This is a genomic window from Actinocatenispora rupis (genome assembly GCF_016861975.1).
Classification (GTDB): domain Bacteria; phylum Actinomycetota; class Actinomycetes; order Mycobacteriales; family Micromonosporaceae; genus Actinocatenispora; species Actinocatenispora rupis.
Map to the genome: position 1 here is coordinate 55,002 of NZ_BOMB01000044.1, position 43,686 is coordinate 98,687.

Here is a 43,686-nt window from a genome sequence, read left to right on the forward strand (position 1 = left end):
ACGGCGACGGTCCGTACGCCGAGCGACTTCTCCCCGTCGAAGACCCGGGCGCCGGTGATCGCGGTGAGTGTCATGGCGGTCCGCCCCGTTCCGTCGCTCGTCGCATTTGCATACCTGATGCTATGGATTTGCGAAAGGGTATGCAAATCGAGAGTGCGGGCCTAGGCTCGGGTACATGAGCGGCGCGCCCTCCCCCGAGCGGTCCCCCGACGACCGGGTGCTGGACCAGATCGGCCCGGCACTGTCCCGCCTGCGCCGACGTACCCCGGCGTCGAGCAGGGACCTGTCCCGCAACCTCGTCCTCAACGTGATCGCCGACGCGCCGGACGAGACGACCGTCGGTGGCCTCGCCGCCGAGATGGGCGTCGCGCAGCCGGTCGCCAGCCGTACCGTCGCCGCCTGCATCGAGGAGGGACTGCTGCGCCGCACCGCGTCCCAGCGCGACGGGCGCCGTACCGTGCTCGAACTCACCGAGCACGGCGAGGCCGAACGCGACCGCTTCGCCGCCGAACAGCGCGCGGCGTTCCAGGAGATCACGGCGTCCTGGTCGCGGAAGGAACGGATCCAGTTCGCGCGCCTTCTGGTCCGGTACGGCACGGACGCGGCCGCATGGTCCCGGAAGCGGGCCGCACGCGACTGAGCGTCCCTCGGCGTACGCGGGACCGCGCGGCCGAACGTCCGGGCAGCCAACGAAGTACGAGGAGTGTGGTGTCATGTCCGCCAGGTTCACGACGTCGGGTGGCCGGCCCGGATGAGCGTCCGTATCAACGGCATCGTGATCGACGCGAACGACCTGGAATCCCTTGCCGCGTTCTGGAGCCGGCTGCTCGGCCTCGCCGTCACCCGTCGCGAACCGGACTGGGTCAGTCTCGGTCCGTACCTTGCGCTGCAACGGGTTCCCGAGCCGAAGACGGCCAAGAACCGGGTCCATCTCGACGTGGTCGCCGACGACTTCACCGCGGCCACGGCGCAGGCGGCCGCGCTCGGGGCCGTCCCGGTCGGCGCGGTGGCGGAGGATCTGTGGCAGGTCTGGCAGGACCCGGAGGGGAACGAGTTCTGCATCTGCCGGTCCTGACACCGGACGCCGCCGAGCCCGCCCGTGCCGACACTCGCCGGCGCCAGGCGCGCGACCACGGCCATTGCGGCACAACGCCGAGCCCCACCGCGTCGCGTCCCGCATGCTCCCTCGCCTGCGTCCCGCTCGGCACGTGGTCGCCGCGATACCGCGTGCCCCCAAGGGGCCGTTGCTCCCGAGAACAGGGGCGGATCGACCCGTCCGGAAACGGCACGGCCCCGAGCAGACTGGGACCGTCTCCGTTCGGGAGGTACGTCATGCGCGCGAGCGACGCGATGAGCAGGCCGGTCCACGCGGTCGGTCCCGACGATCCGATCGAGCAGGCCGCGGCCATGCTCATCGGTTACGAGGTCACGGCGGCTCCGGTTCTCGACAGTTACGGCCGGATCGTGGGGATCGTCAGCGAGGGAGATCTTCTCCGGCACCGGGTGCCGACCGATCCGACGCTGCACATGCGGCGCCATGCGGACGGCACGGACGCCGATCGCCCGCACACCGTCCGCGACGTGATGACCAGCAAGGTCGTCACCACACCGCCGGAGGCAGACCTCGCCGACGTTGCTGCCACGATGCTCGACCGCGACGTACGAAGCGTGCCGGTGGTGGACGACGACGAACTCGTCGGCATCGTCAGCCGGCGAGACATCGTACGCAGCATGGTGCGGACCGACGCCGTGCTCCAGGCCGACGCCCAGCACCGCCTCGACGAGTACGCGGGCTCGCCGCGGTGGACCGTCACCGTCCACCGGGCCGAGGCGACGGTCACCGGCACGTTCCGCGACGAGGTGGAGCGACAGATCGCGACGGTACTGACCCGAACGGTTCCCGGCATCTGCGCGGCACACGTCCCTGCATGAGATCCGCCCCGGCCAACCTGCGCGGGCGGTGGACGCCTGGAGCGATGGCCGGACGACATCTTCGGTCCGCACCTGACCGGTGTTGTGTCCTCGTGCCGACGACGCGGCGAGGCGGCGAACGGGCCCGGCGCAGCCGGCCAGCAACCTGTGCGGACCCGCCCTACGTGTCCGCGGAACCCGGTCGGCGCCGGCGCACGTCGCGGCACCGGCCGGCCCGCCACTCCCCCGCCCAGTCGGCGTAACGGCGCCGATCGAGCAGCCACCGCACGCTCCACCAGAACAGCAGGGCGACGCTGGCGGTGCCGAAGGGCACCGCGAGACCGGCGCCGATCCCCTCGCTGACGATTCGCGTGGCGGACTCGGGCGCCGGCAGCGGCCGGCCTGTACGGTCCACCCGGATCGGTACCGTGTCTCCGCGGTGCCGGCCGGGCGCGACCCGGATGGTTCCGGTGTAGGTGTGTCCGCCGAGGCTCCAGCGTGCCCGGACCGGGACGTCGGTCGGTGGTTGGTCGCTCGCCGAGGACGCCCACGGGTCGGCGAGCAGGACCGCCGCGGTCGGGTGTCCCGCGGCGGCGAGCCGGGTCGCGGTGCGTTGCCCTCCAGCAACGACCGCCCTCCCGGTGATCACCCCGGCCGGGATCGCGGCGAGGCAGGCCACCACGACGACCGCGAGGACCGCCCCCTCGATCCGGTCGCTCGCACGGCGGAGCGGGTTTCGGCCGATGCCGACCAGCCGGCCGAACCGAGCAAGTCGGGCAGCCGGCCCGGACAGTACGCTCATCGCACCTCCCGGACATGCGTGCGTCGAACGGGACTCCACCGCTCCACCTGCCCGTGCCAGCCGTGAGCCGTCACCGGACGCGATGTCGGGGCCGTCGGACGCCCCCTCACCGTCACCCCGGTCTGGTGGCCCGCACAGCGGCCCAACCGCCCGGAACTGGAGGCCGTTCAGCCCGAAACCCGGGTACGCGTCCGGGTCACAGGTCCCGTCCGCAACGGGCGGTTCAGCCCTGACGGCATGCCCTTGCGGCACGGAGTCTGGTGGCATGAAGGCAGCCGTGGTCAAGGCGTTCGACCAGCCGCTGGTCATCGAGGAACGCCCCGTCCGTGAACCGGGCCCCGGGCAGGTACTGATCCGGCTGGAGGCCAGCGGGCTGTGCGGCACCGACGTCCGCCTGGTACGAGGCGACTGGCCGGTCCGTCCCGACCCGCCGTACGTTCCGGGGCACGAGGGTGCCGGGGTGGTGATCCGAACCGGGGCGGACGTCACCGACCGCCGGGCCGGCGAGCGGGTCGCGGTCGGTTGGCTCGGCTGGGCGTGCGGTGCCTGCCGGTACTGCCTGACCGGACAGGAGACCCTCTGCCCGCGCCAACGCAACACCAGCCTCGGCACCGACGGTCTGCACGCCGAGTACGCGGTCGCCGAGGCTGCGTTCTGCGTGCCCGTCCCGGCGGATCTCGACCCGTTGGACGCCGCACCGTTGGCCTGTGCGGGCGTCACCGCGCATCGTGCGGTGCGTACCGCCGGCGTGCGCACGGGCGATCTGGTCGCCGTGGTGGGGATCGGCGGCGACGGGCACCTGGCGGTGCAGTACGCGGAGGTGGCCGGGGGCACGATCATCGCGGTCGACGTCGACGACGACAAGCTGGAGGTCGCCCGCGATCTCGGCGCCGCGCACACCGTCAACGCCCGGCGTTCCGATCCGGTGCGGTACCTCCGTGAACTCGGCGGTGCGCATGCCGCGATCGTCGCCGCGCCCGATGCCCGCGCGGCCGAGCAGGCGTACGAGAGTCTGCGTCCCGGTGGCCGGCTGACCCTGGTTGCGCTGCCGCACGACGACACCATGACGGTGCCGATCCTGCGAACCGCACTGCGCGGCATCTCGGTACGCGGAGCGGGTGCCGGCAGCCGGGCCGATGTCGCCGACGTGTTCGCGCTGCACGCCGCCGGACGCGCCACCCTGATCCGGCACCGGTACCGGCTGCCGGACGTCAACGACGCCATCGGTGAGCTCGGTGCCGGCCGGGCCATCGGTCGCGTCGTGTTCGACCTGCGTAGCTGACCGACGAGGCGAGGCGAGGCGAATGTTCTCTCCCATGGTCGATCCCGAACTGGTCGCCCCGAACGGCCCACCCGAGGAGGCGCTGGCGCGAGCCGTGACCGCAGCGTTGCGGGCCCCGTCGGTGTTCAACACCCAGCCGTGGCATTGGCGGCTGCACGACGGCGTCGCCGAGTTGTGGGCCGACCGGGACCGTCAGCTCGCCACCGTCGACCCGGACGGGCGGCTGCTCGTCCTGTCCTGTGGCGTGGCGCTGCACCACGCCCGGATCGCGGTCGCCGCCGCCGGCCGGCATCCGGTCGTCACACGGTTCCCCGACCCCGGACACGCCGGCCCGCTCGCCGAACTGCGCATCGGCGGCCCGTACGAGCCGGCCGACGAGGAACGGCGCGCCTACGCGGCGATCGCCGCGCGGCACACCGACCGCCGACCGTACGCGGCGGAGACCGACATCCCCCGCGAGACGTTGGCGCTGCTGCGCGACGCGGCCGAGTCCGCGGGAGCGCACCTGCACGTTCTGCGCGACGACCAGGTACCGGAGCTGACCGTCGCGGCGGCCGGTGCGTCCATGACGGAGACCGCCGACCCGGCGTACAGCGAGGAGCTGAACGTGTGGACGCACCGTCCCTCGCCGGCCGGTGACGGTGTGCCGGTGGAGACGGCCGTACGACCGGTGCCGCGCCGGGTCCCGGTGCGGGACTTCGCGCCCGGTGCCGACGGTCTGGCCCCGGGCGGGGGTACCGACCGGCACGCCAGGTACGCGGTCGTGTTCACCGACGCCGACGACGTCCGGGCGTGGCTCGCCGCGGGCGAGGCGACCTCGGCCGTGCTGCTCGCCGCGACCGTGCACGGGTTGGCGACCAACCCGGTCAGCGACGTCGTCGAAACCCCGGTCGCCCGGGACCGCCTGGCCGCGCTGCTCGCCCGGATCGGGCACCCGCAGCTGGTGGTCCGGCTCGGCCGGGGCACACCGGCGCAGCCGGTACCCCGGACGCCGCGGCGGGCCGGCCCGTGACGACCTCGCTGCGGTTCCTCGGCGCGGCCGGCACGGTCACCGGCAGCCGGTTCCTGATCGACTCCGACGGTCGGCGGCTACTGGTCGACTGCGGCATGTACCAGGGGGACGCGGCGCTGCGCCGCCGCAACTGGCAACCGTTCCCGGTCGAGCCCACGAGCGTGGACGCCATCGCCGTCAGCCACGCGCACCTGGACCACATCGGGTTGCTGCCGCTGCTGTCCCGCGCCGGGTTCACCGGCCCGGTGTACTGCTCGGAACAGACCGCCCGGCTGGCCGCGATCGTCCTCCGCGACGCGGCACACCTCCAGGAGGAGGACGCGCGGTACGCGGCGCGGCACGGGTACTCCCGGCACGATCCGGCCCTGCCGCTGTACACGCACGTCGACGCCGAGCGGTGTCTGGACCTGCTGCGGCCCGTGCCGTTCGGCAAGCCGGTCGCGGTCGGTGGGGACCTGTCGGTGACGCTGAGCCGGGCCGGGCACATCCTGGGCTCGGCGTGTGTGACGGTGACGACCGGTGTCGACGGCACCGTGGTCTTCAGCGGGGACCTGGGCCGGATCGACCATCCACTGCTGGAGCCGCCGGATCCGCCGCCGCCGGCCGACCAGATCGTCGTGGAGTCCACCTACGGCGACCGGCTCCACCCGCGCGCCGACCCGGACCGCGTGGCCCGGGTGATCCGTGCGGCCCTGGACCGGGGTGGGACGGTGCTCGTCCCCTGTTTCGCGGTCGACCGCACCGAGATCCTCCTGGTACGGCTGCGCGAGATGATGGCAGCCGGGATGCTGCCGCGCGTGCCGGTGTACGTCGACAGCCCGATGGCGCTCGCCACGCTGGAGGTCTACCGCCAGGCGGTACGGGACCGCTCACCGGAGCTGCGGCCCGCCGTGCTCGACTCGGCCCGCGATCCGTTCGACCCGGGCGAACTGCGGCTGGCGCACGGCATCGACGAGTCCGCCCGGCTCAACCGTCCGGGCCTGCCGTGCATCGTGCTGTCCGCCGCCGGCATGGCCACGGGCGGGCGCGTCGTCCATCACCTGATCGCGCAGCTGCCGGACCCGCGCAACCTCGTCCTGTTGCCCGGATACCAGGTACCCGGAACCCGCGGGTCGCGGCTGTTGTCCGGCGCCACCGCGATCAAGGCGTACGGCAGGTACGTTCCCGTCCGTGCCGAGGTACTCGGCGTCGGCGAGTTCTCCGCCCACGCCGACGCCGACGGCATCCTCGACTGGCTGCGTCGCTCCCCCGGCGAACCGCACACGTGCTTCGTCGTGCACGGCGAACCCGCGGCCTCGGCCGCCCTCGCCGACCGGGTACGCACCGACCTCGGCTGGAACGCCGTCACTCCGCACGACGGTGAACGGGTCAGCGTGTACCGCTGACGGAAGGGACGGTCGGGATGCGAGCCAGGGTCGGCGACCTGCTCCGGCTGACCGGCCACGACCAGGTCCACCGCACCGGTGTGATCCTGGCCGTCGCGCATCCGGACGGCAGCCCTCCGTACCAGGTGCGGTGGTTGGACGACGGGCACGAGACGCTGGTGTTCCCCGGCGAGGACGCGCGTGTCGAGCCGCCCACCACGCCCCGGGCCCCGGGCCCCCACCGGACCGCCCGCCGGCCGTCCGGATCGGCGACTGGTTGAGACGGCAGACGGACGAGACGTGGACCGTCGGCACTCCGGCCCGAACTGCTCCGGCATCCCGCTCGGCGCGTCGCGGCCCTGCGACCTCATCCGGGTCCGGGTCGGGATGCGGTGCCACTGAGCCGATCCCGGTCCGGTCAGGCGTCCCGCGGCCGGGACAGCCAGCGGCGGCGGGCGACACCGAGCACGCCCCGGGCGAACGGCCGGGCCAGCGCCGACGCGAGCCGGCCGTACCGGTGGATGCCGGGCAGGCGCAGGCCGATCAGGTAGCCGATCCGGGTGCCGCCGTCGACGGGTGTCGCGGCCATGCCGAAGACCACCAGCCGGCTCTGCATCACGCACCAGCCGTCCCGCAGCACCACGTCGAACGCGGCGCGCAGCCCGATCCGGTCGCGTATGTCGGCGCGCATCCGATCGCCGTCGCGGTCGGTGACACGGATGGCGGTGATGCCGGGGGCGTACGCGCAGAAGCCGTGCTCCAGGTCGCTGAGCACCGGCCAGACCGTGTCGTACGGGTCGGGCAGGACGGTCTCGGCCAGGGTGGTGCCGGGCAGCGCCGCGTGCAGGACGCGCAGCCGGCGTACCTCGTCCAGTTCGCCGATCGGCCAGTTCACCGCGTACTCCGTTCTCCCAGCCAGGCCCGGCGGAACGTGCGGCGGGCCCGGAACAGCCGGGAGCGCACCGTGCCCGCGGGTACGCCGAGGACCGCGCCGGCCTCGGTCTCGTCCAACCCGTCCACGTCGCGCAGCACCAACACGGCGCGGTGCTCCGGTGACAGCCGGTCCAGCACGTCGGCGACGTCGGCGGCCAGCGCCGGATCGTCCGGCGCGGGCAGTTCGGGCAGTTCGGCGGGCACCGCGCGGCTCGACCCGCGGGCGACGCGGACGGCCTCGCGGACCGCGATCACCCGGACCCAGCCGTAGAGTGCCGCCGGTTCGCGCAGCGACCCGATCCGCCGCATGACGACGATCAGCGCCTCCTGCGCGGCGTCCGCGGCGTCGGCCAGCGCGATCGGCCCGCACAACCGCCGCACGTACGGGGTGATCGCGTCGAGCAGGTCGGACAGCGCGATCGCGTCGCCGGCCTGCGCGGCACGTACCACCCGGTCGCGGGTGGCGGGGTCGGACAGCGTGTCGCCGTCGGGCCACCGCTGAGTCATGGTCCTCACCGTTCGTCGAGCCGTCGCAGGAACGGTACGACGGTGTCCACCACGGGGCTGCGCCGCGGGTCGGCCCAGAGCGCGTCGAGGTGCGTCATGGCCTCGTCCCCGGCGTACGTGGCGGTCGGGATCCGGGAGTGCGCGGTGACCCAGCGGGCGGCGGCGGTGACGCTGCCGCAGGTCAGGCCGGTCTGGAAGCAGTACAGCGGCACGTCGATGCTCGCGCCGTGCCACGGCCGCAACCCGAGTACGTCGGTCGTCGCGGTGCGGGAGAAGGGGTCGGCGGCGGACAGGTCGAGCGTGAGCCGCTGCGGCCAGTACCACTCGAAGGCGGTGGGGCCGGCGCCTGCGAGCACCTCCGCCGCCGCCGCGACCGACGTGTACGCCGGGCCGATCGCCAGGTCCGGTACGAGCGGGTGGCTGGCGTACAGGTGCTCGACGAGGCCGAGGTTGTCGACCGGACCGGCCGGGCGCAGCGGTGCCGGCAGCCGCGCGGCGAGCGTCGACGGCGCGGACGGCGCGGTGCGCGCGTACCGGCCGGCGAGCAGCGCCAGCACCGCGTACGTCTCGGTGCGGCCCATCGTCAGCGACGGGTCGAACACCTCCCCCGCGGCGATCGCCACCAGCCCGTCGCGCGCCTGCGCCGGCGTCACCCGGTACACGTCGCCCTCGCCGGCGAACGCATCGTGCACTCCGCCGTCGAGGAGTACCAGGCCGGTCAGGTCGCGGTGGCCGGGCCGCCCGGCGAAGTCCCACCCGGCGTACAGCAGGGCGGTGGTGGCGCCCCACGAGTGCCCGCCGAGGACGACCCGGCGACCGTCGGCCCGCGCCGCGCACACCACCCGGCGTACGTCGGCGAGCGTCGTGGCGAGCCCCCAGTCCGCGGCGAACGGTGCCGTGCCGGCGGTCCACGACCGGTACCGGCCGGCGAGGTACCGGTCGGTGGACCGGTCGAGGTCACCGCCGCGCAGTACGGACAGGTCGGCGAGGTCGGCCTGCCGCCGGTCCACCGCCCACACCTGCGTACCGGGCAGCCGCCGGGCCAGCCCCCGCGCCAGGATCCGGTACCCGCCGGCGGCGCCGAACTGCCCCGCGACCAGGACCAGCACCTGCCGGGCGGTGGGCGCGCCGACCCGGTACACGTGCACCGGGTGCGCGCCGCCACCGAGCGACACGTACTCCTCGCGCCACGGTCGCGGCGCCGCCCGCACCGTGGCCGGCGCGCCCACCGCGGCGACCGTCGCCGCCGCGAGTCCGAGCATCGTCCGTCTGCGCATCACGCGCTCCCTCCGCCGTGGCGTCTCGTCGGGAAGGAGGAGCCCGGGCGCGGCGACACTCCCCGGCGTGACCGGAGCCACAGCGGGGAGCGCGGCGGCACCGGGGACGCCTCGATCGGGCATGACATCCACCCGAACCGCCGCCGTCACCGTCGCGGCCGTCCTCGGCGCCGACTGCCTCCTCCACCTGTACTGGGCGGCCACCGGCAGCGCCTGGCCCGCCGCCACCGTGCCGGCGCTCTCCCGCGCGCTGCTCGACGCCGACGTACCGTTCACGCCGCCGGTCCTGCTGCCGCTCGCCGCCGCGCTGTCGGCCGCCGCCGTCCTCGTCCTGGCCCGCGCCGGCCTCGTGGCTCGCAGGCTGCCCCGCTGGCTGCCGCTGCTCGGTACGCTCGGCGTCGCCGCCGGCACCGGCGTCCGCGCGCTCGCCGGCCTGGTCTGGCTCGGCACCGACGATCCGGCCAGCACCTTCCACCTGCTCAACCTCGCCGTGTACACCCCGCTGTGCGTGCTGCTGTGCCTGGCGTCGCTGCTCGTCCTGCTCCGCGGTCGGCGCGCGCCGGCGGCCTGACTCGACCGCGCCCGCCATGCTCGGGGCCGCGGCGAAGTTGGAGGGAACCGGTGCGGGCGGTCGTGCGCCATACGGGTGTGACAGTGAGGTCGGGGTCGGTCGCCGACACCCCACAGCGCCACTTCGACGACGTGTACGCCGGGCAGTACGCCGTGCTGGTGCGCCTGGCGTACACGACGACGGGGTCGGTCGCGGCGGCGGAGGACGTCGTGCAGGACGCGTTCCTGGAGCTGTACCGGAGGTGGACGCACGTCGCGGAGCCGGCGGCGTGGCTGCGCCGCGCGGTCGTCAGCCGCTGCACCTCCTGGGTACGCCGGCGTCGGCTGGAGCGCCGGCACGGGCAGCCGCGCGACCCGGGTACGCACCCGCCGACCGCACCGGAGACCGTCGCCGTACGCGCCGCGCTGGCCCGGCTGCGGCCGCGGCACCGCGCCGTGGTGTTCCTGCGCTACTACCTTGACCTGCCCGAGGCGGAGATCGCCGCCGCGCTCGGCTGCCGGCCGGGCACGGTCAAGTCGATGCTGCACCGCGCCCGCACCATCCTCCGGGAGTACGTCGATGAGTGCTGAGACGATCCGCGCGGCACTGTCCGCGGCCTGCGACGACGCGGGCCTGCCCGCCGACGGTGCGCCACCACCACCGCTGCGTACTCCCCCGGTCCGGCGGCGGTGGCTGGCGCCGGTCGCCGCGGCCGCGGCGGTCGCGCTGGTGGTGGCGCTCGTGGTCGCGGCGACCCTGCTGCCGCACCGGGACCGTTCCGCGCCACCCGCGGCGCCGCGCCGGTCCGCGGCCATGCCGGCGACGTTCGCGCCGCCGTCGCTGTCCGCGGCGTCCGTCGAGCAGTCGCCACCGGGGCCGGTCGTGGCGCTCGTCGGGTACGCGGACCTGCCCGTCGTCGGGGACCTCACCGGCGGCCAGACACTCGCCGTCGGCGCCGACGGGCGCACGTACCGGAGCGTCGACGCCTGGTCCACGTCGATCACCAGCCAGCTGCTCGCCCCGGACGGCGGGAGCATCGTGAGCGGTACCAGCCAGGGCATCCTGCGCGTCGTCGACACCCGGACCGGCACCGACCACGAGTACGAGGTGGGGCCTGGTGCGGTGGCGCCGGCGGCGTTCTCGCCGGACGGCCGTTACGTTGCGTACCAACGGATCCCGAGCGGCGAGGTGGGGCCGGTCTGCGACGGGCCGGTCCCCGCCCGGCTCCTCGACCTGCGTACGGGGCGGACCCGGCCGCTGACCGGGGCGAGCGGCTGCGGGCTGGCGTTCGCGCCGGACGGGCGGCGGATCGCCGCGCAGGTCGGCAACGCCGTGGTCGTCCTCGACCTGCACGGCCACCAGCTCGCCCGCCACCCGGTGTCGGGTGCCGCGCTGAACGGCCCGCACGCGTGGTCGCCCGACGGGCGGTACCTGGCGCTCGCCGTCGGCGCGCTCGACGGCGACGTCACCGGCTTCCGGTTCCTGGCCCTGGACGCGACCGACCGGCCACCGGCCGGGTTCCGTGCCGGATCACCGGCCCTGATGGGCTGGACCGACGACCGGCACGTGGTGACGTACGACGTCGACCGGGCAGGTGCCGCGCCCGACGCGTTCGTCGCCCACGCGGTGGACGGCACCTCCGCCACCGTCGTCAGCGCCGACGAGTACGGCTCGGGCACCGCCGTGGACATGGCCGCCGACCTGCTGCCCCACCTGCGTACGGTCCGGGTCGACCACCCCGGGTACGGTCCCTGGCCGGACTGGGCCGTACGTCCCGTGCTGGTCGCCCTCGCCCTGCTGGCGATCGTCGCCGCCGTGGTGGTTACCGCGGTCCGCCGTACCCGTCGACGGCGCCGCGATACCACCACCTGACGGACGCCGCGGTCCCGGCGCGGAACGCCGCGGACGCCGAACGCAAGCCGTCGCACCGTTGCCGAGGTGCCGGTGGGTCAGGCGGAACGGACCACGGGGAGGTCGCCGTCGGCGATGACGGCGACCTGGTCGGCGCGGTCCAGCCGGTACCCGACGCCGCGCACCGTGGCGATGGTCGGCCCGCGCCCGCGCAGCTTCACCCGCAGCCGGCGTACGTGCACGTCGATGGTGCGGTGGCCGGTCGGGTTGGCCTGCGCCCACACGGTACGCAGCAGTTCGTCCCGGGTGAACGCCCGCCCGGGGTTGCCGGCGAGGTAGGTCAACAGCCGGAACTCCTTGTAGGTCAGGCGGAGGTCCTCGCCGTCGAGGGTGACGCGCGCCCGGTCCGGGTAGAGGCAGAGCGGCGGGACGGGCACCGGTCGCGGCGGTACGGCGGGGGTTCCGGCGTCGTGGCCGAGGGCGCGGAGCAGTCCGGTCAGGCGCCGGGCGGCGGCCGGCTCGTCGCAGGTCACCTCGATCCGTACGGTGACGGTGACCGGGTCGGGGCGCGTGGCAGTACTCATCTGATGGGGTCCTCGGGGCGTCGGGCCCGGGTGCCGGGCCGGTTCGGTCGGTGGGCCGTGTCCGTCCGCGATCCGGGTACGCCGGTGGCGGTCGGGGTTCAGGCGCGACACGAGGACGACCACACCCGACCGAGGTCGATGTGGGCGCGTGTCACCAACCGCCGCCGTACCGTCACCCTTGAAGTCGACCAAATCAGTAGGGTTATCGCAAGGGTGGCCGGCGTGACGGTTCCCACGCGGAACCGTGTTCTGCGAGTTCGGTCCGCGACCACCGCCGCCCGGCGTACGGTCGAGCACGTGGAACCTCTCGAACCGCGGTGCCTCGACTGCGGAAGCCGCGAGGTGGACGTGCTGCACGTCCGGCCGTCCGCCGCGCTCGGTACCGGAACCAGCGCCGGTGCCGAGATCGTCTGCCACGACTGCGGCTGGATCGGTTGGACCGACACCGATCCGACCGAACCCGACCGCTCCGACTGAGGCCCACCGTCCACCATGGACGGTCCCGCCGATGCTGCCGAGCCGGCAGGACCGTGACGCTGCGACGACGACTCAGGCGGCCGGTACGGCGGCGAGGAGGCCGCCGAGTCCGCTCGCCTGGGTACGCCAGTCGCGCGCGTTGGGGTGGTCGGCCGGGTCGGCGCCGGACCAGCGGCACCCGATGCGGTCCTCGGCGTCGCGGTCGTCGTTCCAGATCGCGTCCGCCTGCGTCTGTGCGAACGCCCGGTACGTCGCGTCGCCGGTACTGTCGACCAGGTCGGCCAAGTACCGCATGAAGATGCCCTTGAACTGTTTCTGGTTGTCGTCGCAGGAGGCGTCCGGCGCGTCGCACGACTCGGTGAGGATCCCGCCGGACACCAGCAGCGGCGAGGCGATGGCGGCGTCGCCGAGTCGCCGTGCGGTGGCCAGCGCGGACGCGTCGCCGGTCGCCCGCCACACCTCCAGCGCGCCGCCGATCGCCAGCCCCTGGTTGTACGTCCAGACGGTCTGGCCGTTGTTGTGGCACGAGCCGTCGAGCCCGTCGTTGACGAGACCGTCGGCGTTGATGAGGCCGCTGTTCTCGTACCAGTGCCAGGCGGTGGTGGCGCGGTCGAGCCAGTCGGTGTCGCCGGGGATCCGGTTGTGCAGCGCGGCGGTGAGCCGGACGTAGAGGCCGTTGGTGATGGCGTTCTTGTACGTGCGTTCGCGGTCCCACCACACGCCGCCACCGCAGGTGCCGGTGTCCCAGTACCCGTCGACGTAGGTGCCGATCGTGACGGCCTCGTCGAGGTACGTGCGGTCGCCGGTCAGGTCGTACGCCTCGATCCAGGCGAGCGCCCACCACTCGGTGTCGTCGATGGCCCGGCTGATGAAGTCGCCCTCGATCGGGTCGGAGCTGCGCTCCCCCGCCGCGAACGTGCCCTTGTTCGTCTCGAACGTGCGGTCGACGATCGACAGGTACCGCCGGTCGCCGGTGCGCTGCATCTCGTCCATCATCGTGGTCAGCGCGACGGCGGAGTTCCACCAGCTCGCCGGCCACCAGGCCGTGTCCTGGTCGTACGAGGCCATGAGGACGTCGGTGGCGCGGGCGAAGTCGGCGGTGAGCCGGGGGTGCGCGGCGTGGGCCGGGGCGGTGCAGAGCCCCAGCGTCACGAGGGCGGGCAGCAGCAGGAGCAGGATCCGTCGCATCGATCCTCCCGAGGGCCGGCGCGGACTGCGCACCGCGCGGGCGTACCGATTCGGGGGAAAGGTAGCGGAAGGGACAGCGCGTTGTCCACCGTTGTCATCACCGGGGAGCATCGTCCACAGTGGACCGGCCGGCCGCCGGATTGGGTAATTGTGTCGTGTGGCGCGGGCCGGCCGGCGAGGACCATGGGGGCACCAGACCCGACCGAGGAGCGCACGCCATGACCTCCGACTCCTTCGAGATCCACCCGCAGGCGGTGAGCGACACCGTCGGCAACGTCCGTTCGCTGCTGTCCCGGGCCGGCGACGTGATCAGCGAGCTGTCCTCCGCGGTACTCGACGGCGCCGCGTTCGCCGGGGTCGGCAGCGACGTCGCCGCGGCGAACGCGAACCTGCAGAGCAGCCAGGTCAGCTCCCTGCACCAGCTCCGGCAACTGCTGGAACGGGTCAACCAGGCCATCCACGCCAGCAACCAGGGGTACCAGCAGACCGACCAGGCCGTGGCCACCGGGTACGGGGACGACCCCGTGCAGACCGCGCAGGCCGCGCAGACCGCCGCGCCCGGCACGCAGGCCGCGGACATGACCACCGACCAGCAGCTGCGCGACCAGCTCGGGATCGACGAGGGCAACCGGACCCACGTGTACACCGACACCGCGGGGCACCCGACCGTCGGCATCGGCTTCAACCTGGACCGGGGCGACGCGCGCGCCCGGCTGGCCGCCGTCGGCGCCGACTACGCCGCGGTCCGGGCCGGCACCCAGGACCTGACGCAGGACCAGGTCAACCAGCTGTTCAGCCACGACGTGGGCACCGCGGTCACCACCGCGCGCAACTACTACGCCGGCTTCGACCAGCTCGACCCGGTGCGCCAGCGGGTACTCACCAACATGGCGTTCAACATGGGTCCGGCCACGCTCGGCCAGTTCCACCAGCTGCACACCGCGCTCACCAACGGCGACTGGAACGCGGCGGCGACCTCGATGCAGAACTCGCACTGGGCCACCCAGGTCGGCGACCGCGCGACCCGGCTGATCGACCACATGCGCACCGGCCGGTAGGCGCGGTGTCGACGTGGCCCGACGCGGGTACGGCGCGCCGGGCCACGCCTCGTTCGCCTGGTACTGAGCCGGATCCGCCGCGCGGCGCGGTCCCGCCGCGCTCAGGTACGGACCGCGCCGGTGGCCACGTCGTCGGCGTACCCGACGTAGGCGGGCACGTAGCCGTCAGCGGTGAGTACGTGCACGGGGTCGGGCACCCGGTCCGGGTCGTACCCCTCGTCGCGCAGCTTCGCCTTGTGCGCCTTGAACGTGCTGGTCTGCGCCACCTCGTCGACCACCCGGACGAACAGCGGCGCGGCGTAGCGCGGCAGCCGGTCGAGTACGTGCCGGGCGAGGCCGGGGCCGTCGAACGCGGCGCCGGGGCGCAGCCGTACCGCGGCCATCCCGGCGCGGCCGTCGGCGCCGGGCACGGCCACCCCGTACACGACGGCCTGGGCGACGTCGGGATGCTCGGCGAGCACGCCCTCGACCTCCGCGGTCGCCACGTTCTCGCCCTTCCACCGGTACGTGTCGCCGAGCCGGTCGGCGAACGCGATGTGCCGGAAGCCCTGCCGCCGCACCAGATCCCCGGTGTTGAACCACGCGTCCCCGGTACGGAACGCGCCGAGTACGAGCTTCGCGTCGGTGGCGCCCTTGTCGGTGTACCCGTCGAACGGGAAGCGCGTCGTCACCTTCGTCAGCAGCAGCCCGGACTCGCCGGTGCGTACCCGCCGGAGGCGCCCGTCCGGGCCGCGCGACGGCAGCCCGGTCGCCGGATCGTACGCCACGACGGCGAACGGCAGCGGCAGGAACCCGGCCGTACGGTCGAGGTTGAACACGTTGATGAAGGCCATGTTGCCCTCGCTCGCCGCGTAGAACTCGGCGACGCGGCGGATGCCGAACCGGGCGGTGAACTCCGGCCAGATCTCCGGCCGCAGCCCGTTGCCGAGCGCGACGCGGACCCGGTGCCGGCGGTCGGTGTCCCGCGGCGGCTGGTTCACCAGGTACCGGCACAGCTCGCCGATGTAGATGAACGCGGTGGCGTCGGCGGCGATCACCTCGTCCCAGAACCGGGACGCGGAGAACGTCCGGCTCAGCGACAGCGTGGCGCCGGCGGCGAGCACCGCGGACAGCGACACCGTGAGCGCGTTGTTGTGGTACAGCGGCAGGCAGCAGTGCAGGGTGTCGTCCGGGGTGAGGCGGGCGCCGACCCGGCCGAGGAAGTTCATGCCCTTGAGCCAGCGCAGGTGCGACATCGCGCTGGCCTTCGGCAATCCGGTGGTACCGGAGGTGAACACGTGGAACGCGGTGGTGCCGGCCCGCAGCCGCGCGCAGCCGGGCGGGTCGCGGTCGTCGGCGCCGGCGGCGAGCCGGTCCAGGTCGTCCATCCCGTCGGCCACCGCACCGTCCACCGGCAGGCACACCACGTCGGTGTCGTCCGGAGTCGACGACTCCCACGTCTCGACGCACTCCGTGCCGACGACGACCACCCGGGCCCCGAGTACGCGGCGGCCGTGGTCGAGGACGGCGCCGCGCTGGTGGTGGTTGAGCAGGCCGGCGATCGCGCCGAGCTTCACCGCGGCGAGCGCCACGAGCAACGTACCGGGCCGGTTGGTCGCGAGTACGCCGACCACGTCGCCGGGGCCGACACCACGGTCGGCGAGCACCGCCGCGTACCGGTTGACGTGGGCGTTGGCCGTGCCGTACGACAGGGTGGTGCCCTCGAAGGTGAGGAACGCGCGATCGGGGTGCCGGGCGGCGATCCGTTGGAACACCAGGCCGATCGAGGCGCGGCTGTCCGCGGTGAGGGTGAGCGTGCCGACCGCGCCGCGGGTGATGGTGCCCAGGTCGCCGAGCGTCCCCGGCACCGCGCGCAGCAGGTCGAGCACGCTGAACGTGCGGGCGACCGGTCCCGTCATCGCACTCCCGTCCGGCACATTCGGCAAACTAGAGAGTCTCTCTAGAAGTATCGTCGGTACCGACGCCAGCCGTCAACGCGCGCCCGTCGGGAGTCCGAGCATCAGTACCGTCGCAGCACCGCAGAGCAGGGGGCAGCGGACCATCCGCCGGCTGCTCGACGCGGCCATGCGCACGTACGAGCGGTCCGGCCCGGCCGGGTTCACGATGACCGCCGTGACGCAGGCCAGCGGCGTCAGCGTCGGCAGCCTCTACCACCACTTCGGCAGCTTCGACGGGCTCGCCGCCACGCTGTACGCGGAGTGCATGGACGACCTGCTCGCCGCCGTCGTCGCCGCGCTCGGCCGCACCCGTACCGCGCGCACCGGGATCGCCGCCGCGGTCACCGGATACCTGGACTGGGCCGGGGCGAACCGCGCGCGGGCGCACCTGATCCACGCCTCCGCGTACGCGGCGTTCCTGCCGGAGCACGCGGCCCGGATCGCCGCGGTGAAGGCGCCCCGGCTCGCCGCCGTCGACGCCTGGCTGCGGCCGTACGTGGCGGCCGGGCAGATCGTCGACCTGCCCGTACCGCTGCTGGAGATGCTCGTGATCGGGCCGGCCGCGGAGGCCACCCGACGCTGGTTGGCCGGGGCGCCCGGCGTCGACCTCGACGATGCCCGGCGCGTCCTGCCCGACCGGGTCTGGCAGTCCGTGCGCGGCCCCGCCGGCTGACCCCGCGCCCACGCTGAGCTGCACGACCTCCCTGCCGACCCGGACCGACGGGCATGGATACTGGTCCGCCGGCGGAGGAGGTGGCGGTGCTCAGGTCGAGGAACGTACGGACGGCGCATCCGCGCTCGGAGGGCGGCACGCAACGGTTGCAGGCGCTGTCCGACGGCGTGTTCGCGATCGCGATGACGCTGCTGGTGCTCGACCTGTCCACCGGCGACGGGCACGGCTCGGTGGCCGCCGTCCTGCACGGCCAGGCCACCCACCTCCTCCTGTACGCGGAGAGCATGGTCGTGCTCGGCGTGCTGTGGTTCGGCCACCGCAACGGTTTCGAGTACGTGCGGCGCACCGACCACGTACACACGTGGTTGAGCCTGGCGCTGCTGGCGGTCGTCGCGCTGCTGCCGTGGACCACCCGCCTGGTCGCCGCGCACCTGCTGGATCCGTTGGCACTGACCGTCTACAACGCCAGCCTGCTGCTCGTCACCGGCCTCGACGCCGCAACCTGGTGGTACGCAACGGGTCCGGCCGCGCTGGTCGCCGACATGCCGGGCCGGATGGTACGCGTCAGCCGGCGGCTCACCCTGCTGCCGGTCGGCACGTACCTGGTGGCGACGGGTGTGGTGTGGCTGAGCGTGTGGCCGACCCTGGCGCTCGACGTCCTGTTGCCGCTGCTGCCGATCAGCGGCCTGTCGTACCGGTTGCAGTACCGGTTCACGCGCTGAGCCATCCCGGGTCACCCGGTACGTGGGGAAACGGCGCCCGGAAACGCCGTGGTGGCCCAGAATGGGGCGATGGGTGACACCAGGATCGGCGCGATGCCGGTGTACGTGGCCCGACCGGACGGCCCGGGTCCGTGGCCCGGCGTGGTCGTCGTGCACGATCTCGTCGGGATGAGCCCCGACCTGCGGCGCCAGGCGGACTGGCTGGCCGGCGCCGGATACCTGGCAGCCGCACCGAACCTGCTGTACCGCGGGGGCCGGATCGGCTGCCTCCGCACGTTCCTGCGCGACGTACGGACCCGGCACGGCCGGGCCTTCGACGACGTCGACACGGTACGCGAATGGCTTGCGGCGCAACGGGACTGCACCGGTCGGATCGGGGTGATCGGGTTCTGCGTGGGCGGCGGTTTCGCCCTGCTGCTCGCGCCGGACCACGGGTTCGCCGCGGCGTCCGTCAACTACGGCCCGGTACCGGCAGACGCGGCGAGCGTACTGTCCGGCGCCTGCCCGATCCTCGGCACGTACGGCACCCGGGACCGGGTCGTCCGGGGTTCGGCGGAACGGCTACGGCAGGCGCTGCCGGCGGCCGGCGTCGACGGCGAGGTGCGGCTGTACCCGGGCGCCGGCCACGCGTTCCTGAACGACCACGCGCGGGCCGACGTGTCGGCGCTGACCGCGCTGTTCGGCAAGGTCAGCGCCAGCCGGTACCACGAGCGGGCGGCGCTGGCCGCGCGCGACCGCATCCTGCGCTTCTTCGCCGACCACCTCGGCTCCGCCCCACCGCCCTGACCGCCCCGCCGCCACCGAACGGAGTCGCGTCGACACCGCTCGTACCGGAGCCTGGGTGGTGGCCGGCTGGATGGGGTCCATCGGCCCTGGTTGGAGCACGTACCGACAGAGCACCGTGAACAGGTCCGCCACAAAGGAGTCGCCATGTCCCCGTCCCGCAACGGGTACGCGTCCGCGCGCGCCCACCCGCGCGCACACCGGGTCCGGGTGTGCCGGCGCCGGGACGGTCACGATGGCTGACACCGCCCTCGTCCTCCTGGTCCTGCTGCTGGCGTGGCCGGCGTACAACCTGGCGCAGGCGGGGATCGTCCGGTGGCGGCCCCGCCCGGCCGTACGCCCCTGGCGGCCGGCGCAGACGCCGGTGTTCTGGCTGGTCCTGCCCGCGCTGAACCAGGAGGCCGGGATCGCCGGGACGGTCACCGCCGCGCTCGCGCTCGACCCCGCCGTCCGGGTACTGGTGGTCGACGACGGCTCGACCGACCGGACCGCGAGGATCGTCGCCGGCATCGACGACCCGCGGCTGTTCCTGCTGCGCCGGGTCACGCCGAACGCGCGGCACGGCAAGGGCGAGGCGCTCAACGCCGCGTACCGGTACGTCTGGGACGCGGCCGTCGCGGACGGTTCCGTCGACCGGTGCGTACTCGGCGTGTTCGACGCCGACGGCCGCGGCACACCGGGCATGCTCGCCGAGATCGGCGCGTACCTGGGCGATCCGGACGTGGCGGCGGTCCAGTGCGCCGTACGGGTCCGCGACCGGCGCCGGTTCGCCGCGGTGCAACAGGACCTCGCGACCGGCGGCGTGGCCGACGCGGGGCAGCGGCTGCGGGACCGGCTGGGCAGCGCCGAGCTGGGCGGTGCCGGCCAGTTCGTCCGGCTGACCGCGTTGAGCGCGTTCGGGGACCGGCCGTGGTCCCGCGGCCCCGCCGAGGACCTCGACCTGAGCCTGCGGCTGCACCTCGCCGGCCGCCGCGTCCGGTACGCCGCCGACGCCGTCGTCACCCGGCAGGGCCCGGCCGACGGACGCGCGACGGCACGGTCACGTACCCGCGCGGCGCAGGGCGACCTGCAGTGCCTGCGGTACGTGCCGCGCCTGCTCACCGACCCGTCCGTACGGCCGCCGGCCCGGCTCGGGTTCGGGTGCCGCCTGCTCGCGCCGTGGGTGCGCACCCCGCTCGCGCTGGCCGTACTCGGGATGGTGGTGCTCACCGCGACCGGAATGGCGCTCGGCGTCGGGTTCGGCGGTCTGGTCGGGACGGGCGCGCCGTCGCCCCGCACGCTCGCCTGCTGGCTCGCCGTGCTGTTCGGCCCCGGCCTGCTCTGGGCCGTCACCTACCTCCTCCGGTACGCGGACGCCGCACCCGGGCGGGCGCTGCTCGCCGGGCTGGCGTACCCGGGATTCGTGGGGTTGGGGCTGGTGGCGAGCTGGCGCGCGCTCGGCCGGCATCTCGCCGGGCGTACCGGACGGGTCCGGACCGGTCCGCTCACCGAACCGGCCGGCGGTCAGGACCTGGTGCGCCGCGCCGCGTAGACGGCGGCCTCGGTGCGCCGCTCGAACCCGAGCTTGTGCAGCATCGACGACACGTAGTTCTTCACGGTCTTCTCGGCGAGGTACATCTCGGTCGCGATCTGCCGGTTCGTGCGGCCGTCGGCGACCAGCGCCAGGACCCGCCTCTCCTGCGGACTCAGCGCCTCGTACGCCGGGTCGCGCGCCTCGCCCTCGCCGCGCAGCCGGCTGAGTACCGAGGCGGTGAGGTGCGCGTCGAGCAGCGACCCGCCCGCCGCGACGGTCCGTACCGCGGACACCACGGTGGCACCCGAGATCTGTTTCAGCAGGTACCCGGCGGCGCCGGCCATGATCGCGCCGAACAGTGCCTCGTCGTCGGAGTACGAGGTGAGCATCAGGCAGGCGGGCGGCGGTTCGATCGACGCGCGCAGGTCGCGGCAGACCGTGACGCCCTCACCGTCCGGCAGGCGTACGTCGAGGATCGCGACGTCCGGCCGTACGGCGGGGACGCGGGCCAACGCGTCCGCGGCGGTACCGGCCTCGCCGGTGACGCGGATGTCGCCCGTCGCCTCCAGCACCGTACGCAGGCCGGCGCGGACCAGTTCGTGGTCGTCGAGCAGGAACACGGAGATCGTCACGGCTGCTCCTCCGGCAGGTCGGCGGTCCAGTTCAGGGCGGTACCGCGGCCGCCCGGCCCGGCGCCGACGGTCAGCTCGCCGTGCCAGCGGGCAGCGCGCGCGGCGAGGTTCGCCAGGCCGCTGTTGCGGGTCCGGTCCGCGGGCGTACCGACGCCGTCGTCGGTGACCGCGAGCGTCAGGTGCCGTCCGGTCGCGTCGAGCGCGACGTCCACGGTGGCGGCGGACGCCTCGGCATGCCGGGCGATGTTGCTCAGCGCCTCGCGTACGGTCGCCAGCAGGTCGGCGCGCACCGGCCCGCGTACGACCGAGTCGAGCGGCCCGTCGAAGCTGGTCCGCGGCTCGAACCCGAGCATCGGCGCGGTGTCGAGGACCTGGCGGAGCAGTTCCGAGCGCACGCCGCCGGACGCCTCGGCCGGCTCCCGCAACGTGAAGATGCTGGTACGGACGTCGCGGATGGTGCGGTCCAGCTCGTGCACCGCCTGCTCCAGCCGCTCGCGTACCGCGGGGTCGGGGCTGAGGTGGCTGATGCCCTCGATGCCGAGGCCGAGCGCGAACAGCCGCTGGATGACCAGGTCGTGCAGGTCGCGGGCGATCCGGTCGCGGTCCTCGAACACCGCCAGCCGCTGCCGTTGCTCCGCGGCGCGCCCGAACTCGACGGCCAGCGCCGCCTGCGCCGCGAACGCCCGGACGAAGCCGACCTCGTGCGCGCCGAACGGTGTCGCGTCGCCGATCCGGGCCACCAGCAGTACGCCGAGCGTGCTGCCGCGGACGGTCAGCGGCACCGCCACCGCCGAGTCCAGTCGGTGCAGCAGACCCGGCAGCGCGCGCGGCGTCCCGGCCTGCTGCGCGATGACCTTCTCCCCGTACCGCCGGACCGTGATGGGTTCGCCGGTGGTGAACGCGACGCCGGTCGCCGTGCCCTCCGGCGGTACGGACAGGCCGGTGAGCTGGTCGACGTCGTCGCCGGCCCCCGCCACCACCTCGAACACCAGCCGCCGGCCGCCGTCGTACGGGCGGGCGATGCCGGCGACCGAGCCGCCCGCCACCTGCCGCGCCGCCTCGGCGATCAGGTGCAGCGTGCCGTCCTGGTCGAGGTCGTCCAGCAGCGCCGCGGTGACCTGCTGGGACGCCGTGACCCACCGCTCCCGCCGATCGGTACGGGCACCGGCGACGGCGACGCCGGCCGCGGCGGCGAGCGCGGACAGTACGTCGAGGTCGGTGGCCGTGAAGTCGGTACCGGGCGCGTCGACCACGTACAGGCCGCCGAGCGCACCGTCCGCCCCGGGCACCGGTACGCCCAGCAGGGAGCGGGCCGGAGCGGTCCGTGGGTCGCCCGGCGAGAGGTCGGTCAGGTCGGACAGCCGGAGCGGCCGGTCCGCCGCGACCAGGCGCACCACCACGTCGTCGGGCACCGGTTCCCCGTCGTCGGCGTCGCCTCCCGCGTCGCCGCAGTCCGGGTCGTACACGAGGGCGGCCGGGTCGGTCGTACCCAGCACGCAACGGCCCGCGCCGGTCAGGGCGCGCGCCGCACGGACGATCCGGCGAAGGGAGTCGGGCAGGCCCGGGGCCGTCACGCCGCCGACTCTACGTCCCGTCGCGCCGCACGGTGGGCGGTATCACCCGGTCAGGGCACGCGGAAACCGGAGATCACCTCGGCGGGGATCCGGAGGCCGCAGCCGGCGAGACCGGCCGGCCAGCACGGTGCCGGCCCCTCCGCCAGCCCGGCCCGACCGACGAGCGTCACCCACCAGCCGCCGGGCGGTTCGCCGTCGAGTACGTCGACTTCGAAGGCCACCACGCTGCCGCGTACGTCGGCGAGCAGGTCGGGGTCGACGCGGGCCACGACGGCGTCGCCGGCGAGCGCGAAGCCGAGCGGGAGTACGGCGGGCAGGCCGTGGCGGGTGTACACGAGCCGCCCGATCCGGGCCGTACCGAGCAGCGCGAGGCACCCCGCCCGGTTCAGCGCCCGGGGCGTCGTCACGGTGGGCCCCGCCGTACCGCCAGCCATGCGTCCATGCTGGCCGCGCCGACGGGTCGCCGGTAGGGGCGGAGGACCCGACCGGGCCGGCCGGTGTGCGACCGTCAGCGGGCCGGCCGGGTGGCGAACCGGCGACGCCGGAACTCGCGGGGACTCTCGCCGTAGCGTTCCTTGAAGGCGGAGGCGAACCAGGTGGCGGTGAGGCCGCTGCGGGCGGCGATGTCGGCGACGCCGAGGTCCGCGCAGGCCGGGTCCTGGAGCATGTCCCGGGCGGCCCGCAGCGTCTCCTCGTGCCGCAGGTCCCGGTACGTGGTACCGGCCTGCTGCAGCGCCGTACGCAGGTGTCGTGGCGACCAGCCGAGCTCGCGCGCGACCGTGGTCAGCGGCAGCTTGCCGGCGCCGAGATGCTCGCGCACGTACCGGCGGACGACCTCGGCGACCTCGCCGAGATGCCCGGACGACGGCCGGGGGTCGCGCGTCGCCATCAGGCTGAACAGTTCGGTGATCCGGTCGCACAGGGCCAGGAACTCGTGCCCGCTCAGCGCGTCACGCTCGGCGTGCACGCTGCGTACGAGGGAGTCGAGGACGCGGCCGAAGCCGGTCTCCATGTCGACCACGAGCCGCAGCGGGCGGCGCGGGCGCAGGTTGCGGTCGAGTTCGCCGCGCGGTACCTGGATCGCGTGTGCCTCCGAGTCGGGGATGACGAGCTGGCACGCCTCGTCCATGCCCATCACCGACGCGTACCCGGGCGGGGTGCGGGTCTCGTCGTCGCCGTGCCGCACCGTGTAGACGCCGCGCTGCGGGATGACCAGCCAGTAGTGCTCGTCGCCGGGAACCCGCCGGATGTGCCTCGGGGTACGCACCGCGGTGCGGTCCCCGTGCTGCACCCACCGCAGCAGCCGGTACGTGGGGGTCTCCTGGGCGGTGAGGTCCGCCCGCCACGTCCCCGGCGTACGGAACCGGTGGTCCATCGGCAGGATGCTGTCCGAGAGGTCCCGCCACGCGCCGGTGTCGGTCGTGGTCCAGGAGTGGTACCGCATGCTCTGCCTCCGCCGCTGCCGTTCGTGCCCGTGCCAGGGTGTCATTCTTGTCCGGTTTCCCGGCGGACTTGCGTTTTCGTGCCGCGAACTTTCGGTAGGAGGCGGGATCGGCGTCCGGCTCTGTCCGCGCCGACCGGTATGTCGGGATACTCGGTCGTACCGGCGCGGGCCGTACCGCCGGAGACGTTCACAAAGGGGACCACATGACGACCAGCCTGCCCCCGTTCCCCGCTCCCGGCGAGAACCCGCTGGACACGTGCCTGCGACTGCGCGAGACCGCGCCGGTCGTCGAGGTCGAGTTCCCCGGCGGTGTCCCCGCGTACCTGGCGCTCACCGACGAGGCGGTGCGCCAGATCCTCGCCGGCGACAACCGTACGTTCGCCCGGGGTCCGGAGCACTGGCCGGCGCTGCACGACGGGTCCATCCCGGCGGACTGGCCGCTCCGCGCGATCGTGGAGGGCGACCACCTGTCCCTGAGGGACGGCGTCGACCACCGCCGGCTGCGGGGCCTCGTCGGCAAGGCGTTCACGCCCGCCCGGGTCGACGCGATGCGGCCGCGCATCCAGCAGATCGTCGACGAGCTGCTCGACGGTGTGGTCGCCGCGGGCGACGGCGTCGACCTGGTGCCGGCGTACACCGAGGTGGTGCCGATGGCGGTGATCTGCGAGCTGTTCGGCGTACCCGAGGCGGACCGGGCCCGGCTGCGCGGCTGGACCGCGACGCTGCTGGCGCACACCACGCCGCCGGAGCAGGCGTTCGCGACGCAGACCGCGCTGATGGCGTACCTGCACGACCTGGTGGCGAGCAAGCAGCGCGAGCCGGGCGCGGACCTGACGTCCGGGCTGGTGGCGGCCCGTGACCAGGACGACAAGCTCACCACCGACGAACTGGTCGGGGTGCTGTGGCTGATGCTCGTCGCCGGCCACGAGACCACCGTGCACCTCCTCGGGTACGCGATCGTCGCGCTGGCCGCGCATCCCGACCAGCTCGACCTGGTCCGCGCCGGCGACCGGTGGGACGACCTTGTCGAGGAGACGCTGCGCTACCGGCACTCGGTGATGATGACGAGCTTCCGGTACACGCTCGCCGACGTGACCGTCGCCGGGGTGCCCGTACCGAAGGGCAACGCGGTCGGCGTGGTGTACCAGTCGACCGGGCTGGACCCGGCGAAGTACGGCGACACGGCGGACCGGTTCGACGTCACCCGGCCGCACACCGACACGCTGAGCTTCGGCCACGGCCCGCGGTACTGCATCGGCGCGCCGCTGGCCCGGCTGGAGGGCCGGATCGCCCTCGCCTCCCTGTACCGGCGGGTGCCGGACCTGCGGCTCGCCATCGACCCCGACACCATCCCGTACTCGCCGTCGTTCTTCACGATCGGCCCCCTGTCGCTGCCCGCGACCCTCGGAACCACCGCATCCTGACCGACCCGTACCTGCAGGAGTGAACGCCCGTGGACACCCACGGCGTGCTGGACCGCACGCCCGACCAGCAGTCCCCCGAACCGACCGCGACGACGCCCACCGCCGGTGACCTCGTCGCCCTACCACCCTGGCACCAGCAACAGCCCTACCGGATCGTGAGTGCCGCCCCGTCGCCGATACCCGACTGGCTGCGCCTCGACGGCTACCTGATCGGGCCGGACGGGCGCCACCAGCACCGGCGCGTCGACGTACCGGCGCGGCACCTGCGGCGGCTGCCCGAGCAGCGCGCACCGGAGGACTGACCGCAAGCCCGGGGCACCCGTACGGCAGGCCACCCGCCCACCCCGGGCGGAGCCGTACGGGTGCCCCGTGCCCACCGCCGACGTGCGTCAGTGCCGACGTGTCAGTGCAGGGCGCTGTGCCGCTGCCAGGTGGACCACGGGACGCTCCAGTCGCCGTTCTGCCACAGCTCGATCCTCGGCCCGGTGGTGTGCACGACCTGTACCACGTCGCCGATCCGCGAGCTGTCGTAGTACCACTGGGCGTTGCTCTGGTTGAGGTTGAGGCAGCCGTGCGACACGTCCTGGTGGCCCTGCGCCCACACGGTCGTGTCCAGCTCGTGCAGGTAGATGCCGTCGGTACTGATCTTGGTCGCGTAGTAGACGGACTCGGCGCCGTAGCCGTACGGCGAGTTGGCGGGCAGGCCGTAGCTGTCCGACGACATCGTCACCGGGTTGCCGTGGTCCAGCACCGTGTACGTGCCGGACATGGTCCACAGCGAGATCGAGCCGTTCCTGCCCTGCACGTACCCGCCCTGGCCCATGGACGTCGGCATGGTGCGGACGAGCTTGTCGCCGAAGTACACCCGGACGGTGTGGGTCCTGTCGTCGGCGACCGCGACGTGCTTGGCGCCGATGGTGAAGCTGGCGGTGCGGTCGGCCTGGCCGTAGAGCCCGGAGCCGACGCGCACGCCGTACACCCTGGCGGCGACGGTGACGCGGGTGCCGGGCACGTAGTACGACTCGGGCCGCCAGTGCACGTTCTGGTCGTCCACCCAGTACCAGGAGCCGTCGACGTGCGGGCTGGTCGTGACCACGAGTGCCTGCTCGGCGGCGGCCCGGTCGGCGATGTGCTCGTCGAAGTGCACCACCGGCACGATCCCCACCCCGTACGTCGCGCCGTTGTGCAGCGCGAACCCGCCCGTGCGCTGCAGGTACGGCAGGGTGTAGTTCGACGGCTTGACGGTAGTGAACGTGGCCCTCTTACGCACCGGCTTGCCGTCCGCGTTCGTCGCCAGCGCCGACAACGTGTACGCCGTGCCGTACGCGAGGCGGCCGGTGGCCGACCACGACGTACCGCCGGGGGCGAGCGTGCCGGCGACGGCCGTACCCGTTGCGGTGGCGAGCGTGACCCGGGTGAGCCGGCCGCCGGAGACCGTCACCGTCACCGGCGCCGCCGGGCTCACGCCGCTGGTCGCCGTGACGCTCGTACTGATGACCGCCGCCGCTGCCGGCTCGTGCGGCCCGCCCGACCCGCCGGATCCACCGCCCGACGCCGTGCATCCCGCCGCCGCGACCACGACCACGGCCAGTGCCCCGAACCCGCGTACCACCCGACGTCCGCCACCGCTGCCTCCCCTGCCGCTCCGCCGGTAGCGACGACTCGGCACCCATCAGGGTCGCCCGTCCCGGTCACGGATGGACCACGACCGTCGGTGAATCCACCGCTCCGGGGACCAACCGAGTCAGCCACCCGGTGGATGCGGCCCACCGGAGATCCCCGATCCACCGCGCCGTCCGGATCGCGGGCTCGGTCCCCGCGGCCGCCCGCTCCGCGGAACCCTTCACTCCCCGGGGCCGTTCACTCCTCGGGTACGAGGTCGCCGCCGCTGCGTACCCACTCGGCGAGGCCGCCGTCGATGCGGTGCACCGACCGCCCCGCCGCCGCGAAGTACTGCACGGCGTGTGCCGAGGCGAAGCAGTACGGACCCTCGCAGTACGCGACGACGTCGGCGTCGGCGGGCAGTTCGGCCATGCGTTCGCGCAGCTCGGCCAGCGGTACGGACACCGCACCGGGCAGATGCCCCCGCACGTACTCGTCCCGCTCGCGTACGTCGACGAGGACGGTGCCGCCGCGCGCCAACCGTTCGCGGAGCTCGTCGACGGACAGCCGTTCCATGCCGCCCGGCTGCGACCACAGCCTGGTCAGTTCGACGTGCAGGTCGGCGAGGGTCTGCTCGGCGAACCCCTGGAACCGCCCGATGAACTCCACCACCGACGGCCCGGCCAGCCGGTAGTGGATCCGGACGCCGTCGCGCCGGGTGGTCACCAGCTGGACGGCGCGCAGCAGTTGCAGCTGCGCGGACGTGTTCTTCACCGTCATCCGGGACGCCGCGGCCAGCTCCTCGACCGTGTGCTCCCCCTGGAGCAGCAGGTCCAGCAGCCGCAGCCGGGCCGGGTTCGACAGCGCCTTGCCCAGCCGGCTGAGCTGCTCGTACACGGGGGTGTCGAGCCAGGGCCGGTCCGTCGGGTCGGCGGTCCCGGGGTCGCCGGTCGGCTCAGACGGTCGCGGCCGCGCGCTCTCGTGGTGCGGACTCACGGGTCCTCCTTGCGGTCCTCAGCGCGACGACGGTCACCAGTACGCCGACCAGGCTCAGCGCAGCGTACCCGCCGGTCAGCAGGCGGGCGGAGCCCAGCACGCCGGGACCGCCGAGTTCGACGAGCAGGCCGGCCAGCGCGGATCCGAACGCGTTGCTGATCAGTTGGGTGGTGTTGACGCCGGCGGCGGCCTTGCTGCTCTCGGCGGTGTCCGGGCTGATGCGCATCGCGGCCGGGATCCAGTGCGCGAACGCCATGCCGATGCCGCTGCCGGCGACCAGCAGTACCGCGAACCAGCCGACGATCCGTACGGGTCCGGGGTCGGCGGCCTGGAGCACCGCGTACCCGGCGAGGCCGGCGGCGAGCAGCAGCGGGCCGAGGATGCGTTGCAGCCGCGCGATCCGCGGCCCGGTCAGCCCGCTGGACACGATCTGCGCGATGCTCCAGCCCCACGACAGCGAGGCGCCGAGCAGCCCGGCGGGCAGCGGCGACAGCGACCCGACCCGCTGCCCGAACAGCGGCAGGAACGTCTCCACGGTGGAGCCGACCGCGAGTACCGCGACGCTCAGGTACAACCACTTCAGCGGCGTACCGCGACGGTACGTGACGTCGGGCAGCACGGTGGCCGACGCGGAGCGTTCGCGCAGCAGGAACGCGAGGACGAGTACGGCGGCGACGACGATCAGCGCCACGGCGGGCAGCCGGCCGGACACGACGGACGCGACGCTGACCGCAGCCGCGCTCAGCCCGAGCAGTACCAGCGCGGGCAGTGGCAGCGGGTCGGCGGTGCCACCGCCGGTGGTGGCCGGCATGGACCGGCGTACCAGCAGCGCCACCCCGCCGGAGGCGACCGCGAGCAGGACGAACGCCAGGCGCCACTGGCCGAACTGCGCGAACAGTCCGCCGAGGATCGGGCCGAGGACGTTGCCGACGCCCCACATCGCCGACATCAGCCCGAGCGAACGCTGCCACAGATGACTCGGCAACGCCTGCCGTACGACGGCGAAGCCGAGTCCGGCGAGCAGTCCGCCGGCGAGCCCCTGCAGGATTCGCCCGAGCAGCAGGACCGCCATCACCGGCGCGGCCGCCGCGATCAGGCTGCCCACCCCGAACAGCGCCAGCGCGATCCAGTACGACCGGCGCGGGCCGCGGCGGTTGACAGTACGGCTGACCAGCATGGACGTGAACACCGAGGCGACCAGGAACGAGGTCATCGCCCAGGCGTAGAGGCTCATGCCGCCGATCTCGTCGACGGCGTTCGGCAGCAGGCTCGTGGTCAGGTAGACGTTCACCGCGTACAGGGCGACGCCGCCGCTGAGGACGACCGTCACCCCGCGGTACCGCCGGCCGAGCAGCTCGCCCCAGGAGCCGGGGCGCGGCCGCGCTTCACTCTCTCCACTCATAATCTAAAGATCTATAGAACAAGCCTTAAAGGCAAGACCTGGCGGAACGATGTGATCAAGGCCGCGGACCGTCGGCGCGGGCCAGTACCGGCCACACCAGCAGCGCCGCCACCGCAGCCACCGCCGCGAAACCCAGCAGCGCCACGCGTACCGGCACCCAGAGCAGCGCGGTGCCGATGCCGACCACCGGTACCGACATGCCCAGGTACCCGGCCAGGAAGAACGCGGCGAGCGTGCCGGCGCGACGCTCCGTCGGGGACACCGCCACCACCACGCCGAGGCTCGCCCGGAACAGCGCCGCTCCCCCGGCACCCACGAGTACGCCGCCGGCGAGGAACGCGGCGATGCTCGGGTGCGGCAGCCAGACGGCGACGACCAGCAGCGCCAGCCCGGCCAGCAGCAGCACGACGGCGAGCGGGACGACCGCCCGGTACGCCAGCGACGCGGTCACCACGGCGCACGCCACGCCGGCGGCGAACACCAGGCCGAGCGTCGCGCCGGAGAGTACCGGGGAGCGGTGGTGGAGCGCGGCGAGCACCGTGCCGGCCAGCGCGACGAACAGCCCGAACACCGCGAACTGGGTGGCCACCCCGGCGAGCGCGGCGACGAACCGGCCCGCGGCGCCCGGCGGCAACGCGAGCCGCTGCGGACGGTACGGCGGCAGCGGACGCGCCCGGCGCCGCGTCTCCGGTACGAGCAGCAGCGCGGCGGCGCAGAGCACGAACACCCCGAGGGACACCGCGTACGGGAGGGCGAGCGGGCGTGCGGCGACGACGGCCAGTACGCCGGCGACGAGGCCACCGGCGCCGAGTCCGCCGAGCGCCGTCGCGGTGGCGAGCAGCTGCGCCCGGTGCAACTGGTGCGCCGGGCGGTGGGCCGCGAACAGTTCCGTCAGGTACGCGGTGGCGGTGGAGCCGGTGACGCCGACCGCGAGGCCGCACACGACCCGGGCGACGAACAGGCCGGGCAGGCTCGGCCAGACCAGGAGTACCAGCGCGCTGACCGTGTCCAGTCCCAGCGCCGCCAGCAGCAGCGGCCGCCGGCCGTACGTGTCGGAGAGGTGGCCGGCGAGGACGAGGCTGACGGCCACGCCGATCGCGTACGCGCCGTAGGCGACGGTGAGGGTGAACGGCGAGAGGTGGTCGCGCTGCGCGTACAGCGGGTAGAGGGGGCTGGGCACGGTCACGAACGCCTGCAACGCCAGGTACGCCACGGCCACGGTGCCGTAGCCGACGCGGTACCGGGCGGGCGCGGGTCTGGTGTCGGAGCGGACGGCGGTCACCGGCGGGCTCCCGTCGGACTGTCGGGGCGGGCGATCACGGGCCGCCACGCGGGCGCGGCGACGGCGACCGCCCGCGAGAACGGTGGCGGCACGGGTGTTCCGGCGGCTGCGCGGTCGGCAGGCGCGGGCGCACCGAGGTCGCCGAGACGGGTCGCCGGGTACCGGCTCCCGTCGGTCGTGACCGTCATCGAACCGTCTCCTTCCCTCAATGCGAACGGCGTTCGCATCGGCCACGCTAGCCACTGCGAACAACGTTCGCAACAATGGAGTGATGCCGACGACACCGAGCCGCGGCGCCCGGTACGGCGCGCTCAACCGCACCGTGATCGTGGCCGCCGCGCGGACCATCGCCGACCGCGACGGCCTCGGCCAGCTCACCCTGCGCCGCGTCGCCGAGTCGCTCGGCACCGGTCAGGCGTCCATCTACCGGCACGTCTCCGGGCGCGACGAGCTGATCGCCGCGCTGTGCGAGGACCTCGCCGCCGGCTTCCCGCTGGTCACCGACCAACGCTCACCACGTACCGCGGCGCTGCGCCAGTGGGAGGCGATCCACCGGTACCTGACCGAGCATCCGTGGGGCGCGCCCGCCATCGCCGCCGGCGACACCGTCGCGGTCAGCGGCGAACGCCTCGCCGCGCACGCCACCGCCCAGCTCCGCCGGCTCGGACTGACCGGCCGCGACGCGGCGCGCGCGTACCGGGTGCTGTGGCAGTTGCTGCTGGGGCACCTGCTCAACGCGCACCCGCTCGGGCACGGCGCCGACCACCCGCGGGCGGGCGACGAGTCGGACTTCCGGTGGGCGCTGCGGCACCTGCTCGACGCCTTCGCCGGTACGCCCCGGCGCCACTGACGCGCGCTCCCGGCTCTGCCGTAGGTCGTTGGGACGAACCTCTGGTGCCCGGTCACGTCACGCGACCCCGTCGACGTCCCGCTGCCGAACCGGCCCGCGACGTAGCGCGGATCCTTTGCGCTGCAACGCATCAAGCATCGGCGCCGCGGTCCGGGGCGCGACGTAGCGTGAATCCGTTGCACTGCAACGCATCAAGCATCGGCGCCGCGGTCCGGCAGGACCGCAACACCGGTGGCCGACGGGCATCCGCGCCGAGATTCGGCGCGGCCGCAGCACATCAGCGACTGACAGGCATCAGCTGCCGTGGTCCGGCGCAGCCACAGCACATCGGTGGCTGGCGGGCATCCGCGCCGCGGTCCGGCAGCACTGCAGCGCGGCGGAGTTCCGGCGCGCTCGCCGCTCCGGCGATCGGCGCGCTCGGGCGACGAGGCCGCACCGCCGCGACCGCCGACCCTTTGACTCCACTGTGGACGGTCAGGGGGTCGGCCACTGCTCGGTGGGGGCGAGCCGGGTCGGGTGGAACTCGACGATCGTCGCCGTCGCGGCCCCGGACGTGACGAACGGGTCGGCGGCGACCGCGGCCTCGACCTCCGCGCGCGACCCGGCCAGTACCATCAGCCCACCGGTACGGGGTTCGAGCCGCCCGGCGAGCCGTACCAGGCCGCGCGCGAACACCCCGTCCGGGTTCGTGTAGTGCGCGTCGAGCAGGGCGTCGATCTCCTCCAGCGGCCGCTCGTACGTCAGCGTGACCAGGAACATGGGGGTCTCCTCGCGGTGTCGGTGGTGTCCCCGACCAGGCAACCGCGGCGGGCCGGGCGTGTCCAAGACCGATCCGCCGCCGCGCCATAGCCACCGCCTATAGCGTGGGTACGTGGACATCGAGCTGCGTCACCTGCGGTACGTGGTGGCCGTCGCCGACGCCGGCACCACCGTCGAGGCGGCCCGGCGGCTGCGGGTCGCCCAACCGAGTCTCAGCCAGCAGATCCGCGCGGTCGAGCAGCGCCTCGGGGTACCGCTGTTCCGGCGGGGACCGCGCGGCATGGCGCCGACCCCGGCCGGCGAGGCGTTCGTCGCCGGCGCGCGCCGTACCCTCGCCGAGCTCGACGCCGCCGTGGCCGCCGCCCGCGACGCGCCGGTGCCGGTGCGCGTCGGCGTGTGCGCCGGCGTACCGACGGGGTTGCTCACCGAGGTCGGGTCCGCGCTGCACCGGACCAGTACGGACATCTCCTACGAGCCGCACGATTCGGCGCAGCAGGCGGAGTTGCTGCGCCGCGGCGACCTCGCGTACGGGATCCTCCGACCCCCGGTCGACGACGACCGCCTCACCCTCCTTCCGGTACGCGAGGAGCCGCTCGGCGTGGTCGTCCCGCCGGGGCATCCACTCGCCGGTGCGGCGGTCGACTGGCCGGCGCTGGCGGGCTACCGGCTGCTGTGGTTCCCCGACAGTCGCGCCCCCGGCTACGCCGCCGCCGTACTCGCGCATCTGGCGGCACACGGCTGGACCCCGCGTACTCAGGTCGCGCAGTACCGGGGGCACGCGTTGTTCGTCCACGCGCTGTCGGCCGCGGCGGACCTGGTGGCGCTGCGGCCGCGCGACGCGGTGGCGAGCAGTACCGAGCTGGTGTGGGTGCCGTTCGCGGACGACCCGCCGCGCGAGGTGCTGGCGCTCGCCGCGCTCACCGACGGCCCGTGGGCCGCCCACCTGGTCGACCTGACCAGGCGACGCCCGACCGAGTGCGAAAACCCCTGAGTACGGGTGCGTCAGGGCCGTACGGTGGCGCGGTGGACACTCAGGTGATCGTGCTCAACGGTGGCTCCAGTTCGGGAAAGTCCGGGATCGCCCGGTGCCTCCAGTCCGTACTCCCGGGCCCGTGGCTGGTGCTCGGCACGGACACGTTCGTCGAGTCGCTGCCCGCGGCGATGCGGTCGTCGGACGGCGGGATCGACGTCGCGCCGGACGGTGCGGTGACCGTCGGGCCGGAGTTCCGGACGTTGGAGGCGGCCTGGATCGCCGGGGTCGCCACGATGGCCCGCGCCGGTGCCCGCGTCGTCGTCGACGAGGTGTTCCTCGGCGGCGCGTACTCGCAGGGCCGCTGGCGCGACGCGCTCGGCGACCTGACCGTCCTGTGGGTCGGCGTACGGTGCGACGCGGCGGTCGCGGCCGGCCGCGAGATCGCCCGCGGCGACCGTACGACCGGGATGGCCGTCGCGCAGGCCGACCTGGTGCACCGCGGCGTGACGTACGACCTGGAGGTGGACACCACGCGCGCCGAGTCCATCGACTGCGCCCGTACGATCGCCGGCCACCTCCACTGACCCGATCGGGGTCGTACCAGGGGAATCGACGCTCGACGGCCGGTACGAGCTCCACTGTGGACCGACGTCGCAGCGCCGGGGACCGGTCTTGCCCGCCGGATCCGGGGCCGTGGCGGGAGGCGGAGAACGCCGTGCGGGGACCACGGGCGGCGCTCGGCACGGGATGGGCGATCGCCGACGAGGTCGACGAGGTGCACGAGGATCCCGACCTGGACCGGTATCTCGCCGATCCGGACGGGTTTCGGCGCTGAGCGGCGCCCGTTTCCGCACCCTTGACAGTGTTCGTACGTCGCCCTATGGTTCCCGCTAATCCGTATTAGTAAGGGGATCTGATGGGGTCCGAGGAACAGCCGGCGTGGCGCGCGTTCTCGTCCGGGTTCGCCGACCGGGTCGCGGTGGTGACCGGCGCGGCGGGTGGGATCGGGCTGGCGGCCGCGACCGCGCTGCACGCGTACGGGGCGCGGGTGGTGCTGCTCGACGCGAACGCGCCGCTGCTCGAACGTTCCGCCGCGGCACTGCCGGGCGCGGTCGCGATGCCCGTCGACATCACCGACTCCGCGCGGGTCGCCGCCGCGTTCGACGCTATCGCCGAGCGGTACGGGCCGGTCGAGCATCTGGTGCACGCCGCCGCGGTCATCACGGCCTTGCCGCTGCTGGAGCAGGACGTCGAGCACTGGCGCCGGGTACTGGACGTCAACCTGGTCGGTTCGTTCACGGTGGTCCGGGCGGCGCTGGCGCAGATGGTGCCGCGGCGCGGCGGGACGATCGTGGCGGTCGCCTCGGACGCCGGGTTCCGGGGCGGCGGCGGCCTCATCGCCGACGCGGCGTACGCGGCGAGCAAGGCCGGGGTGCTGTCGCTGGTCAAGTCGGTGGCGCGGGAGTTCGCGGGCACCGGCGTACGGATCAACGCGCTGGTACCGGGACCGACGGACACGCCGCTGCACCAGGGCGTGTCGGACGAGCTGAAGCAGCGGATCGCGGCCGGGTTGCCGGTGGGCCGGATGGGCCACCCGGACGACATGGCCGCCGCGATCCTGTTCCTGTCGTCGCCCGCCGCGCCGTTCGTCTACGGCACCGCGCTGGACGTCGACGGGGGGTCGATGCTGCGGTGACCCGCCACGAGCGGCGACCGAGCCGGCCCACCCAGGCGGACATCGCCCGGCTGGCCGGCGTCTCCCAACCCACCGTCTCCCTGGTACTCGGCGGGAACAAGGCGGGTGTCGCGCTGTCGGACGAGACGCGGCAGCGGGTGCTGGACGCGGCGGAGTCGCTGGGCTACGTGCCGGACCCGATCGCACGGCGGCTTTCCCGCCGTACCAACAACCTGCTCGGGTTGTACACGTTCACCGCGACGTTCCCGACCGACGTGCAGCACTCGTACTACCCGTTCCTGGTGGGGGTCGAGGAGGAGGCGGCGGCGCAGGGGTACGACCTGCTGCTGTTCACGTCCTCCGGCGCGTACGAGGGTGCGACCGACGTGCTCAACCGGGTACGGCTGGCGGACGGCTGCCTGTTCCTCGGCCGGCACGTACCGGAGAAGGCGATGGGGCGGTTCCTCGACGACGGGTACCCGCTGGTGTACATCGGGCGGCACGACGAGCTGGGCGAGCGCCTGCCGTACGTGGGTGCCGACTACGTGTCGGCGTCCGCGGACGTGGTGCGCCGGCTGGCGGAGCTGGGTCACCGGCACCTCGCGTACGTGCGGGAGAAGGACGACGCGCCCGCGTCCGCCGACCGGGAGGCGGGTCTGCGGTCGGCCGTGGCCGACACCGGCGTACGTGCCGACGTGGTGCGCACCGACGGCGGTGACGTGGACACCGCGCGGCTGCGTTCGTGGTTGGCGGACGGCGTGACGGCGATCGTGGCGGAGGAGACCGACACCGACATCGCCGTGACCGCTGTCGAGTCGGCGGCGCGGGCCGGTGGGCTGCGCTGCCCGGACGACTTCTCGCTCGCGCTGCTCGGCGACCGGGTGGGGCGCTCCCCCGGGCTGCCGGCGCTGAGCGGGTTCGCGATCCCCCGCCGCGAGATGGGCCGCGCCGCGGTACGCATGCTCACCGGCCTGATCGCCGGTGAGCCCGAAGCCCGGATCCGCCAGATACTCGGCTGCCACCCGTTGGCGGGCGAGACCGTCGGCGCGCCGCCCCGGCCGCCCGAGCACTGAGGAAGGGGCCAGATGCCCGACCAGGACACGGATGTACTCGTCGTCGGCGGCGGCCTGGGTGGTGTCGCGGCGGCGCTCGCGGCCTGCGCCGCCGGGCGGCGCGTCGTGCTCAGCGAGGAGACGGACTGGCTGGGCGGGCAGCTCACGGCGCAGGCCGTACCGCCGGACGAGCATCCGTGGATCGAGCAGTTCGGGTGCACCGCACGGTATCGGCGGCTCCGCGAGGGCATCCGCGACTTCTACCGGGGCTGGTACCCGATGCGCTCGGCGGCGCGGTCGTGGGCCGCGCTCAACCCGGGCGCCGGGCGGGTCAGCAAGCTGTGTCACGAGCCGCGGGTGGCGCTGGCGGTGATCGAGGCGATGCTGGCGCCGCACCGGGCGTCCGGCCGGCTCACCGTACTGCTGCGGCACCGCCCGGTGGCGGCGCACACCGACGCCGGCACGGTGCTCGGGGTGACGCTGGAAACCGTTGGCGCGCAACGCATCTCGGTCTCCGCACGGTACGTGCTGGACGCCACCGAGCTGGGTGACGTGCTGGCGCTGGCCGGCATCGAGCACGTGACCGGCGCCGAGGCGCAGTCCGAGTACGGGGAGCCGCACGCGCCCGCCGAGGCGCAGCCGCACACCATGCAGGGCATCACGTACTGCTTCGCGGTGTCGCACCACGACGGCGAGCACCACGTGATCGACCGCCCGGCGGAGTACGACTTCTGGCGGTCGTACACGCCGGAGTTCTGGCCGGGGCCGCTGTTGGGCTTCACCGCACCGGATCCGCGCACGCTGGAGCCGGTCGAGCGCACCTTCGTACCGAACCCGGACGGTGACCCGCTGGCCGTGCTCGCCGACCAGAGCGCGAACGCCGGCGACCGGGAGCTGTGGATGTTCCGGCGGATCCTGGCGCGCGGGCTGCACCGGCCCGGCAGCTTCGACTCCGACGTCACGCTCGTCAACTGGCCGCTCAACGACTACTGGCTGCGGGCGCCGCTCGGCGACGACGCCGCGATCGCGTACGCGGAGGCGAAGCAGCTGTCGTTGTCGGTGCTGTACTGGTTGCAGACGGAGGCACCGCGGCCGGACGGCGGCACCGGGTACCCGGGGCTGCGGCTGCGCGGCGACGTGGTCGGCACCGACGACGGCCTCGCGAAGTCGGCGTACGTGCGGGAGTCGCGGCGGATCCGGGCGCTCACCACCGTCACCGAGAACGACGTGGCGCGCGACGTGGTCGGCCCGTACGGCGGAACCCGGTACACCGACTCGGTCGGGGTCGGCAGCTACCGCATCGACCTGCACCCGTCGACCGGCGGCGACAACTACGTCGACATCGCGAGCGTGCCGTTCGAGATCCCGCTCGGCGCGCTGCTGCCGCGGCGGGAGTCGAACCTGCTCGCCGCCGGCAAGAACATCGGCACCACGCACATCTCCAACGGCTGCTACCGGCTGCATCCGGTGGAGTGGAACGTCGGCGAGGTCGCCGGCGAACTGGCGGCGTACTGCCTGCGGCACGGCGTACCGCCGCACCAGGTGCACGCCGACGCGACGCACTCGGCGGAGTTCGGCCGGGTGCTCGACGCGGCGGGCGTCGAACGGCACTGGCCCGACGTACGCGGCTACTGAACGGGAGGCGGTCGTGGCGACACTGCGGTACAGCACGGAGATTCCGGTCGACGACGAGGTCGACGTACAGGTGGTCGGCGGCGGCCCGGCGGGCGTCGCGGCCGCGGTCGCGGCGGCACGCACCGGGGCGCGCACCCGCCTGATCGAACGGTACGGCTTCCTCGGCGGCAACCTGACCGCCGGACTCGTCGGCCCCTGCATGACCTCGTACTCGCTGGACGGGCGCGAGCAGCTGATCCGCGGCGTGTTCGACGAGTTCGTCCGGCGGATGGAGGCGGTCGGCGGGGCGCTGCACCCGTCCCGTACCCGGGCCGGCGACGCCTACTCGGGGTTCATCACGTACGGGCACGACAAGGTGACGCCGTTCGAGCCGGAGGCGGCGAAGGCGGTCGCGACCGAGATGTGCCGGGAGGCCGGCGTTCTGTTGCGGCTGCACAGTTTCGTGGCCGACACGGTGGTCCGCGACGGGCGGGTGACCGGGGTCGTCGCGGCAAGCAAGAGCGGGCTCGCGCTGCTGCCGGCGCGCGTCACGGTGGACTGCTCGGCGGACGGCGACGTGGCCGCCGCCGCGGGCGTACCGACGGAGTTCGGGCGCGAGGCGGACGGCCTGGTGCAGCCGATGACGGTGTTCTTCCGGGTCGCCGGCGTCGACGACGAGGTCGTCGAGGAGTACGTGCGGTCGCACCCCGCCGACCGCCGCCCGTACGAGTCGGTCGTGGCGACGGCGCGGCGGGAGGGCCGGTTCCCGGCACCGCGCCGCGGCGTCGGGATGTACCGGACGCTGCGGCCGGGCGTGTGGCGCATCAACACCAGCCGGGTGCTGCACCGCGACGGCACCGACGTCGCCGACCTGACCGCCGCCGAGATCGAGGGCCGCGACCAGGTACGCAAGCTCGTCGAGTTCTTCCGCGCGGAGCTGCCGGGGTTCGAGCGCTGCGAGCTGCTCGACACCGCCACCACGGTCGGCGTACGGGAAACCCGGCGGATCGTCGGCGAGTACCGGTTGACGCTGGCGGACCTGCAGTCCGGGCGGCACTTCGACGACGTGGTGGCGCTGTGCGCGTACCCGGTGGACATCCACGACCCGACCGGGTCCGGCGGCGGGGTCGACGAGTCGGCCGGCACCGCCAACGCGTACGAGATTCCGTACCGCAGCCTCGTCCCGCGTGGCGTGGACGGGCTGCTGGTGGCTGGCCGGTGCGTGTCGGCGAGCCACGAGGCGCTGGCGGCGATCCGTGTGATGCCGCCGGCGTTCGCGATGGGTGAGGCCGCCGGCACCGCCGCCGCGCTGGCCGTACGGGACGGGGTCGCGCCGCGCGCGCTCGACGTACCGGCCCTGCAGCAGGCACTGCTCGCCGCGGGCGCGTACCTCGGCGTTCCGGTCGGCTGAGCCGATCCACGACAGTCCACCTTGGACGGAAGGAGGCGTCGGGTGACCGCATCCCGGATCCGGGTCGGCATCGACGTCGGCGGCACGTTCACCGACGCGGTGGCCCTCGACGCGCAGACCCTGGTACTTCTCGGCCAGGTCAAGGTACGCACCACGCACCGGCACGCGGACGGCGTCGCCCGCGGCATCATCGACGCGCTGGAGCAGCTCCTCGACGGCATCGGCGCGACCGCCGACGACGTGACCTTCCTCGCCCACGGTACGACGCAGGCGACGAACGCCCTGCTGGAGGGCGACGTCGCCACCGTGGGGCTGGTCGGCGTCGGGCGCGGGCTGGAGGGCCTGCTCACCCGGCGGCTGCGGTCGCTGGGCCGCATCGAACTCGCCCCCGGCAAGCGCCTGGCCCTCCGGTACGCGCACGCACCGGCGACCGGCGACGCCGACGCCGCGGTCGACTCCGTACGCGCGGATGGCGCCGAGGTGGTGGTCGGCGTGCAGGCGTTCAGCGTCGACGACGGCACCGGCGAGGACGCGGTGGCCGACGCGGCGCGTACCCGGGAGCTGCTGGCCACCACCACCCACGAGATCACCAAGCTGTACGGGTTGCGCAAGCGGGCCCGTACCGCCGTGGTGAACGCGAGCATCCTGCCGCGCATGCTGGACACCGCCGACCTGGTGCAGCGCAGCATCACCGACGCCGGAATCACCGCGCCGCTGATGGTGATGCGCTGCGACGGCGGCGTCATGTCGCTGGACGAGATGCGCCGCCGGCCGCTGCTGACCGTCCTGTCCGGCCCGGCCGCCGGGGTCGCCGGCGCGCTGATGGCGGAGAAGGTCAGCGAGGGGATCTTCCTGGAGACCGGCGGGACCTCCACCGACGTCAGCGTGATCCGCCGCGGCTCCGTCGTCGTACGGCACGCGAAGGTCGGCGGGCACGAGACGTACCTGTCGTCGCTCGACGTACGGACCGTCGGGGTCGGCGGCGGCTCGATGGTACGGGCCCGGACCGGCCGGGTCGTCGACGTCGGGCCGCGCAGCGCGCACATCGCCGGGCTGGAGTACGCCTGCTTCGCCGATCCGGCGGCGCTGGCGGACCCGCAGCTGGTGGCGGTCGCGCCGATGGACGGCGACCCGGACGACTACGTGGTCCTCGACGCGGCCGGCGGCCGGTTCGCGCTGACGATGACCTGCGCCGCCAACGCTCTCGACCTGGTACCGGAGGGCGACCACGCGTACGCGGAGCCCACGGCGGCCCGGCTCGCCTTCGCCCCGCTCGCCGCGCTGCTCGGTACGACGATGCCGGAGGCGGCGCGGGCGGTGCTCGCCGCCGGCACCGGACACGTACGGAAGGTCGTCGACGAGCTGGTCACCGCGTACCGGCTGGACAAGCGCGGGCTCCGGCTGGTCGGCGGGGGCGGCGGCGCGGCCGCGGTGACACCGTTCCTCGGTACGGTGACGGGCTTCGCGGCCGGCATCGCCGCGCACAACGAGGTGATCAGCCCGATCGGGGTGGCGCTCGCGCTGGTCCGCGAGTCGGTCGAACGGATCGTGCCGAGCCCGTCCCAGCAGGACGTACTCGCGGTCCGGGCGGAGGCCGAGCAGGCGGTCGTCGCGCAGGGGGCCACGCCCGCCACCGTCGAGGTCGACGTCACGGTCGACGCGCAGACCAACACGGTCACCGCGGTCGCGACCGGCGCCACCGAGATGCGTACCCGGGCCGAGACCGGTGAGTCCACAGTGGACAGACAGCGGATCGCGGCGAACAGCCTGGACCGCCCCACCGCCGAGGTGCAACTGCTCGCCGAGACGCCCACGCACGCCGTCTACGGCACCGAGGTACGCCGCGGCGGCGCGCTCGGCCGGTGGATCCGCCCGTACCGGCCGGTCCGGGTCGTGGACCGGGACGGCGTCGTACGGCTGCACAGCGCGGACGCGGTGATCGCGCAGACCACCGTCGGCGCCGCGTACGGCACGCTGACCGAGCTGGTCGCCGCGCACACCACGTACGGCGACGGCGGCTCGCAGCTGCCCGCGATGCGGCTGCTCGTCGGCCCGCGCATCGTGGACCTGGCCGGCGTCACCACGCAGGACCAGCTCATGGCGCTGGCCCGGGCCGAACTCGACGGCCGCACCGCGGACGAACCGCTTGTCTCGATCACCGAGGTGCGGCGATGAGCGCCGACGAGATCGCCCTCGGCGCGCGCCTGCTCGCCACGCTGCCCACCCACGAGGGCCGCCCCGAACCGCTGCTGCGCCGCTGGTCGGCCACCGCCGCGGACCTCGGCGCCGAGCTGGCCGACCGGTACGCGGGACGCACCGTGGACGAGGTGGCGGCCGCGCTGGCGCTCGACGTGGTCGAGGAGACCGGCGGGATCGCCGCCGGCACGCTCACCCTGGCCCGGTACGGCGGGCGCCCGCCCACGGTGCGGATCCACCCCGACGCCGTCGTACGTGCCGAGGCGGAGGTGACGCGCCGCGGCTGGCGTACCTGGTTCCCGCCGGGTGCGGTCCGCGACGCCGCGCTCGCGCACGAACTCGCGCACCACCTGCTGCACGGCGCCGACGGCCCCCGGCTCAAGCGCCGCCTCGACCACGTACTGCTCCGCGTCGGCCCCGTCGTCCTGCGCGGCCACGTACTCGGCGCGGACGAGCTCGTCGCGCACGCGTTCGCCCGGCGGCTGTGCGGGCTCGCGGCGAGCCCGCTGCTGATCTCCGCGGCGCTGTCCGCCGACCTCGACGTCCCTGCCTCGACACCCGTCGGAAGTGAGACCTGACATGGCTGTCGCGATCCTCGCCGTGATGGCGGTCGGCGTGGTACTCATGCTGACCCGCAAGCTCCCGACCGGATTCGCGCTCATCGGAATGGCGTTCGCGATCGGCCTGCTGGCCGGCGCGCCGCTGATGGGCGACAAGGGCGTCACCACTCTCGTACTCCAGAACGGCGCGGTCCTGCTGGCGCAGACGATGATCGCGATCCTGCTGGGCGCCTGGCTCGGCTCGCTGATGGGCGAGACCGGCATCGCCTCCACCCTGGTACGCAAGACGGTCGAGTTCGCCGGCGACCGCCCGTACGTGGTGGCGCTCGGCCTGTTCGTCGTGTCGATCCTGTGCGGCGCGGTGACGGGCTCGGCGCCCGCGGCGATGCTCGCCGGCATCATCGGGATCCCGGCGATGATCGCCGTCGGCGTACCGCCGGTCACGGCCGCCGGCACCATCGTGTTCGGCGTCGCCGCCGGCATCCCGTTCGAGCTCGCGTCCTGGCAGTACCTGTCGACGGCGTTGAAGCTGCCGATCGAGACGATCCGGCACTTCCAGCTGTACATGTTCCCGATCGTGGTGGTGTTCGCCGTCGCGTTCATCCTGATCGAGTCGCGGCGGCGCGGCGTCCAGCACGCGTGGGCGGTCCGCACCGCACCGCGTACGGCCCGGCCCGCACGGACCGGCCGGCGCGCCGCCGACGCCCCCTGGTACTCGCTGCTCACGCCGCTGGTGCCGATCGTCCTGGCGCTCGGCCTCGACGTACCGATCATCCCGTCGCTGCTGGTCGGGGTGATCTACGCGCTCGTCACGACGACCCGGCCGAGCCGGATGGCCACCCGCGCCCTGCGCTCCCTGTACGACGGGTTCAAGGTCGCGGCGCCGCCGCTCGTGCTGTTCATCGCGATCGGCATGCTGCTGACCGCGGTGCAGCTGCCCGGCGCCGTCAACGCCCTGAAACCGATCGCCACCGCCGTCAGCCCGCACAACGCGATCCTGTTCGTACTCGTGTTCGGCCTGCTCACCCCGCTCTGCCTGTACCGCGGCCCGTTCAACATCTACGGACTCGGCGCCGGCATCGCCAGCGTGCTCGTCGCCGGCGGCGTGTACCCGGTGATGGGCGTGCTCGGCCTGATGTCGTCGTACAACCAGGTTCTCGGGGTGTCGGACCCGACCAGCACGCAGACCGTCTGGAGCGCCGAGTACGCGGGGGTGCGGCCGCAGCGGGTACTGGCCCGGACGTTGCCGTACACCTGGTGTCTGGGGATCGCCGGGCTCGTCCTCACCGCCGCGCTCTACCTGTAGCCGCACACCGGTCCCGCCCGGGTACGCGGGCGGGACCGCCGCGGTACGGCCGGAAGACGGCGCGGCGTCAGCGGTGCGTTGCACCTCGTACGTGTGCTCGACCAGGCCGAACCCGTACGCCGCGTGTACCCCATGGCAGGTTGTTCAATTGTCTCATTGGTCAACAGTTGAATTGTTCAACAGTTGACCAATGACACTCGTCGTCGCGGCGCGGCCGCTGACCGTGCAGGTGCGCGCCCACCGTCGCCTCGCGCAGCGACGCGCCGATCGCCACAACAAGCCGGCACACCGGCGCGCGCATCGTGTCGTACCACCGGCGGACCGCCGGCGCGGATCGGCAGCTCGCGCACCGCGCCACTGAACCGACCGGGATGGGCGCGACGCCACCCGATTGCGCACCGCGCGGGTGAACCGACCGGGGCGGGCGCGACGCCTCCCGATTGCGCGCCGTACCGGATCGGGGTGAATCCTTTTCCCCGGTGCGGCCCTCTCATGAGGTGATGGCGCACG

The 43,686-nt window shown here is 73.9% G+C and carries 45 protein-coding genes (1 of these 45 cut by a window edge); 28 read left to right on the forward strand and 17 right to left on the reverse strand.

The genetic code is table 11. The features are described 5' to 3' along the window. Positions 1-74, reverse strand: partial view of an amidohydrolase family protein gene (locus Aru02nite_RS31975; RefSeq protein WP_203663927.1) — the start only. Its footprint begins 1,141 nt before the window's first position; only the first 74 of its 1,215 coding nucleotides appear in the window; its start codon is at positions 72-74; the stop codon falls past the left edge of the window. A gap of 101 nt (positions 75-175) precedes the next feature. Here Aru02nite_RS31975 and Aru02nite_RS31980 point away from each other — a divergent pair, with 101 nt between their 5' ends. The 3 genes from Aru02nite_RS31980 (at position 176) to Aru02nite_RS31990 (ending at position 1,932) form a co-directional block, all read left to right on the forward strand. Next, positions 176-640: a MarR family winged helix-turn-helix transcriptional regulator gene (locus tag Aru02nite_RS31980; RefSeq protein ID WP_203663928.1), complete on the forward strand. Its 465-nt coding sequence runs from the start codon at positions 176-178 to the stop codon at positions 638-640. Between the two features lie 111 nt (positions 641-751). Then, a complete protein-coding gene (locus tag Aru02nite_RS31985) occupies positions 752-1,075 on the forward strand; it encodes a VOC family protein (RefSeq protein ID WP_203663930.1) in 324 nt (107 codons plus the stop codon). Positions 1,076-1,332: 257 nt separating this feature from the next. Beyond that, positions 1,333-1,932 (forward strand): CBS domain-containing protein, encoded by a 600-nt coding sequence (locus tag Aru02nite_RS31990; RefSeq protein ID WP_203663931.1) that lies wholly within the window; start codon positions 1,333-1,335, stop codon positions 1,930-1,932. A gap of 160 nt (positions 1,933-2,092) precedes the next feature. Here Aru02nite_RS31990 and Aru02nite_RS31995 read toward each other — a convergent pair whose 3' ends face one another. Next, complete coding sequence (locus Aru02nite_RS31995) at positions 2,093-2,713, reverse strand: Rv1733c family protein (protein WP_203663932.1); 621 nt, start codon at positions 2,711-2,713, stop codon at positions 2,093-2,095. 265 nt (positions 2,714-2,978) lie between these two features. Here Aru02nite_RS31995 and Aru02nite_RS32000 point away from each other — a divergent pair, with 265 nt between their 5' ends. From Aru02nite_RS32000 to Aru02nite_RS32015, 4 genes are read left to right on the forward strand one after another with little or no spacing between them, the layout of a single operon-like run. Further along, positions 2,979-3,995: an alcohol dehydrogenase catalytic domain-containing protein gene (locus Aru02nite_RS32000; RefSeq protein ID WP_203663933.1), complete on the forward strand. Its 1,017-nt coding sequence runs from the start codon at positions 2,979-2,981 to the stop codon at positions 3,993-3,995. A gap of 34 nt (positions 3,996-4,029) precedes the next feature. Beyond that, a complete protein-coding gene (locus tag Aru02nite_RS32005; protein WP_203663934.1) occupies positions 4,030-5,007 on the forward strand; it encodes an Acg family FMN-binding oxidoreductase in 978 nt (325 codons plus the stop codon). Beyond that, positions 5,004-6,392: an MBL fold metallo-hydrolase RNA specificity domain-containing protein gene (locus Aru02nite_RS32010; protein ID WP_239077078.1), complete on the forward strand. Its 1,389-nt coding sequence runs from the start codon at positions 5,004-5,006 to the stop codon at positions 6,390-6,392. Before Aru02nite_RS32005 ends, Aru02nite_RS32010 begins: the two co-directional genes overlap by 4 nt. Positions 6,393-6,409: 17 nt before the next feature. After that, positions 6,410-6,652 carry a DUF1918 domain-containing protein gene (locus Aru02nite_RS32015; protein ID WP_203663935.1) on the forward strand — a complete coding sequence of 81 codons (243 nt, stop codon included), beginning with the start codon at positions 6,410-6,412 and terminating at the stop codon, positions 6,650-6,652. 137 nt (positions 6,653-6,789) lie between these two features. Here Aru02nite_RS32015 and Aru02nite_RS32020 read toward each other — a convergent pair whose 3' ends face one another. From Aru02nite_RS32020 to Aru02nite_RS32030, 3 genes are read right to left on the reverse strand one after another with little or no spacing between them, the layout of a single operon-like run. Beyond that, positions 6,790-7,266 (reverse strand): hypothetical protein, encoded by a 477-nt coding sequence (locus Aru02nite_RS32020; protein WP_203663936.1) that lies wholly within the window; start codon positions 7,264-7,266, stop codon positions 6,790-6,792. Then, entirely contained in the window at positions 7,263-7,811 is a 549-nt protein-coding gene (locus tag Aru02nite_RS32025) for an RNA polymerase sigma factor (RefSeq protein WP_203663937.1), read from the reverse strand. Before Aru02nite_RS32025 ends, Aru02nite_RS32020 begins: the two co-directional genes overlap by 4 nt. Positions 7,812-7,816: 5 nt before the next feature. Beyond that, positions 7,817-9,088, reverse strand: coding sequence for an alpha/beta fold hydrolase (locus Aru02nite_RS32030; protein ID WP_203663940.1), 1,272 nt, complete (start codon positions 9,086-9,088; stop codon positions 7,817-7,819). Between the two features lie 121 nt (positions 9,089-9,209). On the opposite strand from Aru02nite_RS32030, the gene Aru02nite_RS32035 reads away from it, so the two are divergent. From Aru02nite_RS32035 to Aru02nite_RS32045, 3 genes are all read left to right on the forward strand, one after another. Further along, positions 9,210-9,659, forward strand: a complete 450-nt coding sequence (locus Aru02nite_RS32035) for a DUF3995 domain-containing protein (RefSeq protein WP_203663942.1) — start codon at positions 9,210-9,212, stop codon at positions 9,657-9,659. An 83-nt stretch (positions 9,660-9,742) separates the two neighbouring features. Then, positions 9,743-10,228, forward strand: a complete 486-nt coding sequence (locus tag Aru02nite_RS32040; protein WP_203663944.1) for a sigma-70 family RNA polymerase sigma factor — start codon at positions 9,743-9,745, stop codon at positions 10,226-10,228. After that, positions 10,218-11,510 carry a WD40 repeat domain-containing protein gene (locus Aru02nite_RS32045; RefSeq protein ID WP_203663946.1) on the forward strand — a complete coding sequence of 431 codons (1,293 nt, stop codon included), beginning with the start codon at positions 10,218-10,220 and terminating at the stop codon, positions 11,508-11,510. The genes Aru02nite_RS32040 and Aru02nite_RS32045 overlap by 11 nt, the downstream gene beginning before the upstream one ends. A gap of 77 nt (positions 11,511-11,587) precedes the next feature. On the opposite strand, the gene Aru02nite_RS37365 is transcribed toward Aru02nite_RS32045, so the two are convergent. Continuing rightward, on the reverse strand, positions 11,588-12,073 hold the full coding sequence (locus tag Aru02nite_RS37365) for a winged helix-turn-helix domain-containing protein (RefSeq protein WP_203663948.1): 486 nt from the start codon (positions 12,071-12,073) through the stop codon (positions 11,588-11,590). Between the two features lie 297 nt (positions 12,074-12,370). Between Aru02nite_RS37365 and Aru02nite_RS32055 the strand changes: the two genes are divergently transcribed. Then, positions 12,371-12,550, forward strand: coding sequence for a hypothetical protein (locus Aru02nite_RS32055; RefSeq protein WP_203663949.1), 180 nt, complete (start codon positions 12,371-12,373; stop codon positions 12,548-12,550). 72 nt (positions 12,551-12,622) lie between these two features. Here Aru02nite_RS32055 and Aru02nite_RS32060 read toward each other — a convergent pair whose 3' ends face one another. Next, complete coding sequence (locus Aru02nite_RS32060; protein WP_203663950.1) at positions 12,623-13,738, reverse strand: glycoside hydrolase family 76 protein; 1,116 nt, start codon at positions 13,736-13,738, stop codon at positions 12,623-12,625. 218 nt (positions 13,739-13,956) lie between these two features. Between Aru02nite_RS32060 and Aru02nite_RS32065 the strand changes: the two genes are divergently transcribed. Further along, entirely contained in the window at positions 13,957-14,796 is an 840-nt protein-coding gene (locus tag Aru02nite_RS32065) for a glycoside hydrolase family protein (RefSeq protein WP_203663951.1), read from the forward strand. A gap of 101 nt (positions 14,797-14,897) precedes the next feature. On the opposite strand, the gene Aru02nite_RS32070 is transcribed toward Aru02nite_RS32065, so the two are convergent. Next, a complete protein-coding gene (locus Aru02nite_RS32070; protein ID WP_203663952.1) occupies positions 14,898-16,694 on the reverse strand; it encodes a long-chain-acyl-CoA synthetase in 1,797 nt (598 codons plus the stop codon). On the opposite strand from Aru02nite_RS32070, the gene Aru02nite_RS32075 reads away from it, so the two are divergent. The 4 genes from Aru02nite_RS32075 to Aru02nite_RS32090 all read left to right on the forward strand — a co-directional run bounded on the left by Aru02nite_RS32075 (position 16,612) and on the right by Aru02nite_RS32090 (position 20,442). Next, positions 16,612-17,406, forward strand: a complete 795-nt coding sequence (locus tag Aru02nite_RS32075) for a TetR/AcrR family transcriptional regulator (protein ID WP_275408766.1) — start codon at positions 16,612-16,614, stop codon at positions 17,404-17,406. The two genes, Aru02nite_RS32070 and Aru02nite_RS32075, sit on opposite strands and share 83 nt — an antisense overlap. A gap of 86 nt (positions 17,407-17,492) precedes the next feature. Continuing rightward, the gene (locus tag Aru02nite_RS32080) at positions 17,493-18,128 is read left to right on the forward strand and encodes a TMEM175 family protein (RefSeq protein ID WP_203663954.1); all 636 of its coding nucleotides are present in this window, start codon (positions 17,493-17,495) and stop codon (positions 18,126-18,128) included. Between the two features lie 69 nt (positions 18,129-18,197). Beyond that, positions 18,198-18,914, forward strand: a complete 717-nt coding sequence (locus tag Aru02nite_RS32085; protein ID WP_203663956.1) for a dienelactone hydrolase family protein — start codon at positions 18,198-18,200, stop codon at positions 18,912-18,914. Positions 18,915-19,146: 232 nt separating this feature from the next. Beyond that, the gene (locus Aru02nite_RS32090; RefSeq protein WP_203663958.1) at positions 19,147-20,442 is read left to right on the forward strand and encodes a glycosyltransferase family 2 protein; all 1,296 of its coding nucleotides are present in this window, start codon (positions 19,147-19,149) and stop codon (positions 20,440-20,442) included. Here the strand turns inward: Aru02nite_RS32090 and Aru02nite_RS32095 are convergent. The 4 genes from Aru02nite_RS32095 to Aru02nite_RS32110 form a co-directional block, all read right to left on the reverse strand. Further along, complete coding sequence (locus Aru02nite_RS32095; protein ID WP_275408763.1) at positions 20,415-21,056, reverse strand: response regulator; 642 nt, start codon at positions 21,054-21,056, stop codon at positions 20,415-20,417. The two genes, Aru02nite_RS32090 and Aru02nite_RS32095, sit on opposite strands and share 28 nt — an antisense overlap. Further along, positions 21,053-22,630, reverse strand: a complete 1,578-nt coding sequence (locus tag Aru02nite_RS32100; RefSeq protein WP_203663960.1) for a sensor histidine kinase — start codon at positions 22,628-22,630, stop codon at positions 21,053-21,055. The genes Aru02nite_RS32095 and Aru02nite_RS32100 overlap by 4 nt, the downstream gene beginning before the upstream one ends. A gap of 50 nt (positions 22,631-22,680) precedes the next feature. Beyond that, positions 22,681-23,064 carry a pyridoxamine 5'-phosphate oxidase family protein gene (locus tag Aru02nite_RS32105; protein WP_203663962.1) on the reverse strand — a complete coding sequence of 128 codons (384 nt, stop codon included), beginning with the start codon at positions 23,062-23,064 and terminating at the stop codon, positions 22,681-22,683. A 74-nt stretch (positions 23,065-23,138) separates the two neighbouring features. After that, positions 23,139-24,074, reverse strand: coding sequence for a helix-turn-helix transcriptional regulator (locus Aru02nite_RS32110; RefSeq protein WP_203663964.1), 936 nt, complete (start codon positions 24,072-24,074; stop codon positions 23,139-23,141). Positions 24,075-24,277: 203 nt separating this feature from the next. Here Aru02nite_RS32110 and Aru02nite_RS32115 point away from each other — a divergent pair, with 203 nt between their 5' ends. Both Aru02nite_RS32115 and Aru02nite_RS32120 read left to right on the forward strand, forming a co-directional pair. Next, positions 24,278-25,498 carry a cytochrome P450 family protein gene (locus tag Aru02nite_RS32115; RefSeq protein WP_203663966.1) on the forward strand — a complete coding sequence of 407 codons (1,221 nt, stop codon included), beginning with the start codon at positions 24,278-24,280 and terminating at the stop codon, positions 25,496-25,498. A 29-nt stretch (positions 25,499-25,527) separates the two neighbouring features. Then, positions 25,528-25,800 (forward strand): hypothetical protein, encoded by a 273-nt coding sequence (locus tag Aru02nite_RS32120; RefSeq protein ID WP_203663968.1) that lies wholly within the window; start codon positions 25,528-25,530, stop codon positions 25,798-25,800. A gap of 101 nt (positions 25,801-25,901) precedes the next feature. Here Aru02nite_RS32120 and Aru02nite_RS37370 read toward each other — a convergent pair whose 3' ends face one another. The 4 genes from Aru02nite_RS37370 to Aru02nite_RS32140 all read right to left on the reverse strand — a co-directional run bounded on the left by Aru02nite_RS37370 (position 25,902) and on the right by Aru02nite_RS32140 (position 30,780). Further along, on the reverse strand, positions 25,902-27,110 hold the full coding sequence (locus tag Aru02nite_RS37370; RefSeq protein WP_203663970.1) for a L,D-transpeptidase: 1,209 nt from the start codon (positions 27,108-27,110) through the stop codon (positions 25,902-25,904). Between the two features lie 248 nt (positions 27,111-27,358). Next, the gene (locus Aru02nite_RS32130) at positions 27,359-28,096 is read right to left on the reverse strand and encodes a metalloregulator ArsR/SmtB family transcription factor (protein ID WP_203663971.1); all 738 of its coding nucleotides are present in this window, start codon (positions 28,094-28,096) and stop codon (positions 27,359-27,361) included. Further along, entirely contained in the window at positions 28,056-29,498 is a 1,443-nt protein-coding gene (locus Aru02nite_RS32135) for an MFS transporter (protein WP_203663972.1), read from the reverse strand. The genes Aru02nite_RS32130 and Aru02nite_RS32135 overlap by 41 nt, the downstream gene beginning before the upstream one ends. A gap of 55 nt (positions 29,499-29,553) precedes the next feature. After that, positions 29,554-30,780: an MFS transporter gene (locus tag Aru02nite_RS32140; protein ID WP_203663973.1), complete on the reverse strand. Its 1,227-nt coding sequence runs from the start codon at positions 30,778-30,780 to the stop codon at positions 29,554-29,556. 271 nt (positions 30,781-31,051) lie between these two features. On the opposite strand from Aru02nite_RS32140, the gene Aru02nite_RS32145 reads away from it, so the two are divergent. Next, on the forward strand, positions 31,052-31,630 hold the full coding sequence (locus Aru02nite_RS32145) for a TetR/AcrR family transcriptional regulator (protein WP_203663974.1): 579 nt from the start codon (positions 31,052-31,054) through the stop codon (positions 31,628-31,630). A gap of 474 nt (positions 31,631-32,104) precedes the next feature. Here the strand turns inward: Aru02nite_RS32145 and Aru02nite_RS32150 are convergent, their stop codons facing one another. After that, on the reverse strand, positions 32,105-32,389 hold the full coding sequence (locus Aru02nite_RS32150; protein WP_203663975.1) for a YciI family protein: 285 nt from the start codon (positions 32,387-32,389) through the stop codon (positions 32,105-32,107). A gap of 112 nt (positions 32,390-32,501) precedes the next feature. Here Aru02nite_RS32150 and Aru02nite_RS32155 point away from each other — a divergent pair, with 112 nt between their 5' ends. The 9 genes from Aru02nite_RS32155 to Aru02nite_RS32195 all read left to right on the forward strand — a co-directional run bounded on the left by Aru02nite_RS32155 (position 32,502) and on the right by Aru02nite_RS32195 (position 43,176). After that, positions 32,502-33,380 carry a LysR family transcriptional regulator gene (locus Aru02nite_RS32155; RefSeq protein ID WP_203663976.1) on the forward strand — a complete coding sequence of 293 codons (879 nt, stop codon included), beginning with the start codon at positions 32,502-32,504 and terminating at the stop codon, positions 33,378-33,380. A gap of 32 nt (positions 33,381-33,412) precedes the next feature. Continuing rightward, a complete protein-coding gene (gene cpt / locus Aru02nite_RS32160; protein WP_203663977.1) occupies positions 33,413-33,946 on the forward strand; it encodes a chloramphenicol phosphotransferase CPT in 534 nt (177 codons plus the stop codon). Between the two features lie 332 nt (positions 33,947-34,278). Next, entirely contained in the window at positions 34,279-35,058 is a 780-nt protein-coding gene (locus tag Aru02nite_RS32165) for an SDR family NAD(P)-dependent oxidoreductase (protein WP_203663978.1), read from the forward strand. Then, positions 35,055-36,110 (forward strand): LacI family DNA-binding transcriptional regulator, encoded by a 1,056-nt coding sequence (locus Aru02nite_RS32170; RefSeq protein ID WP_203663979.1) that lies wholly within the window; start codon positions 35,055-35,057, stop codon positions 36,108-36,110. The genes Aru02nite_RS32165 and Aru02nite_RS32170 overlap by 4 nt, the downstream gene beginning before the upstream one ends. Positions 36,111-36,122: 12 nt before the next feature. Beyond that, on the forward strand, positions 36,123-37,724 hold the full coding sequence (locus Aru02nite_RS32175; protein ID WP_203663980.1) for an FAD-dependent oxidoreductase: 1,602 nt from the start codon (positions 36,123-36,125) through the stop codon (positions 37,722-37,724). A gap of 13 nt (positions 37,725-37,737) precedes the next feature. Further along, positions 37,738-39,114: an FAD-dependent oxidoreductase gene (locus Aru02nite_RS32180; RefSeq protein ID WP_239077079.1), complete on the forward strand. Its 1,377-nt coding sequence runs from the start codon at positions 37,738-37,740 to the stop codon at positions 39,112-39,114. A 42-nt stretch (positions 39,115-39,156) separates the two neighbouring features. After that, positions 39,157-41,289, forward strand: coding sequence for a hydantoinase/oxoprolinase family protein (locus tag Aru02nite_RS32185; RefSeq protein ID WP_203663981.1), 2,133 nt, complete (start codon positions 39,157-39,159; stop codon positions 41,287-41,289). Then, entirely contained in the window at positions 41,286-41,888 is a 603-nt protein-coding gene (locus Aru02nite_RS32190) for a hypothetical protein (protein WP_203663983.1), read from the forward strand. Before Aru02nite_RS32185 ends, Aru02nite_RS32190 begins: the two co-directional genes overlap by 4 nt. A gap of 1 nt (position 41,889) precedes the next feature. Further along, positions 41,890-43,176 carry a hypothetical protein gene (locus Aru02nite_RS32195; protein ID WP_203663984.1) on the forward strand — a complete coding sequence of 429 codons (1,287 nt, stop codon included), beginning with the start codon at positions 41,890-41,892 and terminating at the stop codon, positions 43,174-43,176. The last annotated feature ends 510 nt before the right edge of the window (positions 43,177-43,686 follow it).

Bases quoted from the DNA above. Each gene is read 5' to 3' on its own strand.
- Aru02nite_RS32000 (WP_203663933.1), top strand. From the start codon at position 2,979: ATGAAGGCAGCCGTGGTCAAGGCGTTCGACCAGCCGCTGGTCATCGAG.
- Aru02nite_RS32165 (WP_203663978.1), top strand. From the start codon at position 34,279: ATGGGGTCCGAGGAACAGCCGGCGTGGCGCGCGTTCTCGTCCGGGTTC.
- Aru02nite_RS32045 (WP_203663946.1), top strand. From the start codon at position 10,218: ATGAGTGCTGAGACGATCCGCGCGGCACTGTCCGCGGCCTGCGACGAC.
- Aru02nite_RS31980 (WP_203663928.1), top strand. From the start codon at position 176: ATGAGCGGCGCGCCCTCCCCCGAGCGGTCCCCCGACGACCGGGTGCTG.
- Aru02nite_RS32065 (WP_203663951.1), top strand. From the start codon at position 13,957: ATGACCTCCGACTCCTTCGAGATCCACCCGCAGGCGGTGAGCGACACC.
- Aru02nite_RS32195 (WP_203663984.1), top strand. From the start codon at position 41,890: ATGGCTGTCGCGATCCTCGCCGTGATGGCGGTCGGCGTGGTACTCATG.
- Aru02nite_RS32110 (WP_203663964.1), bottom strand. From the start codon at position 24,074: ATGCGGTACCACTCCTGGACCACGACCGACACCGGCGCGTGGCGGGAC.
- Aru02nite_RS32015 (WP_203663935.1), top strand. From the start codon at position 6,410: ATGCGAGCCAGGGTCGGCGACCTGCTCCGGCTGACCGGCCACGACCAG.
- Aru02nite_RS32190 (WP_203663983.1), top strand. From the start codon at position 41,286: ATGAGCGCCGACGAGATCGCCCTCGGCGCGCGCCTGCTCGCCACGCTG.
- Aru02nite_RS32090 (WP_203663958.1), top strand. From the start codon at position 19,147: ATGGCTGACACCGCCCTCGTCCTCCTGGTCCTGCTGCTGGCGTGGCCG.
- Aru02nite_RS32175 (WP_203663980.1), top strand. From the start codon at position 36,123: ATGCCCGACCAGGACACGGATGTACTCGTCGTCGGCGGCGGCCTGGGT.
- Aru02nite_RS32005 (WP_203663934.1), top strand. From the start codon at position 4,030: ATGGTCGATCCCGAACTGGTCGCCCCGAACGGCCCACCCGAGGAGGCG.
- Aru02nite_RS32030 (WP_203663940.1), bottom strand. From the start codon at position 9,088: ATGCGCAGACGGACGATGCTCGGACTCGCGGCGGCGACGGTCGCCGCG.
- Aru02nite_RS32135 (WP_203663972.1), bottom strand. From the start codon at position 29,498: ATGAGTGGAGAGAGTGAAGCGCGGCCGCGCCCCGGCTCCTGGGGCGAG.
- Aru02nite_RS32115 (WP_203663966.1), top strand. From the start codon at position 24,278: ATGACGACCAGCCTGCCCCCGTTCCCCGCTCCCGGCGAGAACCCGCTG.
- Aru02nite_RS32075 (WP_275408766.1), top strand. From the start codon at position 16,612: ATGGTGCCCAGGTCGCCGAGCGTCCCCGGCACCGCGCGCAGCAGGTCG.
- Aru02nite_RS32150 (WP_203663975.1), bottom strand. From the start codon at position 32,389: ATGTTCCTGGTCACGCTGACGTACGAGCGGCCGCTGGAGGAGATCGAC.
- Aru02nite_RS31995 (WP_203663932.1), bottom strand. From the start codon at position 2,713: ATGAGCGTACTGTCCGGGCCGGCTGCCCGACTTGCTCGGTTCGGCCGG.
- Aru02nite_RS31985 (WP_203663930.1), top strand. From the start codon at position 752: ATGAGCGTCCGTATCAACGGCATCGTGATCGACGCGAACGACCTGGAA.
- Aru02nite_RS32025 (WP_203663937.1), bottom strand. From the start codon at position 7,811: ATGACTCAGCGGTGGCCCGACGGCGACACGCTGTCCGACCCCGCCACC.
- Aru02nite_RS32145 (WP_203663974.1), top strand. From the start codon at position 31,052: ATGCCGACGACACCGAGCCGCGGCGCCCGGTACGGCGCGCTCAACCGC.
- Aru02nite_RS32085 (WP_203663956.1), top strand. From the start codon at position 18,198: ATGGGTGACACCAGGATCGGCGCGATGCCGGTGTACGTGGCCCGACCG.
- Aru02nite_RS32060 (WP_203663950.1), bottom strand. From the start codon at position 13,738: ATGCGACGGATCCTGCTCCTGCTGCTGCCCGCCCTCGTGACGCTGGGG.
- Aru02nite_RS32070 (WP_203663952.1), bottom strand. From the start codon at position 16,694: ATGACGGGACCGGTCGCCCGCACGTTCAGCGTGCTCGACCTGCTGCGC.
- Aru02nite_RS32035 (WP_203663942.1), top strand. From the start codon at position 9,210: ATGACATCCACCCGAACCGCCGCCGTCACCGTCGCGGCCGTCCTCGGC.
- Aru02nite_RS37365 (WP_203663948.1), bottom strand. From the start codon at position 12,073: ATGAGTACTGCCACGCGCCCCGACCCGGTCACCGTCACCGTACGGATC.
- Aru02nite_RS32105 (WP_203663962.1), bottom strand. From the start codon at position 23,064: ATGGCTGGCGGTACGGCGGGGCCCACCGTGACGACGCCCCGGGCGCTG.
- Aru02nite_RS31990 (WP_203663931.1), top strand. From the start codon at position 1,333: ATGCGCGCGAGCGACGCGATGAGCAGGCCGGTCCACGCGGTCGGTCCC.